Annotated in this window: 57 protein-coding genes and 2 tRNA genes (2 of these 59 cut by a window edge); 32 read left to right on the forward strand and 27 right to left on the reverse strand. The window is 67.6% G+C overall.

What is annotated here, in order from left to right; translation table 11 throughout:
* Nucleotides 1-115 carry the beginning of a DUF2721 domain-containing protein gene (locus FBR43_RS05885; RefSeq protein WP_169542516.1) on the reverse strand. The gene continues 350 nt to the left of window position 1, outside the view, so 115 of the gene's 465 nt are visible here — the first part of the coding sequence; the start codon lies at nt 113-115; its stop codon lies beyond the left edge, outside the window.
* A gap of 89 nt (nt 116-204) precedes the next feature.
* On the opposite strand from FBR43_RS05885, the gene FBR43_RS05890 reads away from it, so the two are divergent.
* On the forward strand, nt 205-1,320 hold the full coding sequence (locus FBR43_RS05890) for a GNAT family N-acetyltransferase (RefSeq protein ID WP_136942284.1): 1,116 nt from the start codon (nt 205-207) through the stop codon (nt 1,318-1,320).
* Here FBR43_RS05890 and FBR43_RS16535 read toward each other — a convergent pair.
* Complete coding sequence (locus tag FBR43_RS16535; RefSeq protein ID WP_262708678.1) at nt 1,317-1,442, reverse strand: hypothetical protein; 126 nt, start codon at nt 1,440-1,442, stop codon at nt 1,317-1,319. The two genes, FBR43_RS05890 and FBR43_RS16535, sit on opposite strands and share 4 nt — an antisense overlap.
* Nucleotides 1,443-1,611: 169 nt before the next feature.
* On the opposite strand from FBR43_RS16535, the gene FBR43_RS05895 reads away from it, so the two are divergent.
* Nucleotides 1,612-3,000: an amino acid permease gene (locus FBR43_RS05895; protein ID WP_249276474.1), complete on the forward strand. Its 1,389-nt coding sequence runs from the start codon at nt 1,612-1,614 to the stop codon at nt 2,998-3,000.
* Nucleotides 2,997-3,575, forward strand: a complete 579-nt coding sequence (locus tag FBR43_RS05900) for an SAM-dependent methyltransferase (RefSeq protein ID WP_212611898.1) — start codon at nt 2,997-2,999, stop codon at nt 3,573-3,575. Before FBR43_RS05895 ends, FBR43_RS05900 begins: the two co-directional genes overlap by 4 nt.
* Before the next feature lie 5 nt (nt 3,576-3,580).
* Here FBR43_RS05900 and thpR read toward each other — a convergent pair whose 3' ends face one another.
* Complete coding sequence (thpR, locus tag FBR43_RS05905) at nt 3,581-4,117, reverse strand: RNA 2',3'-cyclic phosphodiesterase (protein WP_136942287.1); 537 nt, start codon at nt 4,115-4,117, stop codon at nt 3,581-3,583.
* A 116-nt stretch (nt 4,118-4,233) separates the two neighbouring features.
* Here thpR and FBR43_RS05910 point away from each other — a divergent pair, with 116 nt between their 5' ends.
* On the forward strand, nt 4,234-4,977 hold the full coding sequence (locus FBR43_RS05910; RefSeq protein ID WP_136942288.1) for a Bax inhibitor-1/YccA family protein: 744 nt from the start codon (nt 4,234-4,236) through the stop codon (nt 4,975-4,977).
* A 118-nt stretch (nt 4,978-5,095) separates the two neighbouring features.
* Entirely contained in the window at nt 5,096-5,386 is a 291-nt protein-coding gene (locus FBR43_RS05915) for a hypothetical protein (RefSeq protein WP_136942289.1), read from the forward strand.
* 39 nt (nt 5,387-5,425) lie between these two features.
* On the opposite strand, the gene aguB is transcribed toward FBR43_RS05915, so the two are convergent.
* Both aguB and FBR43_RS05925 read right to left on the reverse strand, forming a co-directional pair.
* Nucleotides 5,426-6,274, reverse strand: coding sequence for an N-carbamoylputrescine amidase (gene aguB / locus FBR43_RS05920; RefSeq protein WP_136942290.1), 849 nt, complete (start codon nt 6,272-6,274; stop codon nt 5,426-5,428).
* Nucleotides 6,275-6,380: 106 nt separating this feature from the next.
* Complete coding sequence (locus tag FBR43_RS05925; protein ID WP_136942291.1) at nt 6,381-7,352, reverse strand: agmatine deiminase family protein; 972 nt, start codon at nt 7,350-7,352, stop codon at nt 6,381-6,383.
* 124 nt (nt 7,353-7,476) lie between these two features.
* Here FBR43_RS05925 and FBR43_RS05930 point away from each other — a divergent pair, with 124 nt between their 5' ends.
* Entirely contained in the window at nt 7,477-9,462 is a 1,986-nt protein-coding gene (locus FBR43_RS05930) for an alpha/beta hydrolase family protein (RefSeq protein ID WP_136942292.1), read from the forward strand.
* 147 nt (nt 9,463-9,609) lie between these two features.
* Here FBR43_RS05930 and rpsD read toward each other — a convergent pair whose 3' ends face one another.
* From rpsD to glyA, 6 genes are all read right to left on the reverse strand, one after another.
* On the reverse strand, nt 9,610-10,224 hold the full coding sequence (gene rpsD, locus FBR43_RS05935) for a 30S ribosomal protein S4 (RefSeq protein ID WP_136942293.1): 615 nt from the start codon (nt 10,222-10,224) through the stop codon (nt 9,610-9,612).
* Nucleotides 10,225-10,403: 179 nt separating this feature from the next.
* Nucleotides 10,404-10,628 (reverse strand): hypothetical protein, encoded by a 225-nt coding sequence (locus FBR43_RS05940; protein ID WP_169542517.1) that lies wholly within the window; start codon nt 10,626-10,628, stop codon nt 10,404-10,406.
* 99 nt (nt 10,629-10,727) lie between these two features.
* Complete coding sequence (locus FBR43_RS05945) at nt 10,728-11,822, reverse strand: TrmH family RNA methyltransferase (RefSeq protein WP_136942295.1); 1,095 nt, start codon at nt 11,820-11,822, stop codon at nt 10,728-10,730.
* A 108-nt stretch (nt 11,823-11,930) separates the two neighbouring features.
* Nucleotides 11,931-12,392 (reverse strand): transcriptional regulator NrdR, encoded by a 462-nt coding sequence (gene nrdR / locus FBR43_RS05950; RefSeq protein ID WP_136942296.1) that lies wholly within the window; start codon nt 12,390-12,392, stop codon nt 11,931-11,933.
* Nucleotides 12,392-12,550 (reverse strand): hypothetical protein, encoded by a 159-nt coding sequence (locus FBR43_RS16100; RefSeq protein ID WP_169542518.1) that lies wholly within the window; start codon nt 12,548-12,550, stop codon nt 12,392-12,394. The genes nrdR and FBR43_RS16100 overlap by 1 nt, the downstream gene beginning before the upstream one ends.
* 10 nt (nt 12,551-12,560) lie before the next feature.
* Nucleotides 12,561-13,895 carry a serine hydroxymethyltransferase gene (glyA, locus tag FBR43_RS05955; protein WP_136942297.1) on the reverse strand — a complete coding sequence of 445 codons (1,335 nt, stop codon included), beginning with the start codon at nt 13,893-13,895 and terminating at the stop codon, nt 12,561-12,563.
* 103 nt (nt 13,896-13,998) lie between these two features.
* Between glyA and FBR43_RS05960 the strand changes: the two genes are divergently transcribed.
* Entirely contained in the window at nt 13,999-14,457 is a 459-nt protein-coding gene (locus FBR43_RS05960) for a DUF3429 domain-containing protein (protein WP_136942298.1), read from the forward strand.
* Here the strand turns inward: FBR43_RS05960 and rpiB are convergent.
* Complete coding sequence (gene rpiB, locus FBR43_RS05965) at nt 14,448-14,897, reverse strand: ribose 5-phosphate isomerase B (RefSeq protein ID WP_136942299.1); 450 nt, start codon at nt 14,895-14,897, stop codon at nt 14,448-14,450. The genes FBR43_RS05960 and rpiB overlap by 10 nt on opposite strands.
* A gap of 77 nt (nt 14,898-14,974) precedes the next feature.
* Here rpiB and FBR43_RS05970 point away from each other — a divergent pair, with 77 nt between their 5' ends.
* The 8 genes from FBR43_RS05970 to FBR43_RS06005 all read left to right on the forward strand — a co-directional run bounded on the left by FBR43_RS05970 (nt 14,975) and on the right by FBR43_RS06005 (nt 24,748).
* The gene (locus FBR43_RS05970) at nt 14,975-15,457 is read left to right on the forward strand and encodes a hypothetical protein (RefSeq protein WP_136942300.1); all 483 of its coding nucleotides are present in this window, start codon (nt 14,975-14,977) and stop codon (nt 15,455-15,457) included.
* Nucleotides 15,458-15,588: 131 nt separating this feature from the next.
* Nucleotides 15,589-16,827: a DUF3419 family protein gene (locus tag FBR43_RS05975; RefSeq protein ID WP_136942301.1), complete on the forward strand. Its 1,239-nt coding sequence runs from the start codon at nt 15,589-15,591 to the stop codon at nt 16,825-16,827.
* Nucleotides 16,824-17,471 carry a class I SAM-dependent methyltransferase gene (locus tag FBR43_RS05980; protein ID WP_249276475.1) on the forward strand — a complete coding sequence of 216 codons (648 nt, stop codon included), beginning with the start codon at nt 16,824-16,826 and terminating at the stop codon, nt 17,469-17,471. The genes FBR43_RS05975 and FBR43_RS05980 overlap by 4 nt, the downstream gene beginning before the upstream one ends.
* Nucleotides 17,472-17,513: 42 nt before the next feature.
* Nucleotides 17,514-18,389 (forward strand): LysR family transcriptional regulator, encoded by an 876-nt coding sequence (locus FBR43_RS05985; protein ID WP_136942302.1) that lies wholly within the window; start codon nt 17,514-17,516, stop codon nt 18,387-18,389.
* Nucleotides 18,390-18,474: 85 nt separating this feature from the next.
* A complete protein-coding gene (locus tag FBR43_RS05990) occupies nt 18,475-20,475 on the forward strand; it encodes an NADH-ubiquinone oxidoreductase-F iron-sulfur binding region domain-containing protein (RefSeq protein ID WP_136942303.1) in 2,001 nt (666 codons plus the stop codon).
* A 5-nt stretch (nt 20,476-20,480) separates the two neighbouring features.
* Nucleotides 20,481-23,327: a formate dehydrogenase subunit alpha gene (fdhF, locus tag FBR43_RS05995; RefSeq protein ID WP_136942304.1), complete on the forward strand. Its 2,847-nt coding sequence runs from the start codon at nt 20,481-20,483 to the stop codon at nt 23,325-23,327.
* Complete coding sequence (locus FBR43_RS06000; protein ID WP_249276476.1) at nt 23,324-23,590, forward strand: formate dehydrogenase subunit delta; 267 nt, start codon at nt 23,324-23,326, stop codon at nt 23,588-23,590. The genes fdhF and FBR43_RS06000 overlap by 4 nt, the downstream gene beginning before the upstream one ends.
* A gap of 42 nt (nt 23,591-23,632) precedes the next feature.
* Complete coding sequence (locus FBR43_RS06005; protein WP_136942305.1) at nt 23,633-24,748, forward strand: NAD(P)-dependent alcohol dehydrogenase; 1,116 nt, start codon at nt 23,633-23,635, stop codon at nt 24,746-24,748.
* A gap of 72 nt (nt 24,749-24,820) precedes the next feature.
* Here FBR43_RS06005 and ligM read toward each other — a convergent pair whose 3' ends face one another.
* Together ligM and FBR43_RS06015 are read right to left on the reverse strand one after the other, a co-directional pair.
* Complete coding sequence (ligM, locus tag FBR43_RS06010; RefSeq protein ID WP_136942306.1) at nt 24,821-26,224, reverse strand: vanillate/3-O-methylgallate O-demethylase; 1,404 nt, start codon at nt 26,222-26,224, stop codon at nt 24,821-24,823.
* 114 nt (nt 26,225-26,338) lie between these two features.
* Nucleotides 26,339-27,208 carry an amidohydrolase family protein gene (locus FBR43_RS06015; RefSeq protein WP_136942307.1) on the reverse strand — a complete coding sequence of 290 codons (870 nt, stop codon included), beginning with the start codon at nt 27,206-27,208 and terminating at the stop codon, nt 26,339-26,341.
* 206 nt (nt 27,209-27,414) lie between these two features.
* On the opposite strand from FBR43_RS06015, the gene FBR43_RS06020 reads away from it, so the two are divergent.
* The 5 genes from FBR43_RS06020 to FBR43_RS06040 all read left to right on the forward strand — a co-directional run bounded on the left by FBR43_RS06020 (nt 27,415) and on the right by FBR43_RS06040 (nt 33,154).
* The gene (locus tag FBR43_RS06020; protein ID WP_249276477.1) at nt 27,415-28,752 is read left to right on the forward strand and encodes an MFS transporter; all 1,338 of its coding nucleotides are present in this window, start codon (nt 27,415-27,417) and stop codon (nt 28,750-28,752) included.
* A 98-nt stretch (nt 28,753-28,850) separates the two neighbouring features.
* Nucleotides 28,851-29,525, forward strand: coding sequence for a 4-carboxy-4-hydroxy-2-oxoadipate aldolase/oxaloacetate decarboxylase (locus tag FBR43_RS06025; protein WP_136942308.1), 675 nt, complete (start codon nt 28,851-28,853; stop codon nt 29,523-29,525).
* Nucleotides 29,518-30,582, forward strand: coding sequence for a 4-oxalomesaconate tautomerase (locus FBR43_RS06030; protein WP_136942309.1), 1,065 nt, complete (start codon nt 29,518-29,520; stop codon nt 30,580-30,582). The genes FBR43_RS06025 and FBR43_RS06030 overlap by 8 nt, the downstream gene beginning before the upstream one ends.
* Entirely contained in the window at nt 30,579-31,460 is an 882-nt protein-coding gene (locus tag FBR43_RS06035) for an amidohydrolase family protein (RefSeq protein WP_136942310.1), read from the forward strand. The genes FBR43_RS06030 and FBR43_RS06035 overlap by 4 nt, the downstream gene beginning before the upstream one ends.
* Nucleotides 31,460-33,154, forward strand: coding sequence for an acyl-CoA dehydrogenase (locus tag FBR43_RS06040; protein WP_136942311.1), 1,695 nt, complete (start codon nt 31,460-31,462; stop codon nt 33,152-33,154). The genes FBR43_RS06035 and FBR43_RS06040 overlap by 1 nt, the downstream gene beginning before the upstream one ends.
* Before the next feature lie 3 nt (nt 33,155-33,157).
* Here FBR43_RS06040 and FBR43_RS06045 read toward each other — a convergent pair whose 3' ends face one another.
* Nucleotides 33,158-33,622 (reverse strand): MarR family winged helix-turn-helix transcriptional regulator, encoded by a 465-nt coding sequence (locus FBR43_RS06045; RefSeq protein WP_136942312.1) that lies wholly within the window; start codon nt 33,620-33,622, stop codon nt 33,158-33,160.
* A gap of 104 nt (nt 33,623-33,726) precedes the next feature.
* On the opposite strand from FBR43_RS06045, the gene FBR43_RS06050 reads away from it, so the two are divergent.
* The gene (locus tag FBR43_RS06050; protein ID WP_136942313.1) at nt 33,727-35,196 is read left to right on the forward strand and encodes a carotenoid oxygenase family protein; all 1,470 of its coding nucleotides are present in this window, start codon (nt 33,727-33,729) and stop codon (nt 35,194-35,196) included.
* A complete protein-coding gene (locus FBR43_RS06055; protein WP_136942314.1) occupies nt 35,193-35,660 on the forward strand; it encodes a DUF3237 domain-containing protein in 468 nt (155 codons plus the stop codon). The genes FBR43_RS06050 and FBR43_RS06055 overlap by 4 nt, the downstream gene beginning before the upstream one ends.
* Nucleotides 35,661-35,747: 87 nt before the next feature.
* Here the strand turns inward: FBR43_RS06055 and FBR43_RS06060 are convergent, their stop codons facing one another.
* Both FBR43_RS06060 and FBR43_RS06065 read right to left on the reverse strand, forming a co-directional pair.
* Nucleotides 35,748-35,915 carry a Flp family type IVb pilin gene (locus tag FBR43_RS06060; RefSeq protein ID WP_136942315.1) on the reverse strand — a complete coding sequence of 56 codons (168 nt, stop codon included), beginning with the start codon at nt 35,913-35,915 and terminating at the stop codon, nt 35,748-35,750.
* A 141-nt stretch (nt 35,916-36,056) separates the two neighbouring features.
* On the reverse strand, nt 36,057-36,239 hold the full coding sequence (locus FBR43_RS06065; protein WP_136942316.1) for a Flp family type IVb pilin: 183 nt from the start codon (nt 36,237-36,239) through the stop codon (nt 36,057-36,059).
* A 56-nt stretch (nt 36,240-36,295) separates the two neighbouring features.
* On the opposite strand from FBR43_RS06065, the gene FBR43_RS06070 reads away from it, so the two are divergent.
* Entirely contained in the window at nt 36,296-36,721 is a 426-nt protein-coding gene (locus FBR43_RS06070; protein ID WP_136942317.1) for a (deoxy)nucleoside triphosphate pyrophosphohydrolase, read from the forward strand.
* Here the strand turns inward: FBR43_RS06070 and FBR43_RS06075 are convergent.
* Nucleotides 36,718-37,563 carry a class I SAM-dependent methyltransferase gene (locus FBR43_RS06075; protein WP_136942318.1) on the reverse strand — a complete coding sequence of 282 codons (846 nt, stop codon included), beginning with the start codon at nt 37,561-37,563 and terminating at the stop codon, nt 36,718-36,720. The genes FBR43_RS06070 and FBR43_RS06075 overlap by 4 nt on opposite strands.
* 60 nt (nt 37,564-37,623) lie before the next feature.
* Between FBR43_RS06075 and FBR43_RS06080 the strand changes: the two genes are divergently transcribed.
* The 5 genes from FBR43_RS06080 to FBR43_RS06100 all read left to right on the forward strand — a co-directional run bounded on the left by FBR43_RS06080 (nt 37,624) and on the right by FBR43_RS06100 (nt 40,033).
* Entirely contained in the window at nt 37,624-38,361 is a 738-nt protein-coding gene (locus FBR43_RS06080; protein ID WP_136944062.1) for a ComF family protein, read from the forward strand.
* 31 nt (nt 38,362-38,392) lie between these two features.
* On the forward strand, nt 38,393-38,650 hold the full coding sequence (gene grxC, locus FBR43_RS06085) for a glutaredoxin 3 (protein ID WP_136942319.1): 258 nt from the start codon (nt 38,393-38,395) through the stop codon (nt 38,648-38,650).
* Complete coding sequence (locus tag FBR43_RS06090) at nt 38,647-39,471, forward strand: carbon-nitrogen hydrolase family protein (protein ID WP_136942320.1); 825 nt, start codon at nt 38,647-38,649, stop codon at nt 39,469-39,471. The genes grxC and FBR43_RS06090 overlap by 4 nt, the downstream gene beginning before the upstream one ends.
* Nucleotides 39,468-39,923, forward strand: a complete 456-nt coding sequence (locus FBR43_RS06095) for a DUF1178 family protein (RefSeq protein ID WP_136942321.1) — start codon at nt 39,468-39,470, stop codon at nt 39,921-39,923. The genes FBR43_RS06090 and FBR43_RS06095 overlap by 4 nt, the downstream gene beginning before the upstream one ends.
* A 33-nt stretch (nt 39,924-39,956) precedes the next feature.
* Nucleotides 39,957-40,033, forward strand: a tRNA-Arg gene (locus FBR43_RS06100).
* 193 nt (nt 40,034-40,226) lie between these two features.
* Here the strand turns inward: FBR43_RS06100 and FBR43_RS06105 are convergent.
* A tRNA-Leu gene (locus tag FBR43_RS06105) sits at nt 40,227-40,313 on the reverse strand.
* 127 nt (nt 40,314-40,440) lie between these two features.
* Between FBR43_RS06105 and FBR43_RS06110 the strand changes: the two genes are divergently transcribed.
* The 4 genes from FBR43_RS06110 to gltB all read left to right on the forward strand — a co-directional run bounded on the left by FBR43_RS06110 (nt 40,441) and on the right by gltB (nt 48,361).
* A complete protein-coding gene (locus tag FBR43_RS06110) occupies nt 40,441-41,373 on the forward strand; it encodes an NAD-dependent epimerase/dehydratase family protein (RefSeq protein WP_136942322.1) in 933 nt (310 codons plus the stop codon).
* A 60-nt stretch (nt 41,374-41,433) separates the two neighbouring features.
* Nucleotides 41,434-42,234 carry an undecaprenyl-diphosphate phosphatase gene (locus FBR43_RS06115; protein WP_136942323.1) on the forward strand — a complete coding sequence of 267 codons (801 nt, stop codon included), beginning with the start codon at nt 41,434-41,436 and terminating at the stop codon, nt 42,232-42,234.
* 161 nt (nt 42,235-42,395) lie between these two features.
* On the forward strand, nt 42,396-43,841 hold the full coding sequence (locus tag FBR43_RS06120; RefSeq protein ID WP_136942324.1) for an NAD(P)-dependent oxidoreductase: 1,446 nt from the start codon (nt 42,396-42,398) through the stop codon (nt 43,839-43,841).
* On the forward strand, nt 43,838-48,361 hold the full coding sequence (gene gltB, locus FBR43_RS06125) for a glutamate synthase large subunit (protein ID WP_136942325.1): 4,524 nt from the start codon (nt 43,838-43,840) through the stop codon (nt 48,359-48,361). Before FBR43_RS06120 ends, gltB begins: the two co-directional genes overlap by 4 nt.
* Nucleotides 48,362-48,374: 13 nt before the next feature.
* On the opposite strand, the gene FBR43_RS06130 is transcribed toward gltB, so the two are convergent.
* From FBR43_RS06130 to FBR43_RS06165, 8 genes are all read right to left on the reverse strand, one after another.
* Nucleotides 48,375-49,136 carry an ABC transporter permease gene (locus FBR43_RS06130; RefSeq protein WP_136942326.1) on the reverse strand — a complete coding sequence of 254 codons (762 nt, stop codon included), beginning with the start codon at nt 49,134-49,136 and terminating at the stop codon, nt 48,375-48,377.
* Nucleotides 49,133-50,071, reverse strand: a complete 939-nt coding sequence (locus FBR43_RS06135; protein ID WP_136942327.1) for an ABC transporter ATP-binding protein — start codon at nt 50,069-50,071, stop codon at nt 49,133-49,135. Before FBR43_RS06135 ends, FBR43_RS06130 begins: the two co-directional genes overlap by 4 nt.
* A 70-nt stretch (nt 50,072-50,141) precedes the next feature.
* Entirely contained in the window at nt 50,142-51,014 is an 873-nt protein-coding gene (locus tag FBR43_RS06140) for a class I SAM-dependent methyltransferase (protein ID WP_136942328.1), read from the reverse strand.
* Complete coding sequence (gene thrC / locus FBR43_RS06145; protein ID WP_136942329.1) at nt 51,011-52,405, reverse strand: threonine synthase; 1,395 nt, start codon at nt 52,403-52,405, stop codon at nt 51,011-51,013. Before thrC ends, FBR43_RS06140 begins: the two co-directional genes overlap by 4 nt.
* 39 nt (nt 52,406-52,444) lie before the next feature.
* Complete coding sequence (locus FBR43_RS06150; protein ID WP_136942330.1) at nt 52,445-53,089, reverse strand: SURF1 family protein; 645 nt, start codon at nt 53,087-53,089, stop codon at nt 52,445-52,447.
* Nucleotides 53,086-53,499 carry a DUF983 domain-containing protein gene (locus tag FBR43_RS06155; protein WP_136942331.1) on the reverse strand — a complete coding sequence of 138 codons (414 nt, stop codon included), beginning with the start codon at nt 53,497-53,499 and terminating at the stop codon, nt 53,086-53,088. Before FBR43_RS06155 ends, FBR43_RS06150 begins: the two co-directional genes overlap by 4 nt.
* Nucleotides 53,496-54,392, reverse strand: a complete 897-nt coding sequence (locus tag FBR43_RS06160) for a cytochrome c oxidase subunit 3 (RefSeq protein ID WP_136942332.1) — start codon at nt 54,390-54,392, stop codon at nt 53,496-53,498. Before FBR43_RS06160 ends, FBR43_RS06155 begins: the two co-directional genes overlap by 4 nt.
* 34 nt (nt 54,393-54,426) lie before the next feature.
* Nucleotides 54,427-54,860, reverse strand: the 3' portion of a protein-coding gene (locus FBR43_RS06165) for a cytochrome c oxidase assembly protein (protein WP_136942333.1). 106 nt of this gene lie beyond the right edge of the window; the window shows 434 of its 540 coding nt (coding positions 107-540); its start codon lies off the right edge, out of view; the stop codon is at nt 54,427-54,429.

Raw genomic sequence — 54,860 nt, forward strand, 5'->3', positions numbered from 1 at the left:
CCAGCCGCCCGGTCATGACGTTGAGGATGCCGCCGATCCCGGCGAGCAGGAACACCGGCGCGATCGATACCTGGATCGTCTCGGCGACGGTGGAGAGGACGGGAGCGAACACCATTGCCGCGCCATAGCGGGGCCGGGCACGAAATGCGACGGGCGGTTTGCCGCGCTACCTTGCGGTAACGCATCGGCTGCTATGCCGGACCGATGAGCAAGCCCCTGCCGCTGAGCGCGTTCGAGCGCCTGCCGCCCGTCCACCATGTCGAGCATGTCGACGGGCTGGCATCGGCGATCGATCTGGTCGCGGCGCGCGCGCGGCCGAGCCACCGCTTTTTGCGCTATGGCTGGTTCGCCGCTGCGCTGGCGGCCTATGGCGGCGCGGCGCGCACATTGGTGGTGACGCGCGAGAGCAGCCCGGTGGCGGCACTGCCGCTGGTGCGGCTGCACGCGCGGCTGCCGGGGATGTTCACGGTGGCGGGCAGCTACTGGCCGTTCCGGTCGTTTCCGGTGAGCGAGGATGCCGATCCGGCGGCGATCGCGGCGCTGCTCGCTGGCGTGGCGCGCGAAGGCTACGGCTTTCGCATGGGGCCGGTCTATGACGACGACCCGGCGCTGGCGCTGCTGCGCGCGGCGGCGGCGGCGAGCGGGTGGACGGCGATGCCGCGCGACGTGGCCGAGAGCTTCGTGCTCGATATCGCCGCCCAGCAAGCCGAGGGCGCGTGGCCGCGCAACTCGACGCTTAAGAAGAACCGCTTCCACGAGAAGCATCTGGCCGCGCACGGTGCGCTCGACTGGCGCTTCGTGTCGGGCGACGACTGGAACGAGGCGAGCTTCGCGGCGCTGGCGGCCGTCGAGGACGCGAGCTGGATCGCCGATCGTACCGATGGCAGCGACGCCAAGTTCACTGCCCACGGGCACGGCGCATTCTGGCGCGCCGCCGCGCTCGACCGGCCGATCGCCGAGATGATGTGGGCCGCGCTCCTCGAAGTCGATGGCAAGCCCGCCGCCTTCTCGTTCGATCTCAATGCCGGCGCGCTCAAATATGCGATCGCCAACAGCTACGATCCCGCCTTCGCCAAGCATTCGCCCGGCAAGCTGCTCTATTACCGTAACCTCGTGCGCGGCATCGACGACGGCATCGCGCGCGTCGATTGGGGTGCGGGAGACAGCGGCTACAAGCGCACCATCGGTGCCGCACCGGGGCCGATGATCCGCGACTGGCTGTTCGTGCGGCCGGGCCCGGCGAGCTGGGTGGCGCGGATGCTGCGCGGCCGGTGGGCGGGCAGCGGGCAGGCGCAGCAAGGCGCCGACGCGAGCAGTTAGCCGGCGGTGCGGCTGCGCCGGTCGCCGGTGCGGCGCTCGGGACCGCGATACGCCGGATCGGCGGCCTGGCGGCGATCGGTGCCGCGGCGCTCGGGCGCGGGGGCGGGCGGGATTTCGTTCACGAACTCTCCTGTCGAAGTCGCAAGTCTTGCACGCAGGCATGAAGATTTGCTTTGCGTGGCGAACAAGTTAGCGCCGAGCCCTGCCGCCCGGGGTTGCGGAAGCGGGCGTCGTCTGGTCCATGGGTCTCCAAGCCAAGATTGGAAGGGGACAGGAATGGCCGGCGGACTGATGCGCTTGAAGCCAGTCGAGGAATCGCAGGCGGCAAGCGGGGCGAGCAAACTCAACGCCACGCTTTCGTGGCCGCATCTGGTGGCGCTGGGCGTGGGCGCGATCGTCGGCACGGGCATTCTGACGCTGATTGGCGTGGGTGCCGATCGCGCGGGGCCGGCCGTCATCCTGTCGTTCGTCATCGCTGGCGGCATCTGCGCCTGCGCCGCGCTCGCCTATGCCGAAATGGCGACGATGATGCCCGCCTCGGGGGCGGCCTACAGCTATTCCTACGCCGTGCTCGGCGAGATCGTGGCGTGGATCGTCGGGTGGAGCCTGATTCTCGAATATTCGCTCGTGGTTTCTACCGTGGCGGTCGGCTGGTCGGGCTATGCTGCGCCCTTGCTGACGAGCATCGGCTTTCCCGTGGCGCTGACGCAGGGGCCCGAGCTTGGCGGGCTGGTCAACGTGCCGGCGGTGGGCATCATCGCGGTGGTCGCTGGCCTGCTGATCTTCGGCACGCGCGAATCGGCGACGCTCAATGCGGTGCTGGTGGTCGTGAAGATGATCGCGCTGGCGGTGTTCGTGTTCGTGGCGCTGCCCTATTTCGACGCCGCCAATCTCGAGCCGTTCAGCCCCTATGGCTTCGCCAAGTCGGTGGGTGCCGACGGCATCGAGCGCGGCGTGATGGCGGCGGCGGCGATCATCTTCTTCGCCTTTTACGGCTTCGACGCGATCTCGACCGCAGCGGAGGAAACCAAGAATCCGGGGCGTGATCTCGCGATCGGCATCGTGGGATCGATGATCGCGTGCATCGCCATCTACATGCTGGTCGCGGTCGCGGCGGTGGGCGCGCTTTCGTACACCGAGTTCGGCAACAGCCCCGAGCCGCTGGCGCTGATCCTGCGCCAGCTCGGCCAGCCGGGCTTCGCGACGTTCCTGGCGATCTCGGCGGTCATCGCGCTGCCGACGGTGCTGCTGGCATTCCTGTTCGGGCAAAGCCGCATCTTCTTCACGATGGCGCGCGACGGGATGCTGCCGCGCAGCCTGGCGACGATCTCGTCGCGCGGATCGCCAGTGCGGATCACTATCTTCACCGCCATCCTGGTGGCGATCATCGCGGGCGTTCTGCCGATCGACCAGATCGCGGCGCTGGCCAATGCGGGGACGCTCGCGGCGTTCATCGCGGTATCGCTGTGTATGCTTGTGTTGCGCCGGCGTGCGCCGAATGCCGAGCGGCGCTTCCGCACGCCGCTGGCATGGGTAGTGGGGCCGGTGGCGATCCTCGGATGCCTCTATCTGTTCTTCAGCCTGCCGACGCAGACGCAGTTCTGGTTCCTGCTGTGGAACGTGGCCGGCGTGCTCGTCTATTTCGGCTATTCGCGCCGCAACGCCGCGGCGGCGGAGTGAGAGGCTTGGCGATCGTGGTGGCGGCGCTGCTGCTTGGCGGCTGCGCCACCGCGATCCCGCGGTTGGCCGACGGCAGCGTCGCCGCTGGCGAACCCGCGCGCACGCCCGACGTCTATTACGAGCCGAGCCCGCCCGAAGTGGTCGAGGCGATGCTCAAGCTGGCTAACGTCGGGCCGGGCGACGTCGTCTATGACCTGGGATCGGGCGACGGGCGTATCCCGATCGCCGCCGCGCGCGATTTCGGCGCACGCGGCGTGGGCATCGAGATCGACCCGCGACTGGTGGCGGTAGCGCGCGAGAACGCCGCGCAGGCGGGCGTCGGCGACCGCGTGACGTTTCGCGGCGAGGATTTCTTCGAGGCCGACCTGTCGGGCGCGAGCGTAGTGACGTTGTTCCTGTTCCCGAGCATCAACCGGCGGCTCGCACCGCGCCTGCTGGCGCAACTGAAGCCCGGCTCGCGCGTGATCGGCCATTATCACGCGGTTCCCGGTTGGACGCCTGATGCGCGCATCCGCGTGCGCGGTCGGCCACTCTATCGCTGGACGATTCCGGTGCAGGCGGGGGCTACCAACTGATCTCGTCAGCCGCGTAGCGGGTAGCGTTCTATCGCTTCGTAACGCGCGCCTTCATGGCCCAGCGTGCTCTCGTACAGATAGAAATGCTCGACCGGAAACGGCGGGCTGGCAAGGCCGGCATGATCGGCCAGGAAGCGATCGACCGGGCCGGCGCTGCCGCCCATCCGCGCGAGCGTGACGTGCGGCAGATAGGCCCTCCCTTCCCGCGGCAAGCCGATGGCGGCGAGCGCCTGATCGACCTTGCGGTGGAGGCGCGCGATATCGTCATGCGGGCGTAGCCCCGCCCATAGTGTATGGACGCGCCCGCGCCGATCGAAGCTGCCCACGCCTTCGACTCGTAGCGCGAAGGGCGCGGCGCGCAGGCTGCCCAGTGCGATCGCCACTTCCTCGGCCAGCGGGCGTTCGACTTCGCCGATGAAGCGCAGCGTCGCGTGGAGCTGGTCGCCGTCCTGCCAGCGCGCGCCGGGCACGCCGCCCATCGCCGCGATCAGTTGCGCGCGGACCGTGGCGGGCGGGCGGATGGCGACGAACAGGCGATGCATAGCCCATGATTAACCGCGAAGGCGCCTTCGCGCGATCCGGTTTCGCTTGAAAGCGGGGCGGGGAAGGGCGATATTCGAGACTATCCGGCGCTTGGTGCCGGGCAAAGGAGTTCGTAATGGCAAACTGGTCTGATCCCCGGACGGCCGCCGCTCCCTATGCGACGGGCGCAGGTACGCGCTCTGCCGCGTATGATGCGGGGCTGCGGTCCTATATGCTTTCGGTCTACAACTACATGGCGTCGGGCGTGCTGCTGACCGGCATCGTCGCGCTGCTGTTTTCGATGGGCGGCGCAAGCTCGCCCGCGGCGGCGGTGTTCCAGTCGCCGGGCATCCTCAAATACGCGATCATGCTGTCGCCGCTGGCCTTCGTGCTGGTGCTGAGCTTCGGCATCAACCGCCTGTCGACGGGCACCGCGCAGCTGCTGTTCTGGGCGTTCGCGACGGTGATGGGCCTGTCGATGTCGACGATTTTCCTCGTCTACACCGGCTCGTCGATCGCGATCACCTTCTTCGCCACGGCGGCGGCGTTCCTGTCGCTGTCGATCTACGGCTACACCACCAAGCGCAACCTGCAGGCGTTCGGCACCTTCCTCATCATGGGTCTGGTCGGCCTGATCGTGGCGAGCCTGCTCAACCTGTGGTTCCAGTCGGGCACGATGAGCCTCGTCATCAGCGCCATCGGCGTGCTGCTGTTCGCCGGCCTCACCGCCTATGACACGCAGCGCATCAAGCTGATGTACGATCAGGTGGCGGGTACCGACATGATGGGCAAGACGGTCATCATGGGCGCGCTGGCGCTGTATCTCGACTTCGTCAACATGTTCCAGTTCCTGCTCTCGTTCCTGGGCAGCCGCGAATAACCCGCTGCAAACATTCGAGAATGCGAAGGCCCGGCGAGCGATCGCCGGGCCTTTTTGCTGCGCGGGAACGGGCGCTCGGGGGCTTCGTTGTCGGTAAAGAACTGACGGAGGGAATGTCATGAGCGAGAACGAACTGCGCATCGACGATGCCGCGACCGACGGGTTGAGCGTGGCACCGCCCAAGCCTGGCAGCGAAAGCGATGCAGGCCGCGGCGATGCGGGCACCGATCGCGCGATTACCGACGATCTGGCCGACGCCGCCGACGACGAGGACGCCAAGCTCGACCGCGGGCTCGATGAATCGATGGACGCATCGGATACCCCGTCTTCGGTGCAGCCGCGCGGATCGAGCGACCCGGCCCCGTCCTCGGGCTATCACGAGGAAAGCGAGCGGCAGCGCGACGCCTGACGCCTGACGCGCGGCGCCGCCCGAGATTGGCGCCGCGCGCTACACGTCCTCGACCAGCCGGCGATAGAGATCGGGGCGGCGATCGCGGAAGAAGCCCATGCCGGCGCGGTTCTTCCTCACGCGCGCCAGATCGAGCGTGGCGGTGAGCACGCCCGTCTCCTCGGCGCCGAACTCGGCGAGCATCTCGCCGAATTCATCGCAGATGAAGCTGTGGCCGTAAAAGGCCTGGCCATGCTCGGTGCCGATGCGGTTCGAGGCGATGACGGGCACGACGTTCGACACCGCATGACCCAGCATCGCGCGCCGCCACATGCGCCGCGTGTCGAGCGTCGGGTCGTGCGGCTCGGCGCCGATCGCGGTGGGATAGAATAGCAGCTCGGCGCCCATCAGCATCATCGCGCGCGCGGTTTCGGGATACCATTGGTCCCAGCACACGCCGACGCCGAGCTTGGCGGCGGGTCCGTTCCAGACCTTGAACCCGGTATTGCCGGGGCGGAAGTAGAATTTCTCCTCATAGCCCGGACCGTCGGGAATGTGGCTCTTGCGGTAGATGCCCTGGATGGCGCCATCGGGTCCGATCATCGCGAGGCTGTTATAATGGTGCGGTCCGTCGGCCTCGAAGAAGCTGGTGGGGATGTAGAGGTCAAGCTCGTCGGCGAGGCGCTGCATCGCGAGCACGGCGGGGTGCTCGGCGGCGGGGCGCGCGGTGGCGAACCATTCCTCCTCCTCGGTGCGGCAGAAATATTCGCCCTCGAACAGTTCGGGCGGCAGCACCACCTGCGCGCCGCGGCCATGCGCCTCACGCACCAGCTCGCTGACGGCAGCGATGTTGGCGTCGATATCGGGCGTGAACGCCAGCTGCATTGCTGCGACGGTTACTTCGGTCATGCTGCACACTCCGTTTGCCCTGAGCTTGTCGAAGGGCTGCTTTGTTCTCGCGAGCGGTGAACAACAGAAGGGCCGGGCTTCGACAGGCTCAGCCCGAACGGGTTCGTCATAGCCGCGGCAATTGCTGGCTGATGCAGTGGAAGCTGCCACCGCCCGTTAGGATATGCGCGGCGGGCAGGCCGATGGCGCGGCGATCGGGGAACAGCGCCTGGATGGCGGCGACGGCGGCATCGTCGTTGGGCTGGCCATAGGTCGGCACGGCGACGACGGCGTTGCCGATATAGAAGTTCATGTAGCTCGCCGGCACGACTTCCTCGTCGACGAGCACGCGGCCGGGCGAGGGGATGCGCACCACCTCGACGCCGAACGCCTCAGCACGGCGCGCGGCGTCGATATAGATCAGCCAGTTGGGGTCGTTCTCCTCTGGCGTCGGCACCGCGAGGCGGTTCGGCGCGACGAAGCGCGCGAGATTGTCGACGTGCCCGTCGGTATGATCGTTGACGAGGCCATCGCCCAGCCACAGCACGCGGTCATAGCCCAGATCGCGCGCCAGCCACTCCTCGGCGGTCCGCTGCGCGAGGCCGGGATTGCGGTTGCGGTTGAGCAGGCACTGTTCGGTCGTGACGACGAGGCCGGTGCCGTCACCGTCGATCGCGCCGCCTTCGAGCACCCACTCGCAGCGCGTGGCCTTAAGCCGGCGGCGGCGCGCGAGCCGCTCGGCGACATCCTCGTCGCCCGGAAAATCATATTTGCCGCCCCAGCCGTTGAACGCGAAGATGCGCGCGCTGCCGTCCCCGGTCACGATTGGGCCGGTGTCGCGCAGCCAGACGTCGCCGAAATCCTCGACGACCAGCTCGACGCCGCGATCGATGAGTAGGCTGGCGGCGCGCGCGGCCTCGTCATCGGCGGCGACGAGCAGCACGCGCTCGCCCTTGCCGCCGGCGGCGATCGCATTGGCGAAGGCGGCGGTCTCGGCACGCGCGGCCTCGAGCGGCGGTCCCCAGATCTCGGGGTGGCTGGGAAAGCCGATCCATACCGCGTCGTGCGGCGCCCATTCGGGGGGTGGGGGAAGCGTCATGCGACCGCCTGTATCAAGCTTGCCACGCCAGCGACAATGATTCGACGGCGCGCTTTGGAAGTGCTTGCAATCATTCGCATAGTGCGAAACGCTGACGGCGGGGACAAAGGGGGGCGAGGACGCGATGCGACTGGTTGGAGGGGCGAGCCTGTTGGCGCTCGCGATGGTGGCGGGCACGCCCGCCGCATCGGCGCAGCAGGGCGATCGGCTGGCGGCGGCCTTCGGCGCGCGCCCCGCGGTGCAGCAGGCAAGTCTTTCGCCCGACGGCACCAAAGTGGCCTATATCGCTCCGACGGGCGGACAGGGCAACGCACTGGTGGTGCTGGACCTCAGCGGTGGCGGTCTGGCGACGCCGAAGCCGGTCGCGCGCGCCGATGGCGCTCCCGATCGGCTGAGCGACTGTCACTGGACGAGCAATCAGCGGCTGTTATGCACAATCTACGCGGTGACGCGGATCGAAACGGGCATCACCTATGTCTCGCGAAAGGTCGCGGTTGATGCGGACGGCGGCAATGCCCGCATCCTTCATCTGCAACGTGGTACCGGCGAAAAGCTGGGATATGCGCTGTCGGGCGGGAGCGTGATTGACTGGGCGCCGGGCGACGAGGGGCATGTGCTGATGGCGAGGCCCTACGTGCCCGAGCGCGCGACTGGCACGCGGCTGGCGCAGACGCGCGCAGGGCTTGGCGTCGATCTGGTAAACACGCTTACATTGCAGTTCAGCACGCGCGAACGGCCCGACGACCTGGCGGTCGAATTCATCACCGACGGGCATGGCGTGGTGCGCATCAAGGGCCAGGGCGAGCGTGACGCCAGTGGCTATGCCACTGGGCGCACGCTGTATCTGCACCGCGCGCCCGGGGAATCGACCTGGCGGCGGATCAGCATCGTCGATCGCGACGAGGCGGGTTTCAATCCCTATGGCGTCGATCGCGAACGCAACCTCGCCTATGGGCTGAAGCGCGTAGACGGGCGGCTCGCGGCCTATACCAAGACGCTCGATGCTGCGGGAACCGAGACGTTGCTGTTTTCGCATCCCGACGTCGATGTCGCGGGTTTCATGCGGATGGGTCGGCGCGGGCGGATCGTCGGCGTGCAATACGTCACCGACCACAGCGAGGTCGAGTATCTCGATCCCGTGCTCAAGCGGCTGTCGGCGTCGCTCTCGAAGGCGCTGCCCGATGCGCCGCTGGTGCGCTTCGTCGATTCGAGCGAGGACGAGAATATATTGCTGCTATGGGCGGGCAGCGACGACGATCCGGGGCGTTACTACATTCTCGATCGCAAGGGCGGGGCGATGAGCGAGCTGATGCTCGAACGCCCTGCGCTCGAGAACCGCTCGCTCGCGACGATGCAGGCGATCACCTATCGGGCGGCCGACGGTACGATGATCCCCGGCTATCTCTCGTTGCCGCCGGGCAAGACGAGCGCCAAGGGCCTGCCTGCGCTGGTGATGCCGCATGGCGGCCCCGGCGCGCGCGACGAATGGGGGTTCGACTGGCTGGTGCAGTATTTCGCCGCCAAGGGCTATGCGGTGCTCCAGCCGAATTTCCGCGGATCGACGGGCTATGGCGACGCGTGGTTCCAGAAGAACGGCTTCCAGGGCTGGCGCACCGCGATCGGCGACGTCAACGACGCCGGACGCTGGCTGGTGAGCCAGGGTGCCGATGCCGGGCGGCTTGGTGTGTTCGGCTGGTCCTATGGCGGCTATGCCGCGCTGCAATCGGGCGTGACCGAGCCGGGGCTGTTCAAGGCGATCGTCGCGGTGGCGCCGGTTACCGATCTCGATCGGTTGCGCGAGGAATCGCGCTACTGGAGCAATTACCGTATGGTGCGCGACTTCATCGGCACCGGCGAGCATGTGTCGAGCGGGTCGCCGGCGCGCCATGCCGCGAAGTTCGCGGCACCGGTGCTGATGTTCCACGGCGACCTCGACCGCAATGTCGGCATCGCGCAGGCGCGGCTGATGCACAGCCGGTTGCAGGCGGCGGGCAAGCGAAGCGAGCTGATCGAGTATGACAAGCTCGACCATTATCTGGAGGACAGCGCCGCGCGGACCGACATGCTGAGCCGGTCGGCGGCGTTTCTGGACGCGGCGCTGGGGAAGTAGCGCGCAACGAAGAAGGGCGGCCCCCTGCGTGACCGCCCTTTTCTTATTGCGAGGGCGTCGCGGCGGAGCCGCGCCGTCGGTCGGCGCTGGAGCGCCGCCGGCCGCTCGCGCTGATGGTGCCGGCTTCAGCTTTGCTGAAGCCAAGGCTCAGCGCGAGTAGAACTCGACCACGAGGTTCGGTTCCATCTTCACCGGATAGGGCACTTCGTCGAGCGTGGGCACGCGCGTGAAGGTGACCGCGGCGTTGCCGTCGGGCGTGACGTAATCGGGGATGTCGCGCTCGGCGAGGCTTTGCGCTTCCATCACCAGCGCCATCTCCTTGGCCTTGCTGCCGAGCGAGATGACTTCGCCCGGCTTCACCCGGCGCGACGCGATGTTGCACTTCACGCCGTTGACGCGGATGTGGCCGTGGCTGACGATCTGGCGCGCGGCGAAGATCGTCGGCGCAAACTTGGCGCGATAGACGATCATGTCGAGCCGCTGCTCGAGCAGGCCGATGAGGTTCTGCGAGGTGTCGCCCTTCATGCGCGACGCTTCCTCATAGGCCTTCTTGAACTGCTTCTCGGTGACGTCGCCGTAATAGCCCTTGAGCTTCTGCTTGGCGCGCAGCTGGATGCCGAAGTCCGACATCTTGCCCTTGCGGCGCTGGCCGTGCTGGCCGGGGCCATATTCGCGCTTGTTGACGGGCGACTTGGGACGACCCCAGATATTCTCGCCCATGCGGCGGTCGAGCTTGAACTTGGCGCTTGAACGCTTCGACATGTAATTTCCTTGGCAAACTGCGGATGACGTTGACCCGGACGGCGTGCGCCCTGATCGCGATCCCGGTCATCGCCTGTGCCTGGGGCACAGGGCCACCGCTTCACCGGGGTGCGGAGCCTGATTGCGAAGGCGCGCGGGTAACCGCGGCGCCGCGCCGAGTCAAGGTCTGCGCGGCGACGTCAGCGGTTCACTTCGGGCGCGAAACGCGTGCTGCCGGCGCCGCCGCTATTGCGCTGAAGCCTAGCATGCGCTTCCCACTCTGCCTTGGTCTTGCACACCCGCTCGCCGCCCGTGCGCGAGCCGGCGGGGCGGAAGGTGCGGCAAACCGGCTTGTCGTCCTTCGCGGCGGCAGGTTCCTGCGCCTGGGCGGGCATAGCGACTATGAGCAGAAGGGTGGCCAACATCAGGAATCTCCTCGGTTGCGCGTCCATGCCGTTGAAACTGCGGCGTGCGCTTGTCGCGTCATGGTGCCGGCGAACGCGGTGACGGGCAACCCCATGCGGTCATTCGGCTCCCCGGCGGTTGCGCGGGCGGTCGAGCGTAGAGAGGATGCCGCGCACGGTGCGGACCTCCTGCGCGCTCCAGCCGGGCTTGGTGAGCAGCGTGCGCAGCATGCGGCGCGTCACCGCCGCGCGATCGGGCACGTGGAAATAGCCGGCGGCATCGAGCATCGTATCGAGCTGATCGAGCATGCCGTCGAGATCGGCCTGCGGTGCGGGCGGATCATGATCGACGGCCGGGGGCTGCGCGAGCGCCACATGCTTCGACCATTCATAAGCAACGAGGATCACCGCCTGCGCCAGATTGAGCGAGCCGAATTCGGGATTGATCGGCACCGTCAGGATCGTGCGCGCGAGCGCCACGTCGTCGGTTTCCAGCCCCGAACGTTCGGGGCCGAACAGGATCGCCGAGCGGCCCGGCCCGACATGGATCGCTTGGGCCGCGGCGTCGGGCGCGACGACGGGCTTGGTCACGCCGCGCTTGCGCACCGTGGTGGCATAGACATGCGCGCAATCGGCGACGGCGTCGGCGACACTGTCGAACACGCGCGCCTCGGCGAGGACACGATCGGCGCCCGAGGCGGCGGGGCCGGCCGAGGGGTTGGGCCAGCCGTCACGCGGGGCGACGAGGCGCATCTCGGTGAGCCCGAAATTGAGCATCGCGCGCGCCGCCTTGCCGATATTCTCGCCGAGTTGCGGGCGCACTAGGACGATGGCGGGGGAGGGAGGTGCCAGGTGCCCCTCATCCGTTCGTCCCGAGCGAAGTCGAGGGATGCCGCCGAGCGCAGTCGAGGCCGAGTTCTCACGCCCGCTGCGCTCGGAGGGCGGCATCGAGAAGCGCTTCAATCGATCCCAGTCATGCGCGACCAGCGCTTCCTTCTTGGCGCGCGACCAGCCCTTCACGCGCAATTCGGCCGAGAGCGCTTCCTCGCGCGTGGCGAAGGCTTCGCTCCATATCAGTTCGAGCGGGCGGCGATCATGCGTGTAGCCGCGTAATGTGCCGGCGTGATGCTGAGCGACGCGGCTTTCGAGATCGTCGGTGTGTCCGGTGTAGTAGGTGCCGTCGTTGCAGCGAAGCATGTAGGTCCAGAAAGGCACGGTCGGGAGTTCTCGCTTCGCTCGAAACCATCCCTCAACTTCGCTCGGGACGAACGGGAGGGGCTGCTGCCCCTATCTTTCCGATACGCGTGTTCGGCAAGGTGCAAGCTACCCCCGCGCGACCTCGCTCACCGTGCCGGCAAATTCCTCGAAGTCGCGGGCTTCGCGGAAGTCCTTGTAGACGCTGGCGAAGCGGATGTAGGCGACCGAATCAAGGCCTTTCAGCCCTTCCATCACCATCTCGCCGATGCGCTGCGAATCGATCTCGCTTTCGCCCAGCGTCTCGAGCTGGCGCTGGATGCCCGAGACAAGCTGCTCCACACGACCCGGCGGGATCGGGCGCTTGCGGCAGGCGATCGCGACCGAGCGCAGCAGCTTTTCGCGGTCGAAGGGCTCGCGGCGGTCCTCGCTCTTGAGCACCGTCAGGTCGCGCAGCTGGATGCGCTCGAAGGTGGTGAAGCGCGCGCCGCAGGCCGTGCACTGGCGGCGGCGGCGGATGGCCGACCCGTCTTCCGACGGGCGGCTGTCCTTTACCTGGCTGTCGTCATGCGCGCAGAACGGGCAGCGCATTACACGCCGGGCTTCTTCTTGGCCTTGTAATAGGCATAGCCCGCGCCGGCGGCGGCGCCGATCAGCGAGCCGACGAACGGCACCGGAAGCGCGATCACCGCGCCCAGCGCGCCCCATTTGGCCATGCTCTTGCCGACCTGCTTTTCCTCATGCGTCATCGCGGTTCCTTCAATAGATGGGGAAGCGCTCGCACAGCGTGCGAACACGCCCACGAACGTCCGCCTCGACCGAAGGGTCCCCATGCTCGCCCTTGGCGGCGAGCGCATCGAGAATGTCGGCGATCATCTCGCCGATCTCGGCGAACTCGGCGGTGCCGAAGCCGCGCGTGGTGCCCGCCGGGCTGCCAACGCGAATGCCGCTCGTCTTCACCGGCGGCAGCGGATCGAAGGGGATGCCGTTCTTGTTGCAGGTGATGCCGGCGCGCTCGAGCGCCTCGTCGGCATCGCGGCCGGTGACGCCGAGCGGCGTGAGATCGACGAGCGCCAGATGCGTGTCGGTGCCGCCCGAGACCAGATCGGCGCCGCGCGCCTTCAAGGTGGCGGCCAGCGTGCGGGCATTCTCAACGACGGCGGCGATATAGGTCTTGTATTCGGGACGCAGCGCCTCGCCGAACGCCACCGCCTTGGCGGCGATGACGTGCATCAGCGGGCCGCCCTGGAGGCCGGGGAACACCGCCGAATTGATCTTCTTGGCGATATCCTCGTGATCGGTGAGGATCATGCCGCCGCGCGGGCCGCGCAGCGTCTTGTGCGTGGTGGTGGTGACGACATGCGCGTGCGCGAAGGGCGAGGGGTGCAGCCCGCCCGCGACGATGCCCGCGAAATGCGCCATGTCGACCATGAACTTCGCGCCGACTTCATCGGCGATGGCGCGGAAACGTGCGAAATCGAGCTCGCGCGGATAGGCCGATCCGCCGGCGATGATGAGGCTGGGGCGATGCTCCTTCGCCAGCGCCTCGACCTCATCGAAGTCGACGCGGTGATCGTCGCGGCGCACGCCATATTGCACAGCGTTGAACCACTTCCCCGACATCGCGGCCTTCGCGCCGTGCGTCAGGTGGCCGCCGGCGTCGAGGCTCATGCCGAGGATCGTGTCGCCGGGCTTGGTCAACGCCAGCATCACCGCTCCGTTCGCCTGCGCCCCCGAATGCGGCTGGACATTGACGTAACCACAGCCGAACAGCGCCTTGGCCCGCTCGATCGCGAGCGTCTCGACGGCATCGGAGGGCGCGCAGCCCTGATAATAGCGCTTGCCCGGATAGCCCTCGGCATATTTGTTGGTGAACACGCTGCCCTGCGCCTCGAGCACCGCCTTCGAGACGATATTCTCGCTGGCGATCAGCTCGATCTGGTGGCGCTCGCGCTCGAGCTCCTGCGTGACGCCTGCAAACACCTCGGGATCGGCATCGCCGAGCGTGCGCGTGAAGAAGCCGTCGGGCTGGACGTCGTGCAACCGGGCCTGGGGCTCGCGGGCGGGATGCAGCGTGGCGGGGCTGGTGCTCATGGCGGATATTCCCTTGCAGCGCCGGGCGCGCGCCCGGCGGCGATCGTTTCGCGTCAGCCTCTAGAGGCTGGCGCGCCGCTGCGCCAGCCACCATTAAGGCCATATGGCCGATCCGACCACCGCTCCGCCCGCAGCGCGCTATCTGGGATTTGCGGGGCTGCTGCCGCAGTTGCTGGCACTTGCGGCGGCCTATTCGGGCGTGCCCGAATGGCGGTTCGCCGCGCAGGCGCTGGGATTTGCCTATGCCGCGCTGATCCTCAGCTTCCTGGGCGGGCTGTGGTGGGGGCTGGCCGCCGCGGCGGGGGCGCGGGCGCCGGGATGGGTCTATGGCGCTGCGGTAGTGCCGTCGCTCGTGGCGCTTGCGGGATGCGTGCCCTGGGCGATCGGCGCGACATGGCCGGGGCCGTCGATGCTGATGCTCGGGCTCGCGCTCGTCGCCAGCCTCGCGGTCGATCGCCGGCTTGCGGCGCTGGACCTTGCGCCAGCATGGTGGCTGCGGCTGCGCACGCCACTGTCGCTCGGGCTCGGCGCCTGTACGCTGGGTATCGCGATCTACGCCTGATCGAAGGCGGGATTGCCGAGCTTTTCGACGCGGCGACGGTGGCGATCGCCGCCGAAGGGCGTCGTGACGAACGCGTCGAGACAGGCCTTGGCCATCTCGATGCCCACCAGCCGCGCGCCCATGGCGATGACGTTGGCGTCGTTATGCTCGCGTGCGAGGCGTGCCGACAGCGGCTCGTTGACCAGCGCGCAGCGGCAGGCGGCATGGCGGTTGACCGCGATCGAGATGCCGATGCCCGAGCCGCACAGCGCGACGCCGACGCCGCCCTTGTCGGCCACCGCCTGCGCCAGCCGGTAGCCGTAATCGGGATAGTCGACGCTCTCGCTGCCCGTGGGCCCGAGATCGGTGACGCTATGGCCCTGTTCACGCAGCCACGCGACGAGCGCGGCCTTGAGCTCGATCGCGGCGTGATCGGATGCGATGTGGACGGTTGCGGACATGGCGAAGGCTCTCGGGTGGACGTGGAGGTGCCCCGTCCCTAGCTTGGGTGCCGTCCCGAAGCCAGCCGGAGACCTGAATGGCACGCCTGATGATCGTTTCGCTCGCGCTTGCGCTTGGTGCCTGCGGTAGCGCGACCACGCCCGCCGAGAATGCCGCGCTCGCCGCCGAGAACCGCGCCGGCCTAGACGGCGACGTCGTCGAACTGCCGGCGGGCGAAGGAGAGGCCGATGACGATGGCCCGGCAGAGGTTCCCGCGGGCAACGCCGCGATCGCGGTCGCCGACGGCTGGGTTGGGCGCTGGACCGGCCCCGAGGGGCTGGCGCTCGACATCGCCGCCGACGAGGCGCGGCCGGGGCGCTATGACCTCACCATGCAATATACGCTCGACGACCGCGGCGAATTCACCGGCACCGCGACGCCCGAGGGCATCGCCTTCACGCGCCGCGACGGGCCGCAGGTGCTGCGCGCGAGCGACGGCGACGGCACGGGGCTGAAATGGCTGGCGGGCAAGCAGGACTGCCTGCGCGTGCGCGATGGCGAGGGATATTGCCGCGATTGAACGCGGCTGCGGGGTGACGGATACTTCGTGGCCCCGGACCGGCTGGCCGGCGTAGATTTGGCGGCGACATTGTAGCAAAGCGTTCACGGGCGCGTCGCCCCGCTGTCATATCGCGGGCGTATCGGCGAGCCATGCCTTTAGCAGCGCCAGCCCCCGCCAACCGCGCCGTTTGCGCCGCGGTGCATCGCCACGAGCATCTCTCGAAACAGGGGGTACTCGAACGTGCCTTCACCTTCGCGTTTCGCGGCCTCGTCTACGCGCAGATATGGGAAGACCCCGAAGTCGACCTCGAGGCGCTGGCGATCACGCCCGACTGCCATGTGGTGACGATCGCATCGGGCGGCTGCAACGTATTGAGCTACCTGACCGCGAACCCGCGCGCGATTACCGCGGTCGACCTCAATACCGCGCATATCGCGCTCAACCGGCTGAAGCTGGCGGCGGCGCGCCACCTGCCCGACCATGCAGCGTTCCACCGCTTCTTCGACGAGGCGAACCGGCCCGAGAATGTCGACGCCTATCGCGAGCACATCGCCCCGCATCTCGACGATGTCTCGCGGCGATACTGGGAAGGCCGCGACCTCACGGGGCGGCGACGCATCGGTGGCTTCTCGCGCGGCTTCTATCGCAAGGGGCTGCTCGGCGGCTTCATCGGCGCGGCGCATCTGGTGGCGAAGCTCTACAAGGTCGATCCGCGCGTGCTGCTCGAAGCGCGCGACATCGATGAGCAGCGCGCGATCTTCGAGGCGAAGCTGGCGCCGGTGTTCGACAAGAAGTTCGTGCGCTGGCTGACCGACCAGCCGGCATCGCTGTTCGGCCTCGGTATTCCGCCCGCGCAGTATGAGGCGCTGGCGACCGCCGATCCCGAAGGCCGGATGGCCGCGGTGCTCAAGCGGCGGCTCGAAAAGCTCGCCTGCGACTTCGCACTCAGCGACAATTACTTCGCCTGGCAGGCGTTCGGGCGCGGCTATGGCGCGGGGCCGGCGGCGCCGCTGCCGCCCTATCTGCGGCGCGCGCACCACGCCGCGCTCGTGGCGCGCGTCGATCGTGTCGAGGTGCGTCACGCCAACATGTGCGACTATCTGGATGCGATGCCCGACGCGTCGCTCGACCGCTATGTGCTGCTCGATGCGCAGGACTGGATGACCGATGCCGTGCTCGACCGGCTGTGGCGCGGCATCACGCGCACCGCGCGGCCGGGCGCGCGCGTGCTGTTCCGCACCGCTGCCGAGCCGAGCCTGCTGCCGGGCCGGCTCGACCCCGCGCTGCTCGATCGCTGGGAGTATCACGTCGAGGCATCGCGCGACTTCACGCTGCGCGACCGATCGGCGATCTATGGCGGCGTGCACCTGTACGTGCTCAGGGGATGAACGCCGGCCATGCCGGGCGGATGGACGCGATCTATCGCAGCCAGCGCCATATCTACGACCTGACTCGCCGCTATTATCTGCTCGGCCGCGACCGGCTGATCCGGCGGCTGGCACCACCGCCGGGCGGCACGGTGCTGGAAGTGGGATGCGGCACGGCGCGCAACCTGATCGTGGCGGCGCGGCGCTGGCCCGAGACGCGCTTCTACGGCTTCGACATATCGGACGCGATGCTCGAGACCGCGCGCGCCAATGTGGCAAAGGCGGGGCTTTCGGGGCGGATCGTGCTGGCGCGCGGCGATGCCGCGGCGTTCGACACGCAGGCGCTGTTCGGCGTTGCCGCGTTCGACCGCGTCTTCCTGAGCTACACGCTGTCGATGATCCCCGACTGGCGCGGCGCGATCGAAGCGGCGGCGCGCGCGCTGGCGCCGGGGGGCGTGCTGCACATCGTCGATTTCGGCCAGCAGGAGGGTCTGCCGGGCCTGTTCCGCGCCGCGCTGTTCGCCTGGCTGCGGCGCTTCGACGTGACGCCGCGCGATCGACTGGCGCAGGCGGTGCGCGTGGCGGCAGGCATGGTGGGGGGCGAGATGCGCTTCACGCGGCTGTATCGCGGCTATGCCTGGGCCGTGGACCTGCGGCGGCACTAGCCTCCCGTTGTCACACAGATAGGCGCGGCCTATCGTGGCGCGATGCAGCTTTCCGGATTGCGATATCTGCTGGCGCTCGACCGCGAACGTCATTTCGCGCGGGCGGCGGCGGCGTGCCATGTCACGCAGCCTTCGCTTTCGGCGGGCATCGCGGCGCTCGAGCAGCAGCTGGGGCGGCGGCTGGTAGAACGCGACCGGCGCTTCATCGGGCTGACGGGCGAGGGGCGGGCGATCCTGCCCTGGGCGCGGCAGGTGGTCGCGGCGATCGACGGGCTGGTGCAGGCGGCACAGGCGGCGCCGGGACCGCTGACGGGCGAATTGCGGCTGGGGGCGATCCCCGCATCGATGCCTGCGATCGGCATGTTCGCGACCGAGCTGGCGCGGCTGCATCCGCAGCTTCGGCTGTCGATATCGTCGCATACCTCTCGCGAGATCGCGGCGCGGCTGGCCGAGTTCGCGCTCGATGCCGGCCTCACTTATGTCGAGCATGAGCCGCCTTCGGGGGTGGTGCGCGTGCCGCTTTATTCGGAGCGGATGCTGTTCGTGCGGCGAGCGACCGGCGACGCACCGGCAGCGATCGGCTGGGACGAGGCGCTGGCGCAGCCCTTGTGCCTGCTGCACCAGGGAATGCAGAACCGCCGCATCCTCGACGCCAATCTGGCGGCTATAGGCCATGCCGCGCGGCCCGCGGCGACAGCCGACAGCTATGTCGCGCTGCTGGCACTCGTCGCATCGGGCGGGTTCGCGACGATCATGCCCGACAGCTATGCGCCGCTGCTGCCCGCCTGGGCGCAGATGATCGCGTTCGACGTGGCGATGCCCGCCAGCGCGATTGGGCTGATCGTCGCCGATCGCACTCCGCTGGGACCGATGGCGCTGGCTGCGCTGGCCGTGGGAGATCGCTTACGTGATAGGTGATGGCTATCAACGATAAGCACTGTCGATTTGACCTGTGTGGCGTGGGGCGCGAACAAGGCGGCTGCATGACTGGAGAGGAACGGGCATGGCGATGACGCCATCCGATGCTGCACTCGTCGAGACGCTGGCAGCGCAGTATGCGGGCACGCGCGGCGCGCTGCTGCCGCTGCTGCACGCGATCCAGCATGCGCTGGGGCATGTGCCCGGCGAAGCGGTGCCGCTGGTCGCGCACGCGCTCAACCTCAGCCGCGCCGAGGTACATGGCGTGGTGAGCTTCTACCATGACTTTCGCGACGCCCCCGCCAAGGGCCGGGTGGTGAAGCTGTGCCGTGCCGAGGCGTGCCAGGCGCGCGGTGCCGACGCGCTGGCCGAGACGCTTGCGAACGAAGGTGTCGCGAGCGAGCCGGTCTATTGTCTGGGCTTATGTGCGAGTGGTCCGGCGGCGCTGGTCGACGGGAGGCCGGTGGCGGCAGTGGCGTGCGCGGCTGATCTCGATGTCGCCGATGCGCCGGGCGTGTCGGCGCGGTTCGCGCCCGGCACGCGCGTGTTCGTATCGGGCGACATGGCGGCGGTGGGGCTGGGCGCCGACGCACTTGCCGATGCGTGTCGCGCGGCGGGGGCCGAGGTGGTACGCGTCAGCAGCCACGGGCTGTTCGCGATCGAGCCGCTGGTCGAGGTCGAGACGCCCGAGGGGCGCGTGGGCTACGGCCCCGTGGCGGCGGGCGACATCGCGCAGGTGATCGACGGTACGCACCTCAACCGCATCGGCGATGTGGCGGCGCTGCCCTTTTTCGCGCGCCAGCAGCGCTTTACCTTCGCGCGTGCAGGCAAGACCGATCCGCTGAGCCTTGCCGACTATGCCGCGCATGACGGCTGGAAGGGGCTGGAGGCGGCGCGGGCGATGGCGCCGCAGGCGGTGGTCGATGCCGTCAAGGCATCGGGGCTACGCGGGCGCGGTGGCGCGGGCTTTCCCACGGGTATCAAGTGGCAGACGGTGCTCGAGGCCGCGGCGGGCGAGAAATTCATCGTCTGCAATGCCGACGAGGGCGACAGCGGCACCTTTGCCGACCGGATGCTGATGGAAGGTGATCCCTTCTGCCTGATCGAGGGCATGGCGATCGCGGGCCATGCGGTGGGGGCGGGGCACGGTTATGTCTATATCCGTTCCGAATATCCCTTCGCGATCCGCACGATGGAAGCTGCGATCGGGCTGGCCGCATCGCGGATCGCGCCGTTCACGCTCGAGGTACGCGTGGGCGCGGGCGCCTATGTCTGCGGCGAGGAAACGGCTTTGCTCGATTCGATCGAGGGCAAGCGCGGGCAGGTGCGCGCCAAGCCGCCGCTGCCAGCAATCGCGGGGCTGTTCGGCAAGCCCACCGTCATCAACAATGTGCTGAGCCTGGCCGCGGTGCCGTTCATCCTTGCCGAAGGCGCCGATCGCTATGCCGAAATCGGCTTCGGCCGATCGCGCGGCACGATGCCAATCCAGCTTGCCGGCAACGTCAAGCATGGCGGGCTGTTCGAGATTGGCTTCGGCATCACGCTGCGCGAGCTGATCGAGGATATCGGCGGCGGCACCGCGAGCGGGCGGCCGGTGCGCGCGGTGCAGGTGGGTGGGCCGCTCGGCGCCTATTTCCCGCCATCGATGTTCGACCTGCCTTTCGATTACGAGGCGTTCGCCGAAGCAGGCGGGCTGATCGGCCATGCCGGCATCACGGTGTTCGACGACAGCGTCGACATGGCGCGGATGGCGCGCTTCGCGATGCAGTTCTGCGCGGTAGAGAGCTGCGGCAAGTGCACGCCCTGCCGCATCGGATCGACGCGCGGGGTGGAACTGATCAACCGCATCATCGCCGGCACCGGTCGCGACGCGGGCACGCTGGAGGCGATGCCGCAGATGCGCAACGCGCGCGCCTCGCCACGCGGGCCAGCCGAAGAGATCGGCCTGCTGCGCGACCTGTGCGACACGATGAAATATGGTTCGCTGTGCGCGCTGGGCGGGTTCACTCCCTATCCAGTGTTGAGTGCGCTCGATCATTTCCCCGAGGATTTCAGCCCCGCGCCGGTGCGCGCGGCAGCGGAGTAGCGGCGATGGCATGGCTTGGCGAAATCGATCTGGGCACGCGCGCTTCGGCCTTGCCCGATGCGCGCATGGTGACGCTGACCATCGACGGGGCGACGGTGGAAGTGCCCGAGGGCACTTCGATCATGCGCGCGGCGGCGCTCGGCGGCACCAGCATTCCCAAGCTGTGCGCCACCGACAATCTCGAGGCGTTCGGTTCGTGCCGCGTGTGCCTGGTCGAAGTGGAGGGGCGCGCGGGCTATCCCGCCTCGTGCACTACACCCGTCACGCCCGGCATGGTGGTGCGCACGCAGAGCGAGCGGCTGACGCAGCTGCGGCGCGGGGTGATGGAGCTGTACATCTCCGACCATCCGCTCGACTGCCTGACCTGTTCGGCCAATGGCGACTGCGAATTGCAGGACGTGGCGGGCGCGGTTGGGCTGCGAGACGTGCGCTATGGCTATGAGGGCGCCAATCATCTGGCGGCCGACAAGGACGAATCGAACCCCTATTTCGCCTTCGATCCGACCAAGTGCATCGTCTGCTCGCGCTGCGTGCGCGCGTGCGACGAGGTGCAGGGCACCTTCGCGCTGACGGTGGAAGGGCGCGGGTTCGACAGTGTGATCGCCGCCAGCCAGAGCGAGGACTTCCTGTCGTCCGAATGCGTTTCGTGCGGCGCGTGCGTGCAGGCGTGCCCGACATCGGCGCTGATCGAGAAATCGGTCGAGGCGATCGGCACGCCCGACCGCGCCGTCGTCACCACCTGCGCCTATTGCGGGGTGGGCTGCACTTTCCGCGCCGAGCTGCGCGGCGAGCAGCTGGTGCGGATGGTGCCGTGGAAGGAAGGTAAGGCCAATCGCGGGCATAGCTGCGTGAAGGGGCGCTTCGCCTGGGGTTATGCCAACCACGCCGAGCGCATCCTGAACCCGATGATCCGCGAGAGCATCGACCAGCCGTGGCGCGAAGTGAGCTGGGCCGAGGCGATCGGGCGCGTGGCGTCGGAGTTCAGGCGCATTCAGGCCGAGCATGGCCGGCGCGCGGTGGGCGGCATCACCTCGAGCCGGTGCACCAACGAGGAAACTTATCTGGTCCAGAAGCTCATCCGCCAGGGCTTCGGCAACAACAATGTCGATACCTGCGCGCGCGTCTGCCATTCGCCTACGGGATACGGCCTCAAGACGACGTTCGGCACGTCGGCGGGCACGCAGGATTTCGACAGCGTGATGGCCGCCGACGTCATGATGGTGATCGGCGCCAACCCCACCGACGGGCACCCGGTGTTCGCCAGCCGCATGAAGCAGCGGCTCCGTCAGGGCGCACGGCTGATCGTCGTCGATCCCAGGCGGACCGATCTGGTGCGCAGCGCGCATATCGAGGCCGATCATCACCTGCCGTTGCAGCCGGGCACCAATGTGGCGCTGCTGACCGCGATGGCGCATGTCGTCGTGACCGAAGGGCTGGTCGACGAGGACTATGTCCGCGCGCGCTGCGACCTTGAAGCGTTCGCCGAATGGGCGGCGTTCGTCGCAGAGGAAGCGCGGTCGCCCGAAGCGACCGAGGCGCTGACGCGCGTGCCGGCGGCCGATCTACGCGCAGCCGCGCGGCTCTATGCTACCGGCGGGCGCGCGGCGATCTATTACGGGCTGGGCGTGACCGAGCACAGCCAGGGTTCGTCGACGGTGATCGCGATCGCCAATCTGGCGATGGCGACGGGCAATGTCGGGCTGGAGGGTGCAGGGGTCAATCCGTTGCGCGGCCAGAACAACGTGCAGGGCGCGTGCGACATGGGGAGTTTCCCGCACGAATATTCGGGGTATCGCCACGTCGCCGATGCTGAGACGCGGGCGTTGTTCGAGGCGGCATGGGGCGTCGAACTCGATCCCGAGCCGGGGCTGCGCATTCCCAATATGCTCGATGCGGCGACCGAGGGCCGCTTCCGCGCGCTGTACGTGCAGGGCGAGGATATCCTGCAATCGGACCCCAACACGCAGCATGTCGCAGCTGGGCTGGCGGCGATGGAATGCGTGGTGGTGCAGGATCTTTTCCTCAACGAAACGGCCAATTACGCGCATGTCTTCCTGCCGGGTTCGACCTTTCTCGAAAAGGACGGCACCTTCACCAATGCCGAGCGCCGCATCCAGCGCGTGCGCCGCGTGATGGAGCCTAAGAACGGCTTGGCCGACTGGGAGATCGTGCAGGCGGTGGCGCAGGCGCTCGACCTCGACTGGAACTATGCCCACCCGAGCGAGATCATGGACGAGATCGCGCGGCTGACGCCCACCTTCGCGCGCGTCAGCTACGACGCGCTCGAGGCGCATGGATCGCTGCAATGGCCCGCGACCGACGCGACGCCGACGGGCACGCCGACGATGCATCTCGACGGGTTCGTACGCGGCAAGGGGCATTTCGTCGTCACCGACTATATCCCTACCGACGAGAAGACGGGGCCGCGTTACCCGCTGCTGCTCACCACCGGGCGCATCCTGAGCCACTATAATGTCGGCGCGCAGACGCGGCGGACCGAGAATGTCGCATGGCATCCCGAGGACCGGCTCGAGATCCACCCCAGCGACGCCGAGAACCGTGGCCTGCGCGACGGCGACTGGGTGACGCTCAAAAGCCGTGCGGGCGAGACGACGCTGCGCGCGCTGGTTACCGAGCGCGTCGCGCCCGGCGTCGTCTACACCACCTTCCACCATCCCGTGACGCAGGCCAACGTCATCACCACCGACTATTCGGACTGGGCCACCAACTGCCCCGAATACAAGGTGACGGCGGTGCAGGTATCGGCTTCGAACGGGCCGTCGGACTGGCAGGAAGCCTATGCGCGCCAGGCCGAGCGTGCGCGGCGCATCGAGCCGGTGGCCGCCGAATGATGACGCCCGACGAGCGGCTGGTCTATATGGCCAACCAGATCGCGCGCAATCTGGCGGCGCGGGGAGATGAGGCTGCGGCGCTTGCAACCGCCGATCACATCGCGGCGTTCTGGGACCCACATATGCGCGAGCGCATCATGGCCGATGATCGGGCGGCGCTCGATCCGATCGCGGCGCGTGCGATCGCGCTGCTGCGCCGGCGGGGCGATCCGGGCGCGCAATCGGCCGCGACGGTGTTCGCCGGTGGAGCGGACGCGGGATAGAGACGCTGCCGCCCCTGCGGCAACGGGAATATGGGAGACGACATGACGCACGCACACGCCGCCATCTGCCGCGGCCACGACGCCCCCTTCGCGATCGAGCCCGTCGAGCTGGCCGCGTTGCAGCCCGACGAGTTGCGCATCCGCATCGTCGCGTGCGGCATCTGCCATACCGATCTGGCGGTGCGCGACGGCCAGCTGCCCGTCGAGCTGCCGGCGGTGCTGGGGCATGAGGGCGCCGGCATCGTCGAGGAGGTGGGCAGCGCGGTGACGGCGGCGAAGCCCGGCGACCGCGTGGTGATGAGCTTCAACAGCTGCGGCGAATGCCCGAGCTGCGATGCCGACGCGCCGACCTATTGCTATAACTTCTTCCCGCACAACTGGAGCGGGCGGCGCGCCGACGGATCGCCGACGATCATGCGCGAAGGCGAGCCCGTGGGCGGCAATTTCTTCGGCCAGTCGAGCTTCGCCACGCATGCTATCGCGCATCAGCGCAACGTGGTGCGCGTGCCCGATGCCGCCGCCGACCTGCCGCTTGAACGCCTGGCGCCGATCGGCTGCGGCCTGATGACGGGCGCGGGTGCGGTGCTGCGCAGCATGAAGGTGCGCGAGGGCCTGCCGATCGTGGTGTTCGGCGCGGGCACCGTGGGCATGGCGGCGATCATGGCGGCGAAGGTGGCGGGCGCCGACCCGATCATCGCGGTCGACATGCATGACAGCCGGCTGGCGACCGCGCGCGAGCTCGGCGCGACGCACGCCTTCAACGCTAAGGACGGCGCGATCGACAAGATCAAGCAATTGTGTCCGCGCGGCGTGGGCTATGTGTTCGACACGACGGGCGTGAAATCGGTGATCGAGGACGGGTTCGACCTGCTGGCACCCAAGGGCGTGATGGGTATTGTCGGCGCGTCCGACCCGGCCGACATGCTCTCGCTCAACGAAGCGGCGTTCATGGGTAGCGGGCGCACGGTGATGGGCATTCTAGGCGGTGACAGCGACATCGCGCCGTTCCTGACCGAGCTGATCGAGCTGCATCTGGCGGGGCGCTTCCCCTACGAGACGCTGATCGAGACGTTCGATTTCGCCGACATCGACAAGGCGATCGAGGCGAGCGAAAGCGGGCGCGTGGTGAAGCCCGTGCTGGTGATGCCCGCCGACTGACCGGACAGCGACAATCGCTGGTCATTCGAAAGGACCGTCCGCCCCGCTGTGGGGGCGGACGGTTTTTTTGTGTCAGGCGGGCTGCGTCGTGCGCCAGCCGGCCTGATAGGCTTCGCGCGCGACGCGCGAATAGGGCACGGGGCTGACGATGGCGCGCACCGCGAGCTGCTTGTGCGGCTCGACCGTCGTCTTCTTGGTGCCGCCATTCTCCTCGCCCCACAGCACGCGGACCTCCGTGCCCACCTCGACCGAGGGATCGACGGTTGCGAGGCTCAGCGCCTGCTTCTCGTTGAAGCTGTAGCCGGTGAACATCGACAGGCCGATGTTGCGGCCATCGGCATCCTGCACCGCGTCGTAGTTCGACGAGGCATAGTTGGCGAGCGGCACGTCGAAGAACTTGTACTGGTCGCCATCGGGATCGAACAGCGAGGCCATGATCTTGGCCATGTCCTCGGGGTGCCAGGCGAGCGTCACCTTCTTGCGCTGTGCAGCGGGATCGATCTTCTCGAGCGCCTCGCGGCCATGGAAATCGTGGTCGAACTTGACGAACGGACCGTAGCCGAGCTCCCACGGATTGAGGTAATAATCCTCGATATTGTCGGAGACGAAGCTGCCGCCGATCGAGCCCGTCGCCTCATAGCTGTCGGCGCCCAGCCATTCGCGATAGGCCTTGAGCTTGTCGCCGGTGTAGATGGCGGGGAGCGGCGAGGGGATCCAGCCGCTCTCCAGCGTGTTCGACGGGTAGGCGCGGCTGCCGCAGGGCACGATGCCGAATTCCTTGCCGGCTTCGAGGATCGCGGCGCGGATCTCGTCCTGCTCGTCATACGGACCCCAGATTTCGAGGCCCGGCGCGCCCGACATGCCGTGGCGCAGCGTGCGGACCTTGCGGCCGGCGATGTTCATCTCGCTCATGTTGAAGAATTTGAGCTGCTCGAGCGGGCCGCCATGCAGCTTCTCGATGATCGCCCAGGCGTTCGGCCCCTGGATCTGGAAGCGCCAGTTGATGCGCTTCACCGGCTTGCCCATGGGGCGCGAGGGCGAGCGGTCGTCCTTGACGATCTCGACATCGTAGCCGCCGGTCTCGGCATGGAACATCAGCCAGTTGGCCGCCGGCGCGCGGCCGACATAGACGAACTCCTGCTCCTCGAGCCAGAAGATGATGCCGTCACCGATGACATGCCCATAGGGCGTGGTGGGGACGTACTGCTTGGCCTTGTTGACCGCCCAGCCCTTGGGGCTGTTGATCATCGTGTCGGTCAGCAGCTTGAGCGCGTCCTTGCCGCGGATGAACAGGTCGACCATGTGGTGCGACTGGTCGAACAGCACCGCCGTATGCTGCCACGCCCATTGCTCGCTGCGCCAGTTGTGGAACTCGGGCGCGACGACGGGATATACATAGGCACCGAGCTGCGAATTGCGCAGCATTTCAACCGGGTTGCCCGCGTTGTTCAAGACGGTTTCGAGATTGTCTGCCATCGATCCTCTCCGAAATTGGCTGCCCCGCCAGTGCGGGCGCGCGCCGAAAGCCTGGCGCCATCATAAAATAATCTGTATGCAACGCAAACGGTTTTCGTCGTCAGCCGCGCAGCCTCACAGCCCCAGCACGCGCACGGCGTTGTCCTTCATGATGAGCGGCAGCACCTCGTCGCGGAAACCCGCTTCCTGTGCTGCGGCAAGCCATTTGTCGGGCCGAATCAGCGGCCAGTCGCTGCCGAACATCATCTTGTGCTTGAGCTGCGTGTTTGCGTACTGGATCACCTGCTTCGGGAAATATTTGGGCGACCAGCCCGAAAGGTCGATGAACACATTGTCCTTGTGCAGCGCCATCGACAGGCTTTCGTCGGTCCACGGCCAGCTGGGGTGCGCGAGGATGAACTTGATGTCGGGGAAATCGACCGCGACATCGTCGATGAGGATCGGCTGGCCATATTTCAACCGCACGCCGCCGCCGCCGCGCATGCCGGTGCCCATGCCCGAATGGCCGGTGTGGAAGATGGCAGGCAGGCGATATTCGGCGATCACCTCGTAGATCGGATAGGCGACGCGATCGGCCGGGTGGCAATCCTGCATGATGCCGTGGAACTTGAAGCCCTTGACGCCGTGATTCTCGATCAGATCGCGCGCCTCGCGCGCACCGAGCTTGCCCTTGCGCGGATCGATCGAGGCGAAGGGGATGACGATGTCGTCATGCTCGGCGGCGATGTCGGCAACTTCGTAGTTGCTGATCCGCTTGGCGCCGATGCCGCTCTCGCAATCGACGGTGAACAGGCAGAAGGCGATCTCGCGCTCGCGATAATAGGCGATCGTCTCGGGGATGGTGGGGCGCTTGCGATCGGCCTTGAAATAGGCCGATGCGGCATCGAAGAACTTGGCCATCACCGGGTCTTCGGGATCGTGGCACGAGACTTCGGCATGGACGTGGACGTCGATGGCCTGCACGCGGGCGGGGTCGATCGGCATGGGTGGCGCACCTCTTCCTGTCGGGCCGATCGCTCGGCTATGGCGGTGGCGAGGACGCGCATTTTCCGCTCGCCTCGCACCGATTATCGGTTAGTCTTGCATACAAACAGGTTCGAGGGAACGAGGATGCTCTTTGTCGATGGTGTCGCACTCGCTAGGCGACGTGGCGCCGCCGCCGGCACGCCGATGCAAGCGGGCGTGACTGCATGAGCACAGCCGGGCAGGGCGCCGCCGCCATCGACGATCCGCGCGTCATCATCGACGAATCGCCAATGAGTCGCCTCCAGATCGCAGCCGTGGCGATCACCGTGGGCCTGAACGCGCTCGACGGGTTCGACGTGCTGTCGATCAGCTTCGCCTCGCCCGGCATCGCCGCCGAATGGGGCATTGATCGCGCGGCGCTGGGCATCGTGCTGTCGATGGAGCTCATCGGCATGGCGATCGGATCGGTGCTGCTGGGCGGCGTGACCGACCGGATCGGCCGGCGCAACATGATCCTCGGCTGCCTGGTGGTAATGGCGTTCGGGATGTTCATGGTGACAACCGCCTCGAACCTCACCATGTTGTCGATATGGCGCGTGCTGACGGGGCTGGGCATCGGCGGCATGCTGGCGGCGATCAACGCAGCGGCGGCCGAGTTCTCGAACAGGCGCAGCCGCAACATCGCCCTGGCGCTGATGGTAATCGGCTATCCTCTGGGTGCGGTCATCGGCGGATCGGTCGCATCGCTGCTGCTGCGCGGCGGCGACTGGCGGCTGGTGTTCGAGTTCGGCGCGCTGGTGACGGCGCTGTTCATCCCGCTCGTCTGGTTCTTCGTGCCCGAGCCGGTGCAATTCACCATGGCGCGCCGCCCGACCGACGCGCTGGCGAAGATCAACCGCACGCTTGCGCGCATGGGCCACCGCACCGTCGCGGCGCTGCCCGCGCCGACGCCCGAGGAGGACCGCGCGTCGATCCGCGACATCTTCGGGCCCGATCTGAGGCGCACCACGATCCTCGTCACGATCGCCTATTTCGCGCATATCGTGAGCTTCTATTTCATTCTCAAATGGACGCCCGCGATCGTCACCGATCTCGGCTTCCCCGCATCGCAGGCGGCGAGCGTGCTGGTGTGGGCGAATGTTGGCGGTGCGGTGGGTGGCGCGGTCTTCGGCATGCTGGCGCAGCGTTTCGCGCTCAAGCAGCTGACCTTGGTGGTGCTGGCGATTTCGGCGGTAATGGTGGGGCTGTTCGGCGCGGCGGGCGTGCAGTCGCTCGGCGGCCTTGCGATCCTTGCCTGCGCGTCGGGGCTGTTCACCAACAGCGCGATCGTGGGGCTGTACACGATCTTCGCGCGCGCCTTCCCCACGCATGTCCGCGCGACGGGGACGGGGTTCGCGATCGGCATCGGGCGCGGCGGGTCGGCGCTGTCGCCGATCCTTGCCGGTTTCCTGTTCGATTCGGGCATGACGCTGGCGGGCGTCGCGATCACGCTGGGGCTGGGATCGGCGATCGCGGCGGTGGCGCTGGCAGGCGTGCGGCTGCGGCTCGACACCGCGAAATAGCGCGGACTTGCCGAAAACCTATCGCGACCGCGCATATTGGATTGGGCCGCACGCCGCCGTGACGGCTAGCGCGGCAGGCATCGCTAGAGGAGCAGCACATGGCAGGACGCGTGATCCGCAACATCGAGCGCGCCGACCGCGCGGTGATCGACGGGCTGGGCGCCGCCGGTGTCGCCACGGTGCACGAGGCGCAAGGCCGGATCGGCCTGCTGGGCCACTATATGCGACCGATCTATCCGGGCGCGCGGATCGCCGGATCGGCCGTGACCATCTCGGCACCGCCGGGCGACAACTGGATGGTGCATGTCGCGATCGAGCAGCTGCACGATGGCGACATCCTGGTGCTGGCGCCGACATCGTTCTGCCTCGACGGCTATTTCGGCGATCTGCTGGCGACGAGCGCGATGGCGCGCGGCTGCCGCGGTCTGGTGATCGACGCCGGCGTGCGCGACGTGCGCGACCTGACGGCGATGGGCTTTCCCGTCTGGTCGAAGGCGGTGTTCGCGCAGGGCACGGTCAAGGCGACGCCGGGGTCGGTCAACGTGCCGATCGTGTGCGCCGGGGCCGCGATCGAGGCGGGCGACGTGATCGTCGCCGACGATGATGGCGTGTGCGTGGTAAAGCGCGCCGATGCGCCGCGCGTGCTCGAAGCCGCGCAGGCGCGCGAGGCGAACGAGGAAAGCAAGCGCCAGCGGCTGGCGGCGGGCGAGCTTGGCCTCGACATCTATGACATGCGCGGCAAGCTCGAGGCGCTGGGCCTGCGCTATGAGTGACGGCGGGGCAGGCGTGCGCTGCATGTGGATGCGCGGCGGCACCTCGAAGGGCGCGTTCTTCATGGGCCAAGATCTGCCCGCCGACGCTGCCGAGCGCGACGCCTTCCTGTTGCGCGTGATGGGTTCGCCCGATCCGCGCCAGATCGACGGCATGGGCGGGGCCGATCCGCTGACGAGCAAGGTGGCGGTGGTATCGAGATCGGCGCGCGAAGGCGTCGATGTCGACTATCTGTTCCTCCAGGTGTTCGTCGATCAGGCGATCGTCAGCGACAGCCAGAATTGCGGCAACATGCTGGCGGGCGTCGGCCCCTTCGCGATCGAGCGCGGGCTGGTGACGGCGAGCGGCGATCGCACGCGCGTGGCGATCCATATGGATAATACCGGGCAGGTCGCCATCGCCACGGTGGAGACGCCCGGCGGTGCCGTCACCTATGCTGGCGATGCCGCGATCAGCGGCGTGCCGGGTACCGCGGCGCCGATACCGCTGGCGTTCCGCGATACCGCCGGCTCGTCATGCGGTGCGCTGCTGCCGACGGGTAACGCGGTCGACGAGATCGAGGGCGTGGCGTGCACGCTGATCGACAATGGCATGCCGTGCGTGGTGATCGCCGCCGGCGATGTGGGCATCGCGGGCGACGAGGATCGCGAGACGCTCGATGGTAACGACGACATGAAGGCGAGGGTCGAGGCGATCCGGCTGAAGGCGGGGCCGCTCATGAACCTGGGCGACGTTGCCGAGAAATCGGTGCCCAAGATGATGCTGGTCTCGGCACCGCGAGGCGGCGGCGGCATCGCGGTGCGATCTCTGATCCCGCACCGCGTCCACGCCTCGATCGGCGTACTTGGGGCAGTGAGCGTGGCGACGGCGTGCCTGATCGAGGGATCGCCCGCCGCGGCCGTGGCCAAGGTGCCCGACGGCGACAGCAAGACGATCGGCGTCGAGCATCCGACGGGCGTGACCGAATGCATCGTGACGGTGGACGGCGAGGGCAAGCCGGTGGAAGCGGGAATGCTGCGCACTGCGCGCAAGCTGATGGATGGAGAGGTATTCGCATGAGCGTCGACAGCGAGGGTCGTATCCGCAGCTGGACGCTCGATCCGCCGCGGCCGCGCTACCGGCCGCCCGAGGGTGCCGTCGACGCGCATTGCCATGTTTTCGGTCCCGCCGATCGCTTCCCGTTCAGCGCCAAGGCCAAATATCTGCCGCAGGATGCGGGGCCGGACATGCTGTTCGGCTTGCGCGACCGGCTGGGCTTCGCGCGCAACGTCATCGTGCAGGCGAGCTGCCACGGCACCGACAATGCCGCCACGCTCGATGCCATCGCGCAGTCGGACGGGCGCGCTCGCGGCGTCGCGGTGGTCGATCCGGGCATTTCGGAGGAGGAGCTCCACGCGCTGCACGCGGGCGGCATCCGCGGCATCCGCTTCAATTTCCTCAAGCGGCTGGTCGACGATGCGCCCAAGGACCGCTTTCTCGAAGTCGCCACGCGGCTGCCCGCGGGCTGGCATGTCGTGGTCTATTTCGAGGCCGATATCCTCGAGGAGCTGCGCCCTTTTCTCGACGCCATCCGCGTGCCGCTGGTGATTGACCATATGGGCCGGCCCGACGTGACGCAGGGGCCCGACGGGCCGGACATGCGTGCGTTCCGCCGCCTGCTCGAATCGCGCGACGACGTGCATTTCAAGGCGACCTGCCCCGATCGGCTCGATGCGGCGGGACCGCCCTGGGATGCGTTTGCCGAGGCCGTGGCGCCGCTGGTCGCCGACTATCCCGATCGCTGCCTGTGGGGCACCGACTGGCCGCATCCCAACATGCAGGATGCGATCCCCGACGATGGCGCGCTGGTCGACATGATCCCGCGCATCGCGCCGACCGAAGAGGCGCAGCGCAAGCTGCTCGTCGACAATCCGATGCGGCTCTACTGGGCCGACTGATGGGCTATGCGCGCCAGGTCGCGGCGCTCTCGCGCCATCTGGCGGTGACGCCGTTCCTGCCGGCGCTCGAAGCGGCGACACCGGACAGCGTCGATCGCGAGACGTGGGATGCGGTGCTCGAACAGGCGGCACGCATGGCCGAAGGCGTGATCGATCCGCTCGACGCGACGCTCGATGCCGTGGGTGCGCGCCTGATCGACGGGCGCGTGGTGACGCCGCCGGGGCATCGCGCGGCGTGGGAGCGTTTCGCGGGCGACGGCTGGCTGACGCTGTCGCTGCCCGAGGCGCTGGGCGGGCAGGGCCTGCCGCTGACGCTGACGACGGCGTGCGAGGAGGTGTTCAACCGCGCCTCGCCCGCCTTCGCGATGCTGGCAACGCCCAATCGTACGGCAGCAGCGATGCTCGCCGAGGCGGCGCCCGAGATCGCTGCCGAATGGGCACCACGCCTTGCCAGCGGCGAATGGGGCGCGACGATCTGCATCAGCGAGCCCGATGCCGGATCGGACGTGGCGCGCATCCGCACGCGCGCCGTGGCTGATGGCGAAGGCGGCTGGTGCGTGACCGGCGAGAAATGCTGGATCAGCTTCGGCGATCACGACCTGACCACGCGCATCGGCCATTGCATGTTGGCGCGCAGTTCAAACGCACCGGGCGTGCGCGGTCTCAGCCTGTTTCTGGTGCCCGATTTGCGCGACGACGGTGGCGCCAACGGCGTGACGGTGCGGCGGATCGAGGAGAAGCTCGGGCTGCACGGATCGCCCACCTGCGTGATGGGATTCGAGGATTCGGCGGCCATGCTCATCGGCGCCGAGGGGCGTGGATTGCAGACGCTGTTCCAGATGATGCTGGCGATGCGGCTTTCCTGCGCGCCGCAGGGCGTCGGCGTCGCCGAGGCGGCGTTCGATACGGCGCTAAGCTATGCGCAAGAGCGGCGGCAGGGCGGCCATGCCGGTGCGCCACCGGTGGCGATCGTCGCGCATGCCGATGTGCAGCGCCAGCTGTTGCGCATGGCCGGACGGATCGAGGCTGCGCGCGGCATCGCGTTGATGGCGGCGAGCGCGATGGACCTCGCCGAACGGGGCCCCCAAAGCGAGCGCGCGGGCTGGATGGCGCTGGCGCAGTTCCTGCTGCCGATCGCCAAGGACGGATCGGCGCGGCTTGCCTTCGACGTGGCGAGCGAAGCGGTGCAGGTGCTGGGCGGGGCGGGCTATACGCGCGAATGGCCCGTCGAGCGGCGGTTGCGCGATGCGCGCGTGTTCGCGGTGTTCGAGGGCACCACGGGCATCCAGGCGCTCGACATGGTGCATCGCCGACTGTGGCGCGATGGTGGCGAGGGGCTGGCACGCTTCGTCGCGGCGGCGCGCGCCGACTGCGACGCGAGCGATCAGGGCAGGGCGCTTTCGGACGCGCTCAACCGGCTCGAAGCGACTGCCGGTGTGCTTGCGGGCTGGCAGGCGCGCGCGCGGGACGCCGAGGCGGGATCGGTGGCGTTCCTCGATCTTTGCGGGCTGCTGGTTGGCGGCTGGGTATCGCTGCGGCTGGCGCGCGACGCGGGGCAGGACGAAACCGGACGGCGGCTCGCCGCGGCTGCGCGCTTCCACCTTGCCGAGCTACCTGCCGAAGTCGGGCGTCTGGCGACATTGGCCGTGATGGGCGAGCATTGGCACGAAGGCTTCGAGGCGCTGCTCGCCTGAGCCCTATTCGTGGATGCGCTTCAACAGGTCGATCAGCAGCGCAACCTCGCGCGGGGTGAAGCGCGACTTGAGCCACGCCTCATGCTCGAGCACGCTGGCGCGCGCCTGCGCCAGCGCGGCCTGTCCCGTAGACGTCAGGTGCAGCGTCTGGCGGCGGCGGTCGCCGGTCGAGGCGCCGCGTTCGACGAAGCCGCGCTTCTGGAGCCGGTTGACGATCGCCATCACCGTGGCGCGATCCATCTGGAGCCGCCGCCCGATATCGGCCTGCGCGATGTCGGGATGCTCATCGATCAGCCAGAGCACCGAAACCTGCTTCTGCGTCAGTTCGAGATCGACGAAGGTCTCGGTGAAATGGCGATAGACGGCGCCGTGCGCGAGGCGAATGTGGAAGCCGACGATACCGTCGATTCCGCCGATATCGGCGTCGTCCTCGGCGTTGGCGGCGATCTTTCGGGCGCTGCTGTGCATCGCGACAGATTGCGGGCAAGCCCGTGGACGGTCAATGCGGCGGCTTGAAAAAACTGTCTGTCTTGCATACAATTCGCGCAACGCAAGACATGAGAGGATCGGCCGTGGCGCATTTTCCGGACACGCCTTCGTTCACCGGCTTCAACACGCCGTCGCGCGTCGAGGCCGATATCGCCGACCTCGACGTGAAGGGCGCGATCCCGCCCGAACTGAACGGCGCTTTCTATCGCGTGCAGCCCGATCCGCAGTTCGCGCCGCGCCTGGGCGACGACATCGCGTTCAACGGCGACGGCATGATTACGATGTTCCGTTTTCACGACGGCCAGTGCGACTTCAAGCAGCGCTGGGCCAAGACCGACAAGTGGAAGCTCGAGAAGGAAGCGGGCAAGGCGCTGTTCGGCGCCTATCGCAATCCGCTGACCGATGACGAGGCGGTGAAGGGCAAGATCCGCGGCACCGCCAATACAAACGCCTTCATCTATGGCGGCAAGCTATACGCGCTGAAGGAGGACAGCCCCGCGCTGGTGATGGACCCCGCCACGCTCGAAACCGAGGGCTATACCTGGTTCAACGGCGCGATGACGGGGCAGACCTTCACTGCGCATCCCAAGGTCGATCCCTTGACCGGCGACATGATCGCCTTCGGCTATGCCGCCAAGGGACTTCTGACGCGCGACATGACCTATTATGTCGTCTCGCCCGAAGGCGAGCTCAAGCAGGAGCTGTGGTTCGAGCTGCCCTATTACTGCATGATGCACGACTTCGCGATCACGCCCGATTATGCGCTGTTCCACGTCGTGCCGAGCACGTCGAGCTGGGACCGGCTGGAGAAGGGGCTGCCGCATTTCGGCTTCGATACCAAGCTGCCCGTCTATCTGGGCGTGCTGCCGCGCCGCGCCGATGCGACCGCCGAGGACATTCGCTGGTTCAAGCGCGACAACTGCTTCGCCAGCCATGTGATGAACGCCTTTCAGGACGGCACGAAGATCCACTTCGACACGCCCGAGGCGACCAACAACATGTTCCCCTTCTTCCCCGATATCGAGGGCAAGCCGTTCAATCCGGTGGAGGGCATGAGCTATCTCACGCGCTGGACGGTCGACATGGCCTCGAACTCCGATGCGTTCGAGAGCGTGACGCGCCTGACCGAGATGTTTGGCGAGTTCCCGCGCATCGACGAGCGCCGCACGGGGCTCCCCTATCGCTATGGCTGGATGCTGGTGGTCGACGGCGAGAAGCCCGTCGAACTGAAGGGCGGCAGTGCCGGCGGGCTCATCATGAACTCGCTGGGGATGATCGACCACGAGACCGGCGAGGAGCAGAAATGGTGGTGCGGCCCCGGCTCGTCGTTGCAGGAGCCGTGCTTCATTCCGCGCAGCGCCGACGCGCCCGAGGGCGATGGCTGGATCGTGCAGGTCTGCAACCGGCTCGACGAGCAGCGATCGGACCTGTTGCTGTTCGACGCGCTCGATATCGCCAAGGGCCCGATCGCCGAGATCCGCATTCCCGTTCGTCTGCGCTTCGGGCTGCACGGCAACTGGGCCGATGCCTCCGAGATCGGGCTGGCGGCATGAGCGAGCCGATCATGCCCGGCCTCGAATTCGTCTACGAGGCCGGCGGTGCGCTGGGCGAGCCGATCGCGATCGGCGACACGCCCGATGGCGCGCGGCGGATCATTCCGATATTCTCGGGTCCGGTCGAAGGACCGCACATCCGTGGCACGCTGATCGGGCAGGGGGCCGACTGGCAGGTGACGCGGGCCGATGGCGTGACGGTGGCCGATGCCACCTATGCGATGCAGACCGACGACGGCGTGGTCATCCAGATCCGCAATCGCGGGCTGCGCCATGGTCCGCCCGAGGTCATGCAGCGGCTGGGGCGCGGCGAGGATGTCGATCCGGCCGACTATTACTTCCGCACGATTCCCGAGTTCATCGCGCCGGCGGGCAAATATGACTGGCTCAATCGCAGCGTGTTCGTCTGCGCGGGTGCGCGCTACGCGTTGTCGATCAAGCTTTGGGTATGGCGTGTGACCTGAGGCCGTCCGACACGCGGCAGGGGCACAAGCGAAAGGGCGGCGGAACCCGGGTTCCGCCGCCCTTCCTGCTTGCTTCGAACGACGCGATCAGGTCGCGATCATGTTCGACGAGACGTTGTTGAACGTCTTCTTCAGGTTGTTGCCCAGGCCCTGCATCGCGGCGATCGCGGCGACGGCGATCAGCGCGGCGATCAGGCCGTACTCGATGGCGGTCGCGCCCTTGTTGTTGCGGAAAATCTTGCGAATCGTCTGCATTCCGGTCTCCATCGGTTCAAAGCTTCAAACACCCGGCTGATCCGGGGGTAGGAAACCCGAAGCAGCAGAAGCGGGAATAGGCGGTCGGCGGTTTAGAAAAGGTTTATGGGCGAGCGGCCGCGGAAGAATTAATCGCGGTGCTCAGCTTACGGCGGCGACGCGATCGTTGACGTTGACCCACATGTCGGTGGTGACATCGGCGACCGACATGATGCTGGCGATGATCGCGATGACGATCAGTGCGAGAATCAGGCCGTATTCCACCGCAGTGGCGGCGCGCCGGTCCGCAAGCAGGCGTTGCGCCAGATCCAGCCATTGACGCATTTCATGCCCCGTCGTTGCGCTTGCGACCGGAGGGATAGACAGGAAGGATTAACGAAGTGCTTGCAACCGCTCCAGATACCGCCCGGCCACTGCTGATCGTCGTCGCCGCTGCGCTGGTCGATAGCGATGGGCGCGTACTGGTGCAGCAGCGCCCAGCGGGCACCCCGATGGCCGGGCTATGGGAGTTTCCGGGCGGCAAGGTCGAGGCAGGCGAAACGCCCGAGGCCGCTCTGATCCGCGAGCTGGGCGAGGAACTGGGGATCGACGTGACGCCGGCATGCCTGGCACCCGCCGTGTTCGCCAGCGAAACGCTCGGCGATCGGCATCTGCTGCTGTTGCTGTACGCCTGCCGAAAATGGGCGGGCGTGCCCGACGCGCGCCATGCGACCGCGCTGCGCTGGGTGCGCCCGGTCGAACTCCACCGCCTACCCATGCCCCCCGCCGACCGCCCGCTGATCGGCCTGCTCGAGGCGCTGCTCTAAACGCGCTTGCCCGGCGTCCGCAGCGCTTCGGCAAGCGATGCGCTGCCGCTGCCGCGGCGTGCCGGCTTGGGCTGCGAGGGGTCGGGCGCCCAGCCGGTGAGAAACACGAGGCGGAAGGTTTCGGCGGTGCGGCCATCGGCATCGGCACGCGCGGCGAAGGCATCGGCAGCGCGCGCGAGCGTGGCGCGCGACAGCGGCGGGGCGCCGGCAAGCAGGCTGGTGGTGGCCATGCCGCGCAGATCGTCGAGCAACGTGCCGAGCGAGCGGTAGCGCACCGTCAGCGTCTCGACATCGGCGACGGGGAGCGCGAAGCCCGCGCGCTGCATCAGGTCGCCGGCGGCGCGCACGTCGATCTGCGGGTGGATGCGCGGTGCGGCGCGATCGGCCTCGGCCTCGAGCAGCACGGCGCGCAGCACCGGCAGGCTGCCCGCGCCGACGAAGGCGCCCAGGAACAGCCCGTCGGGGCGCAGGATGCGGCGAATGAGCGTCAGCGCACCGGGCACGTCGTTGACCTGATCGAGCACGCCTGCCGACACGACGCAATCGAAGCTCGCATCGGCGAAAGGCAGGCGATCCTCGTCGCACTGGATGCCGCCCGCAGCGCGCGCGAAGGCGAAACCCGCATCGGCGCGCAAGACGCGATTTGTCCCGCCTGGCGCGAAGATGGCGTCATGGCAGCCCAGATCGAGCATGGCCTCGAACCGCCGCGTGACGCTTGCCAGCCGATCCTCGATGCCATCGAGCATCGCATCGCGCAGGAAGCCGTGGCCAGCGAAATCGGGAGCGGCGCGATCGCGGCGCAGGCGGCGGCGCGCGCGGACAAAGGGTTCGGCTTGCGACATGGCCGGCTTGTGCCGCGCGCGCCGAGCGACAACAAGGGGCGTGTGATCGCGCTCGCGCCCATCGTACGGCGATCGGCCGTTTCGCTGGCGAGGGGGCTGGCGGGCTGGGCATTGCCGCCACGCTGCCCGGCGTGTGCCGCGGTCACGCTGGCGGACCACCGTTTCTGCGCCGAGTGCTGGCCGCAGCTGCGTTTTCTCGGGCCGCCATGGTGCGCGGGTTGTGCGGCGCCCTTCGCTTTCGATCCGGGCGGTACGGCCTATTGCACGGCGTGCGCGGCGTCTCCGCCGCAGCATCGCGGCGTGCGAGCAGCGGTCGAGTACGGCGCCGTCGCGCGCGCGACGGTGCTCAAACTCAAATATGGCGGGCGCATCGCGCATGCCGCCACGGTCGCGCGGCTGATGCAGCGGCTGGTGCCTTGCGACGCGCAGATCGCCGTGCCGGTGCCGCTCCACCGTGGGCGGCTGTGGTCGCGCGGCTATAATCAGTCGGGGCTGATCGCAGCGGAGATCGCGCGGCTAAGCGGGTTGCCGCATCTACCCGATGCGTTGGCGCGAACGCGCGCGACACCGCCGCTCGAGGGGCTGGGGGCCGCACGGCGCCGCCGCGTGCTCGACGGCGCCTTCGCGGTTGCGCCGCGGCACGCCACTACGATCGCGGGGCGCCAGATTTTGCTGATCGACGACGTGCATACGAGCGGTGCGACTGCCGAAGGATGCACCCGCGCGCTGCTGGCGGCAGGCGCGGCGGGAGTGACCATCCTGTGCTGGGCGCGCGTCGCGGCGCCGTCGGGCGATTGACAACCACGCCATGCCGCCACACCTCGGGCAGATGGCTAAGATCGAAATCTACACCAAGGCCTTCTGCCCTTATTGCACGCGCGCCAAGCGCCTGCTCGACAGCAAGGGCACGGTCTATGACGAGCACGACATCACGATGGGCGGCCCCGGTCGCGCCGAGATGATCCAGCGCGCGCAGGGTCGCACGACGGTGCCGCAGATCTTCATCGACGGCGAGCATATCGGCGGTTCCGACGATCTCGCCGCGCTCGACAGGGCCGGCGGGCTCGACCCCTTATTGGCGCCGTGAAACTCGCGCTGCTCCAGATGCAGGCGGGCATCGACCCGGCCGCCAATGCCCGGACGATCGAAGCCGCCATCGGCGAGGCCGGCGAGACGGGAGCCGCGATGCTGTTCACGCCCGAAATGTCGAACCTGCTCGATCGTGATCGTGTGCGTGCGGCGGGCGCGATCGTCGCCGAGACCGACGATGCGGTGCTGCAGGCCGCGCGCGACGCGGCGGCACGCGCGGGGATCTGGGTGCATCTCGGATCGCTCGCCGTGCAGGGGCAGGGAGGGCGCTTCGCCAATCGCGCTTTCGTGATCGACGCGACGGGCGCGATTCGCGCGCGGTACGACAAGCTGCATCTGTTCGACGTCGATGTGGGCGAAGGCGAGCGCTGGCGCGAATCGGCGGCGTACGGAGCAGGCGACGCGGCGATCGCGGTCGATTGCCCGGCGGGCCGGCTGGGCCTGTCGATCTGCTACGATCTGCGATTCCCCGCGCTTTATGCCGCGCTCGCCGACGCGGGTGCCACGATATTGGCGGTGCCAGCGGCATTCACGCGGCCGACGGGTGTCGCGCACTGGGAGACGCTGCTGCGCGCGCGCGCGATCGAGAATGCCGCGTTCGTCGTTGCCGCGGCGCAGACCGGTCGCCATGCCGACGGCCGCGAGACATGGGGGCATTCGCTCGTGGTCGATCCGTGGGGCGAGGTGCTGCTCGACATGGGCGAGGCGCCGGGGCTCGCGACCGTGACGTGCGATCCCGGCGCGATCGAGGCAGCGCGCAACCGGATCGCCGTGCTGCGCCACCGCCGCGCCATCCCGCGGGTCGAGGTTGCGGCATGATCGTCTTCGATCTGCGATGCACGCACGGCCATGTGTTCGAGGCGTGGTTCGCCTCGTCGGTTGCGTTCGACGAACAGCGAGGCGCCGGGCTGATCGCGTGCCCGGTTTGCGGCGACGCGGCGATCGAGAAAGCGGTGATGGCACCGAATGTAGCGCCGAAGAGCAATCGCGCCGCGGCTGCGCCGCCCCCTGCAATGCCGGGCGCGCCGCCGCCCGAGGCGATCAAGGCAGCGCTGCGCGCGATCGCCGATGCGCAGGCGAAGGCGCTCGAAACATCGACCTGGGTGGGCACGGCTTTCGTCGATCAGGCGCGCGCGATGCATCTGGGCGATGTCGAGCAGGCGCCCATTCACGGCGAAGCGACGCGCGAGCAGGCGCGCGCGCTGGCCGAGGAGGGCGTGCCGGTGGCCCCGCTGCTGATCCCCGTCGTACCGCCCCGGGCGCGCAATTGACGCGCCGGGCGCGCTGACCTAGGCCGGCCCAAAGCCCCCGTAGCTCAGCAGGACAGAGCAACGGTTTCCTAAACCGCAGGTCGGGAGTTCGAGTCTCTCCGGGGGCACCAGCGCTTGCGCGACGGCGGGTTGCGGCGTGGGACGAGGCGGTTAGCCCTGCTGCTCGCGGCCGGTCTGGCGCGCGCCGTTGACATGATTGGTTTCGACCGACGTGGATATATCGGCCCAGCTCGCCGGTAATTCCCAGCCACGGCGGACTTAGATTCGCCTCTAAGCCCCGGGCCATCCGCCTCGGAGGAAAAATGGTGCCCAGAAGAGGACTCGAACCTCCACGCCCTTGCGAGCGCCAGCACCTGAAGCTGGTGCGTCTACCAATTCCGCCATCTGGGCACGGGGTAGGCCGGCGCCTCTAGGGGAGGTTCGGCGGGGTTGTCAACTGGCTTCGCGCGAGCCTTGCCGTTTGGCCTCGCAGCGGGCATTTGGGCGCTCGCACACGGGCGATGCCACGGGGAATGGAATGAAGGACGCACTGGTTACGCTGTTCGGCGGCGGCGGGTTTCTCGGGCGCTATGTCGCGCAGGAGTTGCTGGCGCAGGGTGCGCGCGTGCGCATCGCACAGCGCGATCCGCGCCGTGCGTGGTTCCTGAAGCCGCTGGGTGGCCTCGGGCAGACGCAGTTCGTCGCGGTCGATGTGACGCGGCCCGAGACGGTCGCGCGCGCGGCCGCCGGTTCGGACGCGGTCGTCAACCTGGTCGGCACCTTCACCGAGTTCGACGCGATCAACGTGCGCGGCGCGCGTGCCATCGCGGCGGCAGCGGCCGGGGCAGGGGCACACTCGCTCGTCCATATCTCGGCGATCGGCGCCGATGCGGCGAGCCCCGCACGCTATGCCCGCACCAAGGCCGAGGGCGAGGGCGTGGTACGCGAGGCGTTTCCGGCTGCCACGATCCTGCGCCCCTCGGTGGTGTTCGGCCGCGAGGACCAGTTCATCAACCGCTTCGCCGGCATGATCGCCGCCGCGCCGATCGTTCCGGTGCTCAAGCCCGAGGCGCGCTTCCAGCCGGTCTATGTGCACGACGTCGCCCGCGCGGTGGTGGCGGCGATCGCCGATGCGGGGCGGCATGGCGGACAGACCTACGAGCTGGGCGGTCCCGATATCCTCAGCATGGCCGACCTTTATCGCTGGATCGGCGACCAGATCGGCCGCACGCCGCCGATGCCCGGGCTGCCCGATGCGGCGGGGGCGGCGCTCGCATCGCTCGGCTTCCTGCCGGGCGCGCCGATCACCAAGGATCAGTGGCTGATGCTCCAGCGCGACAATGTCGTCGCCGACGGTGCGAAGGGCCTGGCGGCGCTCGGCGTCACGCCGACGCCGATGGGGGCGGTTGCGCCTGGCTGGCTCGTTCGCTTCCGCCGCCATGGGCGGTTCGGGCGCAAGACCGCGGTCTGACCGCAGCCGACAGCCGGCGCGTGTCGTGCGGCATCCCTTTACCCGCGGAGCATCACGGGCATGCAAGACCTTCTGACCATCGTGCTGCTCGGGCTGATCGAGGGGCTGACCGAATTCCTGCCGGTGTCCTCGACGGGCCATCTGATCCTTGCGGGCGAGTTGCTCGGGTTTACCGACGAAAGCTCGATCACCTTCAAGATCGCGATCCAGCTGGGCGCGATCCTGGCGGTGCTGGTGGCCTATTGGCGTCGGTTCTGGGGAATCGGCATGGGATTGATCGAGCGGCAGCCCGATAGCTGGAGGTTCGCACGCAACATCCTGCTGGCGTTCCTGCCGGCGATGGTGGTCGGCGTACTGGTATATGACGCGATCCGCGCGGTGATGCAGGTGCCGATCGTCGTGGCGATCGCGTTGATCGTGGGCGGCGTGCTGATCCTGCTGATCGAGCGATCAATCAAACGCGTGCGCGTCGAGAGCGTCGAGGCGATGCCGGCGGGGACCGCGGCAGCGATCGGCGGCGTGCAATGCCTTGCGATGCTGCCCGGCGTGAGCCGCTCGGGCGCCACGATCATGGGGGCGCTGCTGATGGGGGTCGAGCGCAAGACCGCGGCCGAGTTCAGCTTCTTCCTGGCCGTGCCGACGATGCTGGCGGCCACCGTCTATGCGCTGTGGTCCGACCGCGATCTGCTGAGCCTCGACGATCTGCACGCGATCGCCATCGGGTTCACCGTCGCGTTTTTGGTCGCGCTGGTCGTCGTGAAAGCGTTCGTGAAGATTGTTGGGCGGTTCGGGTTCGCGCCATTTGCGTGGTACCGAATCGCGGCAGGTTCGACGGCCCTAGTTTGGCTTCTGCTCCGATAGGGCCGAAACGGCTGCAAACCGGAGATGCGATTAGCAGCAGAACTTTTGTCCGACACGCGCCTATAGAGAATAGGTAATACACTCTGCCATATTGATATGATTTTGCGTGACATCGGGGATGTGCGCACGTAAATGCCGCTCGAACGCAGGTGGCATGACGCATGAATAACCCGACACTCAAATTCGTATCGACCGATCAGGAATATCCGTCGAAGCGACCCGCCGAGATGCGCAACGCGGATTTTCGCGAGATCGCCGATCGATACGCGGGCCCGGCGGCCGAGCAGCAGGCGGGGCGCTGTTCGCAATGCGGCGTGCCCTATTGTTCGGTGCATTGCCCGCTGCACAATCACATTCCCGACTGGCTGCGCCTGACTGCCGAGGGCCGGCTGCGCGAGGCTTATGAACTGTCGAACGCGACATCGACCATGCCCGAGATCTGCGGCCGCATCTGCCCGCAGGATCGGCTGTGCGAAGGCAATTGTGTCATCGAGTTCTCGGGTCATGGTGCGGTGACGATTGGATCGGTCGAGAAGTTCATTACCGACACGGCGTGGGAGGAAGGCTGGGTCGAGCCGCTGGTGCCCGGCAAGGCGCGCGGGCAATCGGTCGGCGTGATCGGCGCGGGACCGGCGGGGCTGAGTGCGGCCGAATATCTGCGCGTGCTGGGCTATGACGTGCATGTCTATGACCGGCATGATCGCGCCGGCGGGCTGCTGACCTACGGCATTCCCGGCTTCAAGCTCGAAAAGCCGGTAGTGATGCGTCGCGTCGAACGGCTGAAGGCGGGCGGCATCGTGTTTCACGAGGGTTTCGAAGTCGGACGCGACGCCACGCTCGACGAGTTGCGCTCGCGCCACGATGCGATCCTCGTCGCCACCGGCGTCTACAAGCCGCGCGCGATCAAGGCGCCGGGCGTCGGATCGCGGGGTGTCGTCGATGCGCTCGACTTCCTCATCGCGTCGAACCGCAAGAGCTTCGGCGATGCTGTGCCCGAATGGGAGGATGGTCGGCTCAATGCCGCCGGACGCGACGTCGTAGTAGTCGGCGGCGGCGATACCGCGATGGACTGCGTGCGCACCGCAGTGCGGCAGGGCGCGAAATCGGTGAAGTGCCTGTACCGCCGCGACCGCGCGAACATGCCCGGCAGCCAGCGCGAAGTCGCCAATGCCGAGGAGGAAGGCGTCGAGTTCGTGTGGCTGTCGTCGCCCGAGGCGTTCGATGCCGCGGCCGATGGCCGATTGTCGGGCGTGCGCGTCGCGCGGATGCGGCTGGGCGCGCCCGATGCCTCGGGCCGTCGCGCGCCCGAGCCCGATCCGGGCAACGCGATGACGCTCGACGCCGATCTGGTCATCAAGGCGCTGGGCTTCGATCCCGAGGACCTGCCCGCGATGTTCGGTGCGCCCGAACTTGGCGTCAATCGCTGGGGTACGCTGCGTGTCGACAGCAAGTCGATGATGACCAGCCTCGACGGCGTGTTCGCCGCCGGCGACATCGTGCGCGGCGCCAGCCTTGTCGTCTGGGCGATCCGCGACGGGCGCGACGTGAGCGAAAAGATGCACGCCTGGCTGAAGGCGAAGGCTGCGAGCGAGAGGGCGGCGGCATGAGCGTGACGATGGAAAGCGAGCGCGAGCGGCTGGCGCGCGAGGGCATGTACCGGCCCGAGTTCGAAGGCGATGCGTGCGGCGTGGGGCTCATTGCCTCGACTGAAGGGACGCCTTCGCGTCGGGTGGTGCAGGCCGCGATCGATGCGCTGAAGGCGGTGTGGCATCGCGGTGCGGTCGACGCCGATGGCATGACGGGCGATGGCGCGGGGCTGCATGTCGACCTGCCGCACCGCTTCTTCGACGATGCCGTGGTCGCAAGCGGCCACCGCGTGCTGCCCAACCGGCTGGCGGTGGGCATGGTGTTCCTGCCGCGTACCGATCTGGGCGCACAGGAGACGTGCCGCACGATCGTCGAGGCCGAGATCATCGAGGCGGGCTACACCATCTATGGCTGGCGGCAGGTGCCCGTCGACGTCAGCGTCATCGGCCAGAAGGCGCAGGCGACGCGGCCCGAGATCGAGCAGATCATGATCGCCGGTCCGCTGCCCGATGCGGTGGACGAAGCCGAGTTTGAGAAGAACCTCTATCTGGTGCGCCGGCGCATCGAGCGCCGCGTGATCGCGGCGCAGATCAGCGGCTTCTACATCTGTTCGCTGAGCTGCCGCTCGATCATCTACAAGGGGCTGTTCCTCGCCGAGAGCCTGTCGCTGTTCTACCCCGATCTCACCGACGAGCGCTTCGAATCGCGCGTCGCGATCTTCCACCAGCGCTATTCGACCAACACCTTCCCGCAATGGTGGCTGGCGCAACCCTTCCGCTGCCTTGCGCACAATGGCGAGATCAACACGATCCGCGGCAACAAGAACTGGATGCTCAGCCACGAGATCAAGATGGCGAGCATCGCCTTCGGCGAGCATTCGGAGGACATCAAGCCGGTAATCCCAGCAGGTGCGAGCGATACCGCCGCACTCGACGCGACGTTCGAGGCGATCTGTCGCGCCGGTCGCGACGCGCCGACGGCCAAGCTGATGCTGGTGCCCGAGGCGTGGCAGGGCAGGGGCGACCTTCCGCAAGCGCATCGCGCGATGTATGCGCATCTGGCGAGCGTGATGGAGCCGTGGGACGGCCCCGCGGCACTCGCGATGACCGATGGTCGCTGGGCGGTTGCCGGGCTCGACCGCAACGCGCTGCGGCCGCTGCGCTACACGCGCACCGCCGACGGGCTGCTGATCGTGGGGTCGGAGACGGGCATGGTGCCGGTGTCCGAGGCGAGCGTGATCGAGAAGGGGCGGCTGGGGCCGGGCGAGATGATCGCGGTCGATCTGGCCGAAGGACGCTTCTATCACGATGCGGCGATCAAGGACCGGATCGCGGGCGAGCTCGATTATGCCGGGATGATCGACGGCTATATCGCGATCGACGACCTGCCCACCGTCGAGGCTTCGACCTGCCGGTTCGATCGTGCCGAGCTCGCGCGGCGGCAGGTCGCCGCCGGCCAGACGCTCGAGGACATGGAGCTCATCCTCGCGCCGATGGTCGAGACGGGCAAGGAAGCCATCGGCTCGATGGGCGACGATACGCCGCTTGCCGTCATCTCGGACAAGCCGCGCCTTATCAGCCAGTTCTTCCGGCAGAATTTCAGCCAGGTCACCAATCCGCCGATCGACCCGCTGCGCGAGCGGCACGTGATGAGCCTCAAGACGCGCTTCGGCAATCTGGCGAACATCCTCGACGTCGAGGCGACGCGCGGGCGCGTGCTGGTGCTCGAAAGTCCGGTGCTGACCTGCAACGACTGGGATCGGCTCAAGGCGCATTTCGCCGATCAGTCGGCGATGATCGACTGCACCTTCGCGGCGGGCAGCGGCGCCGAGGGGCTGCGCGCGGCGATCGCCAGCGTGCGCGCACAGGCCGAACAGGCGGTGCGCGAAGGGAAGACCGAGCTGTTCCTTACCGACGAGAGCGTGTCGGAGGACCGTGTCGCGATCCCCGGCGTACTCGCGACGGCCGCGGTGCATACGCATCTTGTGCGCCGTGGCCTGCGTTCGTACGCCAGCGTCAACGTCCGCACTGCCGAATGCCTCGACACGCATTATTATGCGGTGCTGATCGGCGTCGGCGCAACGACGGTGAACGCTTATTTGGCCGAAGCCGCGATTACCGATCGGCAGGCGCGCGGGTTGTTTGGCGATCTTGGGCTAGATCAGTGCCTCGCTCGACATCGCAAGGCGATCGACGAAGGGCTGCTCAAGATCATGTCGAAGATGGGGATCGCGGTGATCTCCAGCTATCGCGGCGGCTATAATTTCGAGGCGGTGGGCCTTTCCCGCGCGCTGGTGGCCGATCTGTTCCCTGGCATGCCCGCTAAGATCTCGGGCGAGGGCTATGCCTCGCTCTACGTCAACGCCAGCGACCGGCACGAGGCGGCGTTCGACCGCGTGGTGACGAGTCTGCCGATCGGCGGCTTCTATCGCCAGCGCCATTCGGGCGAGACGCATGCATATTCGGCGCAGCTGATGCACCTGTTGCAGACCGCGGTGTCGACCGACAGTTTCTCGACCTACATGCAATTCGCGCGCGGCGTGCGCGATCTGCCGCCCGTCTATTTGCGCGACCTGCTCGAGTTCAATTTCCCGCGCGAGGGCGTGAGCGTCGATCAGGTCGAAGCGATCACCGAAATCCGCAAGCGCTTCGTAACGCCGGGCATGTCGCTGGGCGCGCTGTCGCCCGAAGCGCACGAGACGCTGGCGATCGCGATGAACCGTATCGGCGCCAAGGCGGTGTCGGGCGAGGGCGGCGAGGACGTGGTCCGCTATCAGCCCTATGAAAATGGCGACAACGCCAATTCGGGCGTCAAGCAGATCGCCAGCGGCCGCTTCGGCGTGACCGCCGAATATCTCAACGCCTGCGACGAGATCGAGATCAAGGTGGCGCAGGGCGCCAAGCCGGGCGAGGGCGGACAGCTGCCCGGCTTCAAGGTGACTGAGTTCATCGCCAGGCTGCGACATGCGACGCCCGGCGTGACGCTCATCAGCCCGCCGCCGCATCACGACATCTATTCGATCGAGGATCTGGCACAGCTGATCTACGACCTCAAGCAGATCAACCCGCGCGCGCGCGTGTGCGTGAAGCTGGTGAGTTCGGCGGGGATCGGCACCGTGGCGGCGGGCGTCGCCAAGGCACATGCCGACGTCATCCTCGTTTCGGGTCACGTCGGCGGCACCGGCGCGAGCCCGCAGACGAGCATCAAATATGCGGGCACGCCGTGGGAAATGGGGCTGAGCGAGGTCAACCAGACGCTGACGCTCAACGGCCTGAGGGGTCGCGTCACGCTGCGCACCGACGGCGGCCTCAAGACCGGGCGCGATATCGTGATCGCCGCGATCCTCGGCGCCGAGGAGTTCGGCATCGGCACGCTCAGCCTTGTCGCGATGGGCTGCATCATGGTGCGCCAGTGCCATTCGAACACCTGCCCCGTCGGCGTCTGCACGCAGGACGAGAAGCTGCGCGCCAAGTTCGTCGGCACGCCCGAGAAGGTCATCAACCTGATGACCTTCATCGCCGAGGAAGTGCGCGAAATCCTCGCGCGGCTGGGCGTGCGCAGCCTCGACGAACTGATCGGGCGCACCGAATTGCTGCGGCAGGTGAGCCGCGGTGCCGAGCATCTCGACGACCTCGATCTCAACCCGATCCTGGCCAAGGTCGACGCGACCGACGCCGAGCGGCGGTTCAGCCTGAGCACGTTCCGCAACGCCGTGCCCGACAGCCTCGATGCGCAGATGATCCGCGATGCCGCCGCGGTGTTCTCGCGCGGCGAGAAGATGCAGCTGACCTACAGCGTGCGCAACACGCACCGCGCGGTGGGCACGCGACTTTCGAGCGAGATCACGCGCACTTTCGGCATGTCGAAGCTTGCCGACGATCACGTGCAGGTGCGGCTGCGCGGATCGGCGGGACAGTCGCTCGGCGCGTTCCTGTGCAAGGGCATCACGCTCGAAGTGTTCGGCGACGCCAACGACTATGTCGGCAAGGGGCTGTCGGGTGGGCGCATCGTCGTGCGGCCGATGGTGTCGTCGCCGCTCGCGTCGAACGAGAATACCATCCTTGGCAACACGGTGCTGTACGGCGCGACCAGCGGCCAGCTCTTCGCCGCGGGGCAGGCGGGCGAGCGGTTTGCGGTGCGCAATTCGGGCGCCGAGGTGGTGGTGGAAGGGTGCGGCGCCAATGGCTGCGAATATATGACCGGCGGTACGGCGGTGGTGCTGGGGCCGGTGGGCAGCAATTTCGGCGCGGGCATGACCGGCGGCATGGCTTTTGTCCACGACCCCGACGACGCCTTCGCGCGCAAGGCCAATCCCGAGAGCATCGTGTGGCAGCGGCTGGCCTCCGAGCACTGGGTAGGCGTTCTCAAGGCGCTGATCGCCGCGCATGTCGATGCGACCGACAGCAAATGGGCACGCGGACTGCTCGATGATTGGGAGCGCGTGCGCGAAACGTTCTGGCAGGTGGTGCCCAAGGAGATGCTGGAACGGCTGCCAATGCCGCTCGACGATCGCGAGGTGGAGGCGGTGGCGGCGGAATAGCCGCCACCGACTTTCACGGCTTGAGGCGGTAGCCCGTCCGGAACATCCACAGCACCACGCCGACGCAGAGCGCGAGGAACCCCAGCGTGGCGCCCAGGCTGATGCCGATCGCCACGTCGCCCTGGCCGAAGAAGCTCCAGCGAAAGCCGCTGACCAGATAGACCACCGGGTTGAACAAGCTGACGGTTCGCCAGGGCTCGGGCAGCATGTCGATGGTGTAGAAGGCGCCGCCGAGGAAGGTGAGCGGGGTCACGACGAGCGCGGGGACGAGCGAAAGCTGTTCGAACCCCTTGGCCCAGATGCCGATGATGAAGCCGAACAGGCTGAATGCCACCGAGGTGAGAACCAGAAACGCGAGCATCATTGCCGGATGCGCGATCTGTAGGTCGACGAAGAAGGTCGAGGTGACGAGGATGATGCCGCCGATCAGCATCGATTTGGTCGCCGCCGCACCGACATAGCCGAGCAGCAGCTCGATCACCGAGACGGGTGCCGACAATATCTCGTAGATCGTGCCCGAGAATTTGGGGAAGTAGATGCCGAACGAGGCGTTCGACAGGCTCTGCGTGAGCAGGGTGAGCATCACGAGCCCCGGCACGATGAACGCTCCGTAGCTCACGCCGTCGATCGCATCGATGCGGCTGCCGATCGCGCCGCCGAACACGATGAAATAGAGCGCCGTCGTGATGACGGGGGTGATGACCGACTGCCCCAGCGTGCGGCCGAAGCGCGCCATCTCGAAGCGGTAGATCGCCCAGGCGCCGAGCAGGTTCATGCCGCGGCTCCCGAACGATCGGCGACGAGATCGACGAAGATGTCTTCGAGGCTCGACTTCGACGTATCGAGATCCTTGAAGCCGATGCCCATGTCGGCGAGCTTGCGCAGCAGCGAGGGGATGCCGGTGCGCTCGGCCTGCGCGTCGAACACGTAGCGCAGCTTGTGCCCGTCGTCCTCGAGCGCCAGATGCCATTCGGAAAGGTCGGGCGGCACGCTATGCATCGGCTCGACCAACGCGATCACCATCTCGCGCTTGCCGAGCTTGCGCATCAGTGCGGTCTTTTCCTCGACGAGCAGCAATTCGCCCTTGTTGATGACGCCGACGCGATCGGCCATTTCCTCGGCTTCCTCGATATAATGCGTCGTCAGGATGATCGTGGTGCCGCCCTCGCGCAGCCGGTGCACGAGCTTCCACATGTCGCGGCGCAGCGATACGTCGACGCCGGCGCTGGGCTCGTCGAGGAAGAGGAGGCGCGGCTCGTGCGCCAGCGCCTTGGCGATGAGCACGCGGCGCTTCATGCCGCCCGACAATTCCATGATGTTGGCGTCGCGCTTTTCCCAAAGGCTGAGGTCGCGCAACACCCGCTCGATATACGCGTCGTCGCGGGCGTAGCCGAACAGGCCGCGACTGAATCGCACGGTAGCGAGCACCGTCTCGAAAGCGTCGGTCGAGAGTTCCTGCGGCACGAGGCCGATCGTTCGGCGCGCGGCACGGAAGTCGCGCAGCGCATCATGGCCGGCCACGCGGATCGTTCCGGTCGATGGTGTGACCAGCCCGCAGATGGTGGAGATCAGCGTCGTCTTACCCGCGCCATTGGGCCCCAGCAGCGCGAAGATTTCGCCGGGCGCAATGTCGAGATCGACCGATTTGAGCGCCTGGTGGCCCGAAGCATAGGTCTTGGAAACGCCGCGTACGGATAGGATCGGCTGCATCTGGTCCCCGCGGCGAAACGTGCTGCGCGTTAGCTAGGGTGCGGGGTGGGGAGCGGCAAGGGCAGGGGGTTCAGTCCCTGCGCCAGCGCGCGAAGATAGCGGTGGGCAGCAGCAGTCCGCGCGCTTCCTCGCGCACCGTCAGTTCGCCTGCCTCGACGGTGCCGGGCAGATCGGCGAAATGCTGGCGTACCAGCTCGCCTATCGCGAGCGCCGAGAGGCGCACGGCGTACACGGTGAGGAACAGGAATCGGCTTTCGGTATCGAGCAACCGGCGGCAATCGGCGATCAGGCCGGGCAGCCCCTCTTCAAGCTTCCAGACCTCGCCATTGGGGCCGCGACCCCATTTGGGCGGATCGAGGATGATGCCGTCGTAGCGCCGCTCGCGCCGCACCTCGCGCGCGACGAACTTGCCCGCATCCTCGACCAGCCAGCGGATCGGCCGGTCGGCCATGCCCGACAGCGCGGCGTTGCCTTTTGCGGCCTCGACCGATTTCTTCGAGGCATCGACATGCACCATGCGCGCGCCAGCCGCCGACAGCGCCAGCGTGCCGACGCCGGTGTAGCCGAACAGGTTGAGGCATTCGGGATCGGGCGCGTCGGCAATCCTCCCGCGCATCCAGTCCCACACGGGCGCCATGTCGGGGAAGAATCCGAGATGGCGGAACGGCGTATTGCTGGCCGTGAACCGCGCCTCGCGCCACGAAAGCGGCCAACCCTCGGGCGGCACGTCGCGCGACAATTGCCAGCGGCCTCCGCCATCCTCGTCGGCGCCGGGGATGAACTCGCCATCGGCCTGCCAGTCTGGGGCCGCGGGTGCCCACATCGCCTGTGGCTCGGGCCGGATGAAGCGGAAGCGGCCATAGCGCTCGAGCTTGCGGCCATGCCCCGAATCGATCAGCCCATAATCGGCCCAGGGCTCGCCGGTGAGCGTGACGAGGTTCATGTGCGCGGGTGGGCGCGCTGCGCGATGTAGCCGCTCACCGCATCGAACGTCGCATCGACGGTGTCGAACCGCTCCTCGCGCTCGAACAGATCGCCGACGCGAGCGGGCAGGGCAGGACGCACGCCGCTCGCGCGCTCGACGGCATCGCGGAACTTCGCCGGATGCGCGGTGGCGAGCGTGACGATCGGCGTATCGCCGGCATCGGCACGGGCGGCTGCAAGGCCGATGGCGGTGTGCGGATCGATCACCTGTCCGCTGCCGCGATACGCCGCGCCAATCGCCTGCGCCATCGCATCCTCGTCGATGCGGGCGGAAGTGAACAGCCCCGCTGCCCCTTCGCGCTGCGCATTGGTAAGGCGCATCGCCTTCGTGGCCTCGAAGCCTGCCATCTGCGCGGCGAGCGCGCCGCCGTCGCGACCACTCAGCTCGAACAGCAGCCGCTCGAAGTTCGAGCTGACCTGGATGTCCATCGATGGAGTGGCGGTGGGCGTAACGGTGCCGCTCGAGTAATCGCCGCTCGAAAGCGCGCGGTGCAGAATGTCGTTGACGTTGGTAGCGACGATCAACCGCTCGACGGGCAGACCCATGCGCGCGGCGACATAGCCCGCGAAGACGTCGCCAAAATTGCCGGTCGGCACGCTGAAGGCGATGCGGCGATCGGGTGCGCCGAGGCGGATGGCGGCGTAGAGATAATAGACCACCTGCGCCATGAGCCGCGCCCAGTTGATCGAATTGACTGCCGACAGGCGGAAGCGTGCGGAAAAGGCAGGATCGCGGAACATCGCCTTGACCAGCGCCTGCGCGGTATCGAAATCGCCGCGGATCGCAATGTTGTGGACATTGGGCGCCAGCACCGTCGTCATCTGGCGGCGCTGCACGTCGCTAACCCGGCCTTCGGGGTGCAGCATGAAAATGTCGACGCCCGCGCGCCCGGCCAGTGCGTCGATCGCCGCCGATCCGGTGTCGCCGCTTGTTGCGCCGATCACCGTCAGATGCTCGGTCGAGCCGGTCAGGAACCGCTCGAACAGCAGCCCGACGAGCTGAAGCGCTACATCCTTGAACGCGAGCGTAGGGCCGTGGAACAGCTCGAGCAGCCAGTGGCGATGATCGAGCTGGACGAGCGGTGTCACAGCATCGTGCGCAAACCGGCCATATGCGGCGGTGCAGAGATCGCTCAGATCGGCCTCATTGAGCACGCCGGCGGTGAAGGGCGCCATTACGCGGACGGCGGTTTCGACATAGGACAGGCCTGCCATCGCGGCGATCTCGTCGCGCGAGAAGCTCGGCCATGGTTCGGGCACGTAGAGGCCGCCATCGGCCGCGAGCCCCGCCAGCGTCACGTCCTTGAAATCGAGGACGGGCGCATTCCCCCTGGTGCTGATGTAGCGCATCGCCGCGCGGCTTAGGCGGTGGCGCGCGGCGGGGCAATGTTAGCGTTGATTGGGAGCGACCAAGTTCGTGCCCGAGCTACGGCGGCGGCGAAGCGCGAGCAGATAGACGGCGACCGCGATGGCGGCGAAGGCGAACCATTGCACCGCATAGGCCAGATGATTGTCGGGCACGTTGGCAGGATCGGGCGCGCGGCTCGCGGAAAGGGCTGGGGCGAGCGGGCGCGCCGGAACGATCATCGGCAGCTGCGGTTCGGCGCCGCCCAGCAGCCGGCCGATGAACGAAGTTGAACTGGGAGCCAGCGTCAGCAATCCGTCGATCCGGCCGCCTTCCCATTGTGGCGTCAGGCGTGGGTCAATGGCGACACCGAGCTCGGCGACGAACGCGGCACCGTTGGCGGCATTCGTACAGCGTGCGAGGAAGCGGTAGCCGCTTGTGCCCTCGGCGCTACGCCCCGCCGATCGCGTCGGCGGCTGCGGCGTGGTGCACGTGGCGGTGACGCGGCGAAAGAGATCGCGTTCTTCGACCGTGTCGGGAAGCGGGATCGCGGGAAGCGTCGCGTTGCGTGCGAAACTCGCGAGCAAGGCCGCCTTCTGCCCGCGCCGGTCGAGCTGCCAGAAGCCGAGGCCGATCATCGCCGCGACGGCCAGCCCGACGATGAGCGTCGGCACGAAGGGCAACTTCACTGGCGCCGCCCCTCGCGCGCGGCATTGCGGTATTCAAGCGCCAGCAACGCGCCCTTGGTCAGCCGCAGGCAGCCGATGACGCTGGCTACGGTGAGCGGCAGCCAGAGCGCGACATGCACCCACCACGCCGGCTCGAACGCCAGCTCGACGATGATCGCGAGGATGGTGACGATGGTGCCGATCCCGAGCGTGAGAAACGCCGCGGGGCCGTCGCCTACGTTGAAGCTGTCGAAATCGAGTCCGCAGGCGCGGCAGCGCGAGGCGAACGCGATCGTGCTCCTGAAGAGTGTCGGCTCGTGGCAGCGCGGGCAGAGACCGCGTACTGACTGGAGGTAAAGCGATACCGGCGCCGCAGGGGGCTGGTCCCCCGCGACGCCGGCAGCATTCTCCTGGTCTGGCGGTACGCTCACCCGTGCGTCGGCGCGCCCCAGCCGCCCCACACATAGATGACGACGAACAGGAACAGCCACACCACGTCGACGAAGTGCCAATACCACGCAGCCGCCTCGAAGCCGAAATGCTGGCGCGGGGTGAAGTGGCCGCGATAGGCGCGGAACAGGTTCACGATCAGGAAGATCGTGCCGACGAGCACGTGGAAGCCGTGGAAGCCCGTGGCCATGTAGAAAGCCGAGCTGTAGTTCGATTCGCCGAAGGCGAACGGCGCGTGCATATATTCATATGCCTGGATCGCGCTGAAGATCAGGCCGAGCACGACGGTGAGCCACAGGCCCTTGAGCACGCTGTCGTTGGAACCGACGCCGAGCGCGCCCCAGAGCCCCTTCTTGGCGCCGCCGCGCTCACCGTGAATCAGGCCGTGATGCGCCCAGGTGATCGTGGTGCCCGAGAGCAGCAGGATGAAGGTGTTGAGCAGCGGAAGCTCGAACGCGTTGATGACTTCCATGCCGCGCGGCGGCCACTCGGCCGCGGTATCGGCTGCGACCGACACGGCGCCTTCGGCATATTCGACCGCGACGGGGAACAGCGAGAAATCGAACCACGCCCAGAACCAGCCGACGAAGAACATGACTTCGGAGGCGATGAACAGGATCATGCCGTAGCGAAGGTGCAGCTGCACCACCGGCGTGTGATCGCCCGCATGCGCCTCGCGCACGACATCGACCCACCAGCTCGCCATCATGAACAGCGTCAGGATGAGGCCGGCGCCCAGCGCAAGTCCGCCCATCGGATGTTCGTGCATGTACATGATGCCGCCGCTAGCGAGCAGCAGTACCGCCATCGAGCTGGCGAGCGGCCAGATGCTGGGTGGCAGGATATGGTAATCGTGGTTCTTGGCGCCGGCCATGTCGGTTCCCTGTCAGGCGTTTTCGTGGTCCGCTCTAGCTTGCGGTCTTGGCGGAATCCACCGGGTAAAATGTGTACGAAAGCGTGATTTCCTGCACGCTCTTGGCATCGGGATCGGTCGCGAGCGCGGGATCGACATAATAGATCACCGGCATGCGCATCTCCTCGCCGGGTTGCAGCACCTGTTCGGTGAAGCAGAAGCACTGGATCTTGGCGAAGTAGCGCCCCGCCTGTGCGGGCGTGACGTTGAACGTGGCGGTGCCCGTGACGGGCCGGTCCGAATCGTTGCGCGCCGTGAAGAACGCCATGTTGCGTTCGCCGAGCGCGACCTTGGCGGTGCGCTGCTCGGGCGCGAACTTCCATGGCAGCGCCGGGCTGACGTTGCTGTCGAACGCGACGGTCACGCGACCGGCCGTGGCGCCGGGGGCGGCATCGGCCACCTGCGTCGTGCCGCCGAAGCCCGTCACCT

This window comes from Sphingomonas baiyangensis (assembly GCF_005144715.1).
GTDB classification, from domain to species: domain Bacteria; phylum Pseudomonadota; class Alphaproteobacteria; order Sphingomonadales; family Sphingomonadaceae; genus Sphingomonas; species Sphingomonas baiyangensis.

What these genes read in the sequence shown, in the direction of transcription:
- FBR43_RS05890 (WP_136942284.1), top strand. Translation starts at nt 205, where the DNA reads ATGAGCAAGCCCCTGCCGCTGAGCGCGTTCGAGCGCCTGCCGCCCGTC.
- FBR43_RS05895 (WP_249276474.1), top strand. Translation starts at nt 1,612, where the DNA reads ATGCGCTTGAAGCCAGTCGAGGAATCGCAGGCGGCAAGCGGGGCGAGC.
- thpR (WP_136942287.1), bottom strand. Translation starts at nt 4,117, where the DNA reads ATGCATCGCCTGTTCGTCGCCATCCGCCCGCCCGCCACGGTCCGCGCG.
- FBR43_RS05910 (WP_136942288.1), top strand. Translation starts at nt 4,234, where the DNA reads ATGGCAAACTGGTCTGATCCCCGGACGGCCGCCGCTCCCTATGCGACG.
- FBR43_RS05915 (WP_136942289.1), top strand. Translation starts at nt 5,096, where the DNA reads ATGAGCGAGAACGAACTGCGCATCGACGATGCCGCGACCGACGGGTTG.
- aguB (WP_136942290.1), bottom strand. Translation starts at nt 6,274, where the DNA reads ATGACCGAAGTAACCGTCGCAGCAATGCAGCTGGCGTTCACGCCCGAT.
- FBR43_RS05925 (WP_136942291.1), bottom strand. Translation starts at nt 7,352, where the DNA reads ATGACGCTTCCCCCACCCCCCGAATGGGCGCCGCACGACGCGGTATGG.
- FBR43_RS05930 (WP_136942292.1), top strand. Translation starts at nt 7,477, where the DNA reads ATGCGACTGGTTGGAGGGGCGAGCCTGTTGGCGCTCGCGATGGTGGCG.
- rpsD (WP_136942293.1), bottom strand. Translation starts at nt 10,224, where the DNA reads ATGTCGAAGCGTTCAAGCGCCAAGTTCAAGCTCGACCGCCGCATGGGC.
- FBR43_RS05940 (WP_169542517.1), bottom strand. Translation starts at nt 10,628, where the DNA reads ATGTTGGCCACCCTTCTGCTCATAGTCGCTATGCCCGCCCAGGCGCAG.
- nrdR (WP_136942296.1), bottom strand. Translation starts at nt 12,392, where the DNA reads ATGCGCTGCCCGTTCTGCGCGCATGACGACAGCCAGGTAAAGGACAGC.
- FBR43_RS16100 (WP_169542518.1), bottom strand. Translation starts at nt 12,550, where the DNA reads ATGACGCATGAGGAAAAGCAGGTCGGCAAGAGCATGGCCAAATGGGGC.
- glyA (WP_136942297.1), bottom strand. Translation starts at nt 13,895, where the DNA reads ATGAGCACCAGCCCCGCCACGCTGCATCCCGCCCGCGAGCCCCAGGCC.
- FBR43_RS05960 (WP_136942298.1), top strand. Translation starts at nt 13,999, where the DNA reads ATGGCCGATCCGACCACCGCTCCGCCCGCAGCGCGCTATCTGGGATTT.
- rpiB (WP_136942299.1), bottom strand. Translation starts at nt 14,897, where the DNA reads ATGTCCGCAACCGTCCACATCGCATCCGATCACGCCGCGATCGAGCTC.
- FBR43_RS05970 (WP_136942300.1), top strand. Translation starts at nt 14,975, where the DNA reads ATGGCACGCCTGATGATCGTTTCGCTCGCGCTTGCGCTTGGTGCCTGC.
- FBR43_RS05975 (WP_136942301.1), top strand. Translation starts at nt 15,589, where the DNA reads ATGCCTTTAGCAGCGCCAGCCCCCGCCAACCGCGCCGTTTGCGCCGCG.
- FBR43_RS05980 (WP_249276475.1), top strand. Translation starts at nt 16,824, where the DNA reads ATGAACGCCGGCCATGCCGGGCGGATGGACGCGATCTATCGCAGCCAG.
- FBR43_RS05985 (WP_136942302.1), top strand. Translation starts at nt 17,514, where the DNA reads ATGCAGCTTTCCGGATTGCGATATCTGCTGGCGCTCGACCGCGAACGT.
- FBR43_RS05990 (WP_136942303.1), top strand. Translation starts at nt 18,475, where the DNA reads ATGGCGATGACGCCATCCGATGCTGCACTCGTCGAGACGCTGGCAGCG.
- fdhF (WP_136942304.1), top strand. Translation starts at nt 20,481, where the DNA reads ATGGCATGGCTTGGCGAAATCGATCTGGGCACGCGCGCTTCGGCCTTG.
- FBR43_RS06000 (WP_249276476.1), top strand. Translation starts at nt 23,324, where the DNA reads ATGATGACGCCCGACGAGCGGCTGGTCTATATGGCCAACCAGATCGCG.
- FBR43_RS06005 (WP_136942305.1), top strand. Translation starts at nt 23,633, where the DNA reads ATGACGCACGCACACGCCGCCATCTGCCGCGGCCACGACGCCCCCTTC.
- ligM (WP_136942306.1), bottom strand. Translation starts at nt 26,224, where the DNA reads ATGGCAGACAATCTCGAAACCGTCTTGAACAACGCGGGCAACCCGGTT.
- FBR43_RS06015 (WP_136942307.1), bottom strand. Translation starts at nt 27,208, where the DNA reads ATGCCGATCGACCCCGCCCGCGTGCAGGCCATCGACGTCCACGTCCAT.
- FBR43_RS06020 (WP_249276477.1), top strand. Translation starts at nt 27,415, where the DNA reads ATGAGCACAGCCGGGCAGGGCGCCGCCGCCATCGACGATCCGCGCGTC.
- FBR43_RS06025 (WP_136942308.1), top strand. Translation starts at nt 28,851, where the DNA reads ATGGCAGGACGCGTGATCCGCAACATCGAGCGCGCCGACCGCGCGGTG.
- FBR43_RS06030 (WP_136942309.1), top strand. Translation starts at nt 29,518, where the DNA reads ATGAGTGACGGCGGGGCAGGCGTGCGCTGCATGTGGATGCGCGGCGGC.
- FBR43_RS06035 (WP_136942310.1), top strand. Translation starts at nt 30,579, where the DNA reads ATGAGCGTCGACAGCGAGGGTCGTATCCGCAGCTGGACGCTCGATCCG.
- FBR43_RS06040 (WP_136942311.1), top strand. Translation starts at nt 31,460, where the DNA reads ATGGGCTATGCGCGCCAGGTCGCGGCGCTCTCGCGCCATCTGGCGGTG.
- FBR43_RS06045 (WP_136942312.1), bottom strand. Translation starts at nt 33,622, where the DNA reads ATGCACAGCAGCGCCCGAAAGATCGCCGCCAACGCCGAGGACGACGCC.
- FBR43_RS06055 (WP_136942314.1), top strand. Translation starts at nt 35,193, where the DNA reads ATGAGCGAGCCGATCATGCCCGGCCTCGAATTCGTCTACGAGGCCGGC.
- FBR43_RS06060 (WP_136942315.1), bottom strand. Translation starts at nt 35,915, where the DNA reads ATGCAGACGATTCGCAAGATTTTCCGCAACAACAAGGGCGCGACCGCC.
- FBR43_RS06065 (WP_136942316.1), bottom strand. Translation starts at nt 36,239, where the DNA reads ATGCGTCAATGGCTGGATCTGGCGCAACGCCTGCTTGCGGACCGGCGC.
- FBR43_RS06075 (WP_136942318.1), bottom strand. Translation starts at nt 37,563, where the DNA reads ATGTCGCAAGCCGAACCCTTTGTCCGCGCGCGCCGCCGCCTGCGCCGC.
- grxC (WP_136942319.1), top strand. Translation starts at nt 38,393, where the DNA reads ATGGCTAAGATCGAAATCTACACCAAGGCCTTCTGCCCTTATTGCACG.
- FBR43_RS06095 (WP_136942321.1), top strand. Translation starts at nt 39,468, where the DNA reads ATGATCGTCTTCGATCTGCGATGCACGCACGGCCATGTGTTCGAGGCG.
- FBR43_RS06110 (WP_136942322.1), top strand. Translation starts at nt 40,441, where the DNA reads ATGAAGGACGCACTGGTTACGCTGTTCGGCGGCGGCGGGTTTCTCGGG.
- FBR43_RS06115 (WP_136942323.1), top strand. Translation starts at nt 41,434, where the DNA reads ATGCAAGACCTTCTGACCATCGTGCTGCTCGGGCTGATCGAGGGGCTG.
- FBR43_RS06120 (WP_136942324.1), top strand. Translation starts at nt 42,396, where the DNA reads ATGAATAACCCGACACTCAAATTCGTATCGACCGATCAGGAATATCCG.
- gltB (WP_136942325.1), top strand. Translation starts at nt 43,838, where the DNA reads ATGAGCGTGACGATGGAAAGCGAGCGCGAGCGGCTGGCGCGCGAGGGC.
- FBR43_RS06130 (WP_136942326.1), bottom strand. Translation starts at nt 49,136, where the DNA reads ATGAACCTGCTCGGCGCCTGGGCGATCTACCGCTTCGAGATGGCGCGC.
- FBR43_RS06135 (WP_136942327.1), bottom strand. Translation starts at nt 50,071, where the DNA reads ATGCAGCCGATCCTATCCGTACGCGGCGTTTCCAAGACCTATGCTTCG.
- FBR43_RS06140 (WP_136942328.1), bottom strand. Translation starts at nt 51,014, where the DNA reads ATGAACCTCGTCACGCTCACCGGCGAGCCCTGGGCCGATTATGGGCTG.
- thrC (WP_136942329.1), bottom strand. Translation starts at nt 52,405, where the DNA reads ATGCGCTACATCAGCACCAGGGGGAATGCGCCCGTCCTCGATTTCAAG.
- FBR43_RS06160 (WP_136942332.1), bottom strand. Translation starts at nt 54,392, where the DNA reads ATGGCCGGCGCCAAGAACCACGATTACCATATCCTGCCACCCAGCATC.